Source organism: Sorangium sp. So ce1153, from assembly GCF_051521595.1.
Lineage (GTDB): Bacteria > Myxococcota_A > Polyangia > Polyangiales > Polyangiaceae > Sorangium.
Genome location: NZ_CP150361.1, coordinates 10,873,873 through 10,931,543, shown reverse-complemented (window position 1 = coordinate 10,931,543; position 57,671 = coordinate 10,873,873). Strand labels below are relative to the sequence as shown.

Annotated in this window: 36 protein-coding genes (2 of these 36 only partly in view); 14 read left to right on the top strand and 22 right to left on the bottom strand. The window is 73.1% G+C overall.

Translation table 11 applies throughout. The features are described from left to right. From WME85_RS39530 to WME85_RS39515, 4 genes are all read right to left on the bottom strand, one after another. Nucleotides 1-332 carry the 5' portion of a hypothetical protein gene (locus tag WME85_RS39530; RefSeq protein ID WP_437828641.1) on the bottom strand. 844 nt of this gene lie to the left of the window's left edge, so 332 of the gene's 1,176 nt are visible here — the first part of the coding sequence; the start codon lies at nucleotides 330-332; its stop codon lies off the left edge, out of view. Then, a complete protein-coding gene (locus WME85_RS39525; RefSeq protein ID WP_437304207.1) occupies nucleotides 329-559 on the bottom strand; it encodes an acyl carrier protein in 231 nt (76 codons plus the stop codon). Before WME85_RS39525 ends, WME85_RS39530 begins: the two co-directional genes overlap by 4 nt. Before the next feature lie 14 nt (nucleotides 560-573). Beyond that, a complete protein-coding gene (locus WME85_RS39520) occupies nucleotides 574-1,377 on the bottom strand; it encodes an acyltransferase (RefSeq protein WP_437828638.1) in 804 nt (267 codons plus the stop codon). Between the two features lie 255 nt (nucleotides 1,378-1,632). Continuing rightward, nucleotides 1,633-2,703, bottom strand: a complete 1,071-nt coding sequence (locus tag WME85_RS39515) for a lysylphosphatidylglycerol synthase transmembrane domain-containing protein (RefSeq protein ID WP_437828636.1) — start codon at nucleotides 2,701-2,703, stop codon at nucleotides 1,633-1,635. Nucleotides 2,704-2,856: 153 nt separating this feature from the next. Here WME85_RS39515 and gor point away from each other — a divergent pair, with 153 nt between their 5' ends. Continuing rightward, complete coding sequence (gor, locus tag WME85_RS39510; protein ID WP_437828634.1) at nucleotides 2,857-4,281, top strand: glutathione-disulfide reductase; 1,425 nt, start codon at nucleotides 2,857-2,859, stop codon at nucleotides 4,279-4,281. A gap of 106 nt (nucleotides 4,282-4,387) precedes the next feature. Beyond that, a complete protein-coding gene (locus WME85_RS39505; RefSeq protein ID WP_437753407.1) occupies nucleotides 4,388-4,978 on the top strand; it encodes a DUF420 domain-containing protein in 591 nt (196 codons plus the stop codon). A gap of 41 nt (nucleotides 4,979-5,019) precedes the next feature. On the opposite strand, the gene WME85_RS39500 is transcribed toward WME85_RS39505, so the two are convergent. The 7 genes from WME85_RS39500 to WME85_RS39470 form a co-directional block, all read right to left on the bottom strand. Beyond that, a complete protein-coding gene (locus WME85_RS39500) occupies nucleotides 5,020-5,694 on the bottom strand; it encodes a sulfite oxidase heme-binding subunit YedZ (RefSeq protein WP_437828632.1) in 675 nt (224 codons plus the stop codon). 2 nt (nucleotides 5,695-5,696) lie between these two features. Further along, nucleotides 5,697-6,743: a protein-methionine-sulfoxide reductase catalytic subunit MsrP gene (msrP, locus tag WME85_RS39495; RefSeq protein WP_437828630.1), complete on the bottom strand. Its 1,047-nt coding sequence runs from the start codon at nucleotides 6,741-6,743 to the stop codon at nucleotides 5,697-5,699. Between the two features lie 44 nt (nucleotides 6,744-6,787). Continuing rightward, the gene (locus tag WME85_RS39490) at nucleotides 6,788-7,570 is read right to left on the bottom strand and encodes a DUF5995 family protein (protein ID WP_437828628.1); all 783 of its coding nucleotides are present in this window, start codon (nucleotides 7,568-7,570) and stop codon (nucleotides 6,788-6,790) included. 1,178 nt (nucleotides 7,571-8,748) lie between these two features. Then, nucleotides 8,749-9,522, bottom strand: coding sequence for a succinate dehydrogenase/fumarate reductase iron-sulfur subunit (locus WME85_RS39485; protein WP_437828625.1), 774 nt, complete (start codon nucleotides 9,520-9,522; stop codon nucleotides 8,749-8,751). Then, nucleotides 9,522-11,435, bottom strand: a complete 1,914-nt coding sequence (locus tag WME85_RS39480; protein ID WP_437828623.1) for a fumarate reductase/succinate dehydrogenase flavoprotein subunit — start codon at nucleotides 11,433-11,435, stop codon at nucleotides 9,522-9,524. Before WME85_RS39480 ends, WME85_RS39485 begins: the two co-directional genes overlap by 1 nt. A gap of 19 nt (nucleotides 11,436-11,454) precedes the next feature. Next, nucleotides 11,455-12,150 (bottom strand): succinate dehydrogenase cytochrome b subunit, encoded by a 696-nt coding sequence (locus WME85_RS39475; RefSeq protein ID WP_437304197.1) that lies wholly within the window; start codon nucleotides 12,148-12,150, stop codon nucleotides 11,455-11,457. A gap of 191 nt (nucleotides 12,151-12,341) precedes the next feature. Continuing rightward, nucleotides 12,342-13,202 carry a response regulator gene (locus WME85_RS39470; protein ID WP_437828621.1) on the bottom strand — a complete coding sequence of 287 codons (861 nt, stop codon included), beginning with the start codon at nucleotides 13,200-13,202 and terminating at the stop codon, nucleotides 12,342-12,344. A gap of 1,144 nt (nucleotides 13,203-14,346) precedes the next feature. On the opposite strand from WME85_RS39470, the gene WME85_RS39465 reads away from it, so the two are divergent. The 3 genes from WME85_RS39465 (at nucleotide 14,347) to WME85_RS39455 (ending at nucleotide 20,593) form a co-directional block, all read left to right on the top strand. After that, nucleotides 14,347-15,657, top strand: coding sequence for a class I SAM-dependent methyltransferase (locus WME85_RS39465; RefSeq protein WP_437828619.1), 1,311 nt, complete (start codon nucleotides 14,347-14,349; stop codon nucleotides 15,655-15,657). 161 nt (nucleotides 15,658-15,818) lie between these two features. Further along, entirely contained in the window at nucleotides 15,819-16,961 is a 1,143-nt protein-coding gene (locus WME85_RS39460) for an aminopeptidase (RefSeq protein WP_437828616.1), read from the top strand. 1,427 nt (nucleotides 16,962-18,388) lie between these two features. After that, the gene (locus tag WME85_RS39455; RefSeq protein ID WP_437828613.1) at nucleotides 18,389-20,593 is read left to right on the top strand and encodes an ATP-binding protein; all 2,205 of its coding nucleotides are present in this window, start codon (nucleotides 18,389-18,391) and stop codon (nucleotides 20,591-20,593) included. Nucleotides 20,594-20,650: 57 nt separating this feature from the next. Here WME85_RS39455 and WME85_RS39450 read toward each other — a convergent pair whose 3' ends face one another. From WME85_RS39450 to WME85_RS39435, 4 genes are all read right to left on the bottom strand, one after another. Beyond that, nucleotides 20,651-21,169, bottom strand: coding sequence for a nuclear transport factor 2 family protein (locus tag WME85_RS39450; RefSeq protein ID WP_437304192.1), 519 nt, complete (start codon nucleotides 21,167-21,169; stop codon nucleotides 20,651-20,653). Next, nucleotides 21,166-21,576, bottom strand: a complete 411-nt coding sequence (locus tag WME85_RS39445) for a response regulator (protein ID WP_437828611.1) — start codon at nucleotides 21,574-21,576, stop codon at nucleotides 21,166-21,168. Before WME85_RS39445 ends, WME85_RS39450 begins: the two co-directional genes overlap by 4 nt. Before the next feature lie 112 nt (nucleotides 21,577-21,688). Next, nucleotides 21,689-24,064 (bottom strand): phosphoribosylformylglycinamidine synthase subunit PurL, encoded by a 2,376-nt coding sequence (gene purL, locus WME85_RS39440; protein WP_437828608.1) that lies wholly within the window; start codon nucleotides 24,062-24,064, stop codon nucleotides 21,689-21,691. Between the two features lie 171 nt (nucleotides 24,065-24,235). Then, nucleotides 24,236-25,510: a SpoIIE family protein phosphatase gene (locus WME85_RS39435; RefSeq protein ID WP_437828605.1), complete on the bottom strand. Its 1,275-nt coding sequence runs from the start codon at nucleotides 25,508-25,510 to the stop codon at nucleotides 24,236-24,238. A 478-nt stretch (nucleotides 25,511-25,988) separates the two neighbouring features. Between WME85_RS39435 and WME85_RS39430 the strand changes: the two genes are divergently transcribed. The 3 genes from WME85_RS39430 to prs are packed head-to-tail and all read left to right on the top strand — an operon-like array spanning nucleotide 25,989 to nucleotide 30,084. Then, the gene (locus tag WME85_RS39430) at nucleotides 25,989-27,017 is read left to right on the top strand and encodes a LolA family protein (protein ID WP_437828602.1); all 1,029 of its coding nucleotides are present in this window, start codon (nucleotides 25,989-25,991) and stop codon (nucleotides 27,015-27,017) included. Further along, nucleotides 27,017-29,164: a class I SAM-dependent methyltransferase gene (locus tag WME85_RS39425; RefSeq protein WP_437828599.1), complete on the top strand. Its 2,148-nt coding sequence runs from the start codon at nucleotides 27,017-27,019 to the stop codon at nucleotides 29,162-29,164. The genes WME85_RS39430 and WME85_RS39425 overlap by 1 nt, the downstream gene beginning before the upstream one ends. Next, nucleotides 29,161-30,084, top strand: a complete 924-nt coding sequence (gene prs / locus WME85_RS39420; protein WP_437828596.1) for a ribose-phosphate diphosphokinase — start codon at nucleotides 29,161-29,163, stop codon at nucleotides 30,082-30,084. The genes WME85_RS39425 and prs overlap by 4 nt, the downstream gene beginning before the upstream one ends. 94 nt (nucleotides 30,085-30,178) lie before the next feature. Here the strand turns inward: prs and WME85_RS39415 are convergent, their stop codons facing one another. Continuing rightward, a complete protein-coding gene (locus WME85_RS39415) occupies nucleotides 30,179-30,721 on the bottom strand; it encodes a DUF4833 domain-containing protein (protein WP_437828593.1) in 543 nt (180 codons plus the stop codon). 446 nt (nucleotides 30,722-31,167) lie between these two features. On the opposite strand from WME85_RS39415, the gene WME85_RS39410 reads away from it, so the two are divergent. Beyond that, a complete protein-coding gene (locus WME85_RS39410; protein WP_436621381.1) occupies nucleotides 31,168-31,386 on the top strand; it encodes a hypothetical protein in 219 nt (72 codons plus the stop codon). Between the two features lie 467 nt (nucleotides 31,387-31,853). Then, nucleotides 31,854-32,324, top strand: coding sequence for a ferritin-like domain-containing protein (locus WME85_RS39405; protein ID WP_437828590.1), 471 nt, complete (start codon nucleotides 31,854-31,856; stop codon nucleotides 32,322-32,324). Nucleotides 32,325-32,345: 21 nt separating this feature from the next. On the opposite strand, the gene WME85_RS39400 is transcribed toward WME85_RS39405, so the two are convergent. Then, nucleotides 32,346-33,014 (bottom strand): HAD family hydrolase, encoded by a 669-nt coding sequence (locus WME85_RS39400; protein ID WP_437828587.1) that lies wholly within the window; start codon nucleotides 33,012-33,014, stop codon nucleotides 32,346-32,348. Nucleotides 33,015-33,153: 139 nt separating this feature from the next. Here WME85_RS39400 and WME85_RS39395 point away from each other — a divergent pair, with 139 nt between their 5' ends. Continuing rightward, a complete protein-coding gene (locus tag WME85_RS39395; RefSeq protein WP_437828584.1) occupies nucleotides 33,154-33,951 on the top strand; it encodes a leucine-rich repeat domain-containing protein in 798 nt (265 codons plus the stop codon). 100 nt (nucleotides 33,952-34,051) lie between these two features. Here WME85_RS39395 and WME85_RS39390 read toward each other — a convergent pair whose 3' ends face one another. Further along, a complete protein-coding gene (locus WME85_RS39390; RefSeq protein WP_437828581.1) occupies nucleotides 34,052-35,695 on the bottom strand; it encodes a M23 family metallopeptidase in 1,644 nt (547 codons plus the stop codon). Next, a complete protein-coding gene (locus WME85_RS39385) occupies nucleotides 35,692-36,297 on the bottom strand; it encodes a hypothetical protein (RefSeq protein ID WP_437828578.1) in 606 nt (201 codons plus the stop codon). Before WME85_RS39385 ends, WME85_RS39390 begins: the two co-directional genes overlap by 4 nt. 462 nt (nucleotides 36,298-36,759) lie before the next feature. Between WME85_RS39385 and WME85_RS39380 the strand changes: the two genes are divergently transcribed. Next, complete coding sequence (locus tag WME85_RS39380; RefSeq protein ID WP_437828576.1) at nucleotides 36,760-37,389, top strand: TetR/AcrR family transcriptional regulator; 630 nt, start codon at nucleotides 36,760-36,762, stop codon at nucleotides 37,387-37,389. Here WME85_RS39380 and WME85_RS39375 read toward each other — a convergent pair. The 3 genes from WME85_RS39375 to WME85_RS39365 form a co-directional block, all read right to left on the bottom strand. Continuing rightward, nucleotides 37,357-38,133, bottom strand: a complete 777-nt coding sequence (locus tag WME85_RS39375) for a glutaredoxin family protein (RefSeq protein ID WP_437828573.1) — start codon at nucleotides 38,131-38,133, stop codon at nucleotides 37,357-37,359. The genes WME85_RS39380 and WME85_RS39375 overlap by 33 nt on opposite strands. Beyond that, the gene (locus tag WME85_RS39370; RefSeq protein WP_437828572.1) at nucleotides 38,130-40,265 is read right to left on the bottom strand and encodes an ABC-F family ATP-binding cassette domain-containing protein; all 2,136 of its coding nucleotides are present in this window, start codon (nucleotides 40,263-40,265) and stop codon (nucleotides 38,130-38,132) included. Before WME85_RS39370 ends, WME85_RS39375 begins: the two co-directional genes overlap by 4 nt. Nucleotides 40,266-40,525: 260 nt before the next feature. Continuing rightward, nucleotides 40,526-41,152 carry a glutathione S-transferase family protein gene (locus tag WME85_RS39365; protein WP_437828570.1) on the bottom strand — a complete coding sequence of 209 codons (627 nt, stop codon included), beginning with the start codon at nucleotides 41,150-41,152 and terminating at the stop codon, nucleotides 40,526-40,528. A gap of 565 nt (nucleotides 41,153-41,717) precedes the next feature. Here WME85_RS39365 and WME85_RS39360 point away from each other — a divergent pair. Next, nucleotides 41,718-57,350 (top strand): SDR family NAD(P)-dependent oxidoreductase, encoded by a 15,633-nt coding sequence (locus WME85_RS39360; protein WP_437828569.1) that lies wholly within the window; start codon nucleotides 41,718-41,720, stop codon nucleotides 57,348-57,350. Next, nucleotides 57,347-57,671, top strand: the 5' end (the start) of a protein-coding gene (locus tag WME85_RS39355) for a type I polyketide synthase (RefSeq protein WP_437828567.1). 3,665 nt of this gene lie beyond the right edge of the window; only the first 325 of its 3,990 coding nucleotides appear in the window; the start codon lies at nucleotides 57,347-57,349; its stop codon lies beyond the right edge, outside the window. The genes WME85_RS39360 and WME85_RS39355 overlap by 4 nt, the downstream gene beginning before the upstream one ends.

Here is a 57,671-nt window from a genome sequence, read left to right as displayed (position 1 = left end):
CCCTCCAGCGCGACCTGGCCCTGCCCCATCTGCGTGATGCCGTCGGGGAGCGCGCCGCCGCGGAACTCCACCCGGTCGCACGCCGGGCTGCGGTACACGAGCTTCCGCGTCAGCGCGCGCAGGCTCCGCTGCATCGTGCGCGCTAGGCCCGCGGCCGCGTTCGCGAGATCGCCCGCGTGCGCCTCGGGGGCCTCGAACTCGAGCGCGGCGCCCTCGCGGACGAAGCGGATGTTCGAGATCTCCTTCGACAGGAAGGCGATCTGCTTCGGGATCTCCTCCTGCGCCATCTCGGTCGCGGGCGTCGCGAGCTCGACGGTGACGGTCTTCCTCACGGGGCGAGCTCCTGGATCAGCTGGCTCAGCGCGCGCGGCGTGCGGGCGACGGTGAACCTGTCGTCCGGCAGGGTCACGTTGAACCTGTCCTCCAGCTCGGTGAGGAGCTGGAGCGCGCGAATCGATGAGAACCCCGCGTCGTAGATGTCGTCATCGGGCTGGATCGCAGCGGGGAGGCTGCCGACCGTGACGATGACCTCGATCACCTTCTCCACCTCAATCGCCATCAAGAGCTCCAGGGTTAAGATGCGCTGTCGGCCAGCGAGCGCCTCGCCGCGTCGTCCGCGCCCTTGCCCCTTGCGTCGGAGCGGTCCGAGGCGGGCTCGACGAGCGGCGGCGGCGGCTCGGTCCGGAGTGATGCCACCCGGCGCGCCGGGTTGCCAGCGACGACGGTGTACGGGGGGACATCGGCCATCACGATCGAGCCCGCCGCGACGACGCTGCCCTCGCCGACCGTGACCCCCGGGAAGATCATCGACCGGGCGCCCAGCCAGACGTTGTCCTCGATCACGACGGGCTTCACCTCGCTGTCCGCCGGCGGCAAGCCCCGCTTCCGGTCCTCCGGGTCGCTGGGGTGGCCGCTCGAGTCGAGGATGTAGACGCTGCCCGCGATCCGGCAGTGCTTGCCGATGGTGATCGACTTGCCGACGATGATCCGGCAGTCGTGCCCGATCCCGGTGTTGTCGCCGATCCTCAAGGTCGGGCGGTCGGAGAAGCGCGCGGCGAAGACGAAGTTGATCTTGCCGTCGAGCACCACGTTGTCGCCAAGGATGATGTCGCCCCGCCCCTGGATGTAGTGAATGAAGTTCCCCGTCCGGACGCCCTTGCCGTACTGCGTGCAGTACGACTTGAAGTGCGGCTCGCAGACGAGGACGCGAGCGCCGAAGTAGTACGCGTCGCGCGCCGCCTGGAACGCCATGCGCATCGGGACCACGACCGGCCGCGGCGCAGGCAGCGTGAACGTGCGGACCTGGTGCCGCACCTGGCGCACGGCGCGGGCGACGCTGTGATCGGACGAGGCGAGGAAGCGATAAAGGTTCTTCATGGAGGGTGGGCTCTGCCCGGATCGGCCGGAGCAGCGATGTTCAGCGGGGGGCCCGTCGAGACGGAGAAAGGCGCAACGAGGTACCGGAGCCTATCGCTCCAGGCTTATCACGTCGACCATTCTCTTGGTTGTCCGGGCAGCGACTCCTATTCAAACCCGTTACAGCCCGTTGCCAGATCTTTGTCCACTCTCACTTTACTTGGTACACATAGCAAATACCGTGACAACGCCGGTACCGAGCCGCGTCAGGCCGCGTCATGCAGGCTCGCTCCGGGCGACGCCGGAGCCCGCAGCGCCGGAGCCCGCGTCGCCCGCAGCGCCGGAGCCCGCGTCGCCGGTGACCCGTTTCGCCTCCATGTGGGGCAGAGCGCCCCGGAGCAAGGCCAGGCCGAGCGCGGCCTCGACCAGGGTGAGCGCCACGGCCCACGTCGTCGTCGTCGCGGCGACGGCCGCCAGGCGCTCCTCGCGCGTCGCGCCGGCCGCGAACCGCTCGAAGAGCGCGGCGGCGAGCACGTCGCGCGTGCCGAAGCCCTGCGGGGTGAGGGGGAGCGTCACCGCCACCATCAGGATCGGGATGTAGGTGAGGGCGGCCGCGAAGGGGATGCGCACGCCGAAGAACCCGAAGGGCAGCCAGGTGCCGACGAACAGGACGAGCAGGTGCGGCACGCGCGCCGCGAGGGCGACGAGGTGGCCGCGCACGCCCGCCTCGAAGAGCGGGGCGAGGAGCTTCGTGCGGGCGAGCCGGGCCGGGCGCAGCGCGAGGATCGCGAGGTAGAGCACGCCGGCGCCGAGGAGCAGGGCGGACCCGGCGAGCGGACCGCCGTTCGCGGGCACGGCGACCGCGCCGAGCAGGAGCAGGCAGCCGAGCCACGACGCGTAGACGACGAGCGTCGCGCCGGCGACGCGCGCGAGCGGCACGCCGTGCGCGCGCGCGAGGAAGACCGTGATGAACGCCTGGCCGACGTGGTGGTTGAGCAGCGACGGCAGGTACGAGGCGCCGCGGAGCACGAAGAAGTCGCGGAAGGCGACGGGCGCGATCAGGCGGCGGTAGACGAGCACGGTCGCGAACGTGTCGGCGGCGAGCAGCGCGAGGATGAAGACGGCGGCGAAGGCGCCGAAGAGCGGGGCGTCGACGCGCGACAGGGCGGCGCGGAAGGCGCCGAAGTCGAGCCGGCCGAGGACGAAGCCGACGAGCCCGATCGCCAGCGCGAAGGGCAGGGCGCGGCGCGCGCGCCCCCAGTGACGCGGCGCGCGCGGCTCGGGCAGCGCGCCGCCGCGCGGCGACGAGTCCGCGGCGAAGGTTCCGGTGTGGGTCGAGGAGCGCAACGGCGGGACGGTAGCAGAATCCCCGCCGGTGTGGCCGGAAGGAGCGGCGCCTCGGACGCCTCGGACCACCGCCGGCGCCGCCCCCGCCGCCGGGGCCCCGACCAGCGCACGCTGCGCGGCGACCGCGCCCCGCATGGGGCATAGTCGTCCACCATGTCCAAGTACGATTACGATCTGTTCGTCATCGGCGCCGGCTCCGGCGGCGTGCGCGCAGCCCGCATGTCCGCTTCCTTCGGCGCCCGGGTCGCCGTCGCCGAGTCGCGCCACCTCGGCGGCACCTGCGTCAACCTGGGGTGCATCCCGAAGAAGCTCCTCGTCTACGCCTCGCACTACGCCGAGGACTTCGAGGACGCCGCCGGTTACGGCTGGACGGTGCCCGGCCACGGCGCCGGCGGGAACGGTCACGCCGGTCCGTCGTTCGACTGGTCGACGCTCCTCCGCAACAAGAACAAGGAGATCGAGCGCCTGAACGGCGTCTACGAGCGGCTCCTGAAGAACTCGGGCGCCGACATCCGCTGGGGGCAGGCCAGGGTCGTGGACCCGCACGCCGTCGAGATCGACGGCGCCACGATCACCGCCGAGCGGATCCTCGTCGCGACCGGCAGCTATCCCTGGATCCCCGAGCTCCCGGGGCGCGAGCTCGCCATCACCTCCGACGACGCGTTCCACTTCCAGACGATGCCGCGGCGCGCGGTCATCGTCGGCGGCGGCTACATCGCGGTCGAGCTCGCCGGCATCCTGCACGGGCTCGGCGCCAAGGTGTCGCTGATCCACCGCGGCATGCACCTGCTGCGCGGCTTCGACGACGACGTCCGCGCGTTCCTCGCCGCCGAGATCCAGAAGAAGGGCCTGGACCTCCGCCTCGGCGCGAGCGTCGAGAGCATCGAGCGGCGCGGCGACGGGCTCTCTGCGGCGCTCGCCGACGGCACCGAGATCGAGGCCGACTGCGTGCTGTACGCGACGGGGCGCCTGCCGAAGACCAAGGGGCTCGGCCTCGAGGAGGTCGGGGTCGAGCTCGACGAGGACGGCGCGGTCGTGGTGGACGACGCGTTCCAGTCGTCGGTCCCGTCGATCTACGCGCTCGGCGACGTGATCTCGCGCGTGCAGCTCACGCCCGTCGCCATCGCGGAGGCGATGGCGCTCTCGAAGATGCTCTTCCGCGGCGAGCCCGCGCGCGTGGACTACGCCGGCATCCCGACCGCCGTCTTCAGCCAGCCCAACGTCGGCACGGTCGGCCTGTCCGAGGCGCAGGCGCGCGAGCGCCACGACGTCGCCGTCTACCTCTCGATCTTCCGCGCGCTCAAGCACACCCTCTCCGGGCGCGACGAGAAGACGATGATGAAGCTCGTCGTCGATCGCGCGACCGACCGCGTGCTCGGCGTCCACATGGTCGGCCCGGACGCGGGCGAGATCATCCAGGGGTTCGCCGTCGCGCTGAAGTGCGGCGCGACCAAGGCGCAGTTCGACGCGACGATCGGCATCCACCCGACCGCGGCCGAGGAGTTCGTGACCATGCGCGAGCCGCTGCGGAACGCGGATCGCAGCCCCCCGATGGGGATCGCTCCAAGCTCGGCATAACGCGAGGGGGCGCGCGCGTTCCGCTCACGGCGGCGCCCGCGCGCGCCGGCCCACGCGCTTGGGCCCGCTCGCCCGCCCGCGTTCGCGCCCAGCGCGCTCCTCTGGTATGGACCGCGCGATGTCGACCCACGCCTCGAGCCCCTTGAAGCCCGTCGGCCTGCTCACCCGCACCAGCGACCGGTCGTTCTACGTCTTCAACGCCGTGCTCTCCGCGGCCGCGCTGGCGTTCCTCGCCTATATCCTCATCATCCGGCGGGGCGCGGGGGGCGCCGATCTCCGCTTCATGCCGCCGCTGAACGCCGCCCTGAACGCGACCGCCGCCACGCTGCTCGTCGCGGGCTGGGTCGCGATCAAGCGCCGCGCGGTGGTCGTGCACAAGTACCTGATGGTCTCGGCGTTCGTCGCCTCGTCGCTGTTCCTCGTCGGCTACCTCGCCTACCACTTCGTCCACGGCGACACGAAGTACCAGGGCACCGGGCCGCTCCGCGCCGTCTACTTCGCCGTCCTCATCTCGCACATCGTGCTGTCGGCGGGCATCGTGCCGCTCGCGCTGACGTCGTTCTACTTCGCCTACAAGGCGAACTTCGCGAAGCACGCCCGGGTCGCGCGGGTGACGCTGCCGCTCTGGCTCTACGTGTCGGTGACGGGCGTGCTCATCTATTTCATGCTGCGCGGGAGCCCGCCGGCGGTGCCCTGAGCGCGCCGCGGCCGCTGCCGCTGTCGGCCTGCGCGCAGGGCTCAGCGCCGCGCCGCGCGCCTGCGCAGGACGGCGCTCGCGACGCGCACGGCGAAGAGCAGGGCGAGCAGCGCCGCGTAGATCATCGGCTCCGTCGCGTCCTTCTTCACCCGGAGGAAGAAGTGCACGACCCCGAGGACGGCGGCGACGTACGCGAGGCGGTGCAGGCGCTTCCAGCGCGCGGCGCCGAGGCGCTTCAGCATGCGCGCGGTCGACGTCGCCGCGAGCGGGACGAGCAGGAGGAGCGCGACGAAGCCGGCGAGGATGAAGGGCCGCTCCGTGATGTCCTCGACGATGGCGCGGACGTCGAGCCCCTGATCGACGCCCGCGTACGTCAGGAAGTGGGCGCACGCGTAGAAGAAGGCGAGCAGCCCGAGCGCCCTGCGGATGCGCAGCGGGAACGTCCAGCCCGAGACGAGCTTGAGCGGCGTCGCCGCCAGCGAGGCGATGAGCAGCACCAGCGCGAGGAGGCCGAGCTGGTTCAGCGCCTCGGCGACGGCGTTCGGGCCGAGCGCCCCGGTGAAGGCGCGCACGCCGAGCACGGCCAGCGGGATCAGGCCGCCCGTGACGATCGCTGGCGGGAGCCAGGGCAGCTTCCCGCGCGGCGCGCGCGGCGTGCCAGCGCGCGGCGGCGACGCCGCCTTCACCGTCCTCACCGCGTCCACCTGCGCGCTCATCTTCAGAAGCTCTCCCGCAGGTCCATGCCGCTGTACAGGCCCGCGACCTCCTCCGCATAGCCGTTGAACGGCAGCGTCGGGCGGCGGCGCAGCTCACCTATCCTGCGCTCCGTCGCCTGGCTCCAGCGCGGGTGATTCACCGCCGGGTTCACGTTCGCGTAGAACCCGTACTCGTCCGGCGCGGCCTGGCTCCAGGTCGTCCTCGGCTGCCGCTCGGTGAGCTTGATGCTCACGATCGATTTGCACCCCTTGAACCCGTATTTCCACGGGACCACCAGGCGAATGGGCGCTCCGTTCTGGCCGAGCAGCGATTTGCCGTAGAGGCCCACCGCCAGGAACGTCAGCGGGTGCATCGCCTCGTCGAGCCGCAGCCCCTCGACGTAGGGCCAGTCGAGGACGTCGCTCCGCTGCCCGGGCAGCTGCGCCGGGTCGAGCAGCGTGGTGAACTGGACGTACCGGGCGCGCGAGGTCGGCTCGAGGCGCCGGAGCAGCGCGGCCAGCGGGAACCCGAGCCAGGGGATCACCATCGACCACGCCTCGACGCAGCGCATGCGATAGACGCGCTCCTCCAGGGGGAACCACCGGAGGAGGGTGTCGATGTCGATGACCTCGGGCTTCTTGAGCTCTCCCTCGCACGCGACGGTCCACGGGCGCAGCCTGAGCCGTCCGGCGTTCTCGGCCGGCTCGGACTTGCTCAGGCCGAGCTCATAGAAGTTGTTGTACGAGACGATGGCCTCGTAGTCCGTCCGCGGCTCGTCCGTGACGAACGGGCTCCTCCCGCCCGCGGCGCCGGGCGGCGACGGCGTCGCGGCGCCGGGGAGCGGCGGCGCGCTGCCCTCACCGGCGCGCGCGCCCTCGCCGCCAGCTGTCCCGGGGGCGGCGACGTCCGCCACGCCCGCCGGGCCGCCCGTGAGCCAGACGAGGCCGCCGCCCACGGCCGAGGCGGTGCCGGCGAAGAGCGCCGCGTTCTTGAGGAGCTCGCGCCGGCGCATGTAGAGCGCTGGAGGGGTGATCTCGTCCGCGGGCGGCTCCTTGGGCAGCTGGCTCATGCCCCCATTCTACGATCGCTCCGGGCTCCGGTTTCGATCCGCGATCACGCGGCCCTTGACAGGAGGCGGAGCGCCGCGCCGGGCGTGTGGTGGAGCGACGGCAGCGCGAGCATCTGCGCGATGCGCGCGGAGCGCTGCTCCACCGCGCGGGTGAGCGCCGCCCGCTCGCCCGCGCCGCCCGCCTCGAGCAGGGCGACGACGTCGGCCCAGACGCGCTCGCGCCAGCGCGAGAGCATCTCCATGGCCACCCACGTCGCGAGATCCGGGGCGTTGTCGTGGAAAAAGGTGCTCAGGTGGCAGCCGTGCCGGCCGGCGAGGCGAGCGAGCGCCTCGGGGACCGAGAGGCGGAGCAGCGTATTGACCTGATCGTGATCGTGCTTGAGCCGCGCGAGCATCCGCGCGTCGCGCCCGTGACCGAACTCGACGATCGTGGCGTGGATCCCGAGGACCAGATCGTAGTTGATGTGGGCGCTGAAGCCGAGCAGCGCGTTCTGCACGGGAGGCGTGAACCGGGATGACGTGCTCGCGTACGCGAGGTGCCAGGCGCCGCAGTCCTGCGCCACGCCCCGCTCGGACCAGCGGAGCGTCTCGAGGTACCTGGCGCAGAAACGGCCGGCGAGGCGCGAGATCCACGCCGGCTCGAGGAACATGCCGTCGGGCCGATCGACCTGCGCCGCGACAGCGCGCGTGACGATCCCGTAAACGTCGGTGAACGCCGCGCGGCGGTCGCCCGCGGCGATGAGCCGGTCCGTCACGGTGTCGAGCACAACGGCGGCATCGTGGACGCTCTTCGGATACAGGTTCAGGCCGTCGATGCAGCTGCTCATGAAGTCCCCTCCTACTTCTTCGCTCTCAGATAGACCTGTTCTGATGTTCCAACTCCCGCATCCGACCACCTCGTCGCCCCGGCGCGGCGTCGCCGGCCCGCAGCGCGAACAGCGCAGAGGCGCCGGCCGGCGGTCTGGCCGGCCCGGTCGACCCGCCTGCGGTCCCGGTGCGCGTCGTCCCCATGTCGAAAGCGGATCTGCGGACCCGCCGAGAGATAGATCGCCGCGTGTGATGCCCTGCTTCTCCTACTGCCGGCCCCCCTCTCGAACCGGCTCCGCGCAGAAGAGCGATGATCTGATGCGATCGTGGCGCGCTCGCCGCGGGATCCCCCCCCTCGCGGCGGCGCTCTAAGTTCAATCTACTCTACGACATGGCGTGGGGTGCCCACAATTGCCTTATGACGCACGCTCCCGTTCGGGACAGCTTCCGAGGCTATTCGAACTAGCGAGCTCGAACAAGCGGCTGTTGACCCTGACACGTTTCTTTGTCGCGCGGGAGAGCCCCACGTCATCTTCCCCGTTGCGCTGCTACTGGAGTGTCTAGGGTTGGTCGCATTTGGAAGGTCGCCATCGCCACTACCGCAGACGCAAATCGCGGCGAGATGTTCTTGAAACAAGCCGAGTGTTTATCCCACGCTGGCTGTACGGTCTGCTCACGATTCGTGACATTCGTTTGGGAAGTCCCTGAGTCGGCGCTCGGGAAATCCCTGAGAATTTATCCACAGGCGCGGCACGAATTCCCGCTTCCTGGTAAAAATCTATTGAGGGCGATGCGGAGTTTTGTCCGTTACCGACGTTCTTGGTGCCTGCTGGCGCGCCGATCGCGCCAGGGTTCGCCTGTCATGGCGCGGCGCGTACAGGGGTGATCCCGGCGCCTGGGGCCGCGCAGCCTGCGCCCGCGGTCGAGGGAGGGGGGGCCTGACCCGGGGCAGCAGCCGCAGGGCTCGCCTGGGCCGCCGCGGGCACGGCCTCTCGACCGCGCCCAAGGACCCAGCGGCGCGCGACGGCCCCGCGGGCGGCGGCGCGCCCGTGCGGCGGGATGGCCGCGGCGGAGCGCTAGCGCCCGCGACGTGTGTGGACGTGTGGGGTGGGGTCTTCGCTGGAATCGTGCTGAAATTTGCCGAAACGAGGGCAGTCAGCTTCCGGTCGAGGCCGGCGCTGCGGCGTGTCCGCGCGCTTCAGCCGGTGCCGCCCTTGGCCTGCTGCTCGCGGTGGCGCAGCGTCGCGCGCAGATAATCGCGGTTCATCTGCGCGATCACGTCGAGCGGGATCTCCTTCGGGCAGACCGCCTCGCACTCGCCGACGTTCGTGCAGTGGCCGAAGTTCTCGACGCGCATCTGCCCCACCATGTTGAGGCTCCGCTGATCGCGCTCCGGCTGGCCCTGCGGCAGGATGTTCAGGTGCGTGAGCTTCGCCGCGGTGAAGAGCGAGGCCGACGCGTTCGGGCACGAGGCGACGCAGGCGCCGCAGCCGATGCAGGCGGCCGCGTCCATGGAGCGATCGGCGACCGGCTTCGCCACGGGGATCGCGTTGGCGTCGGGCGCGCTGCCGGTCGGCACCGAGATGTAGCCGCCCGCCGCCACGATCCGGTCGAACGCGCTGCGGTCGACCGAGAGGTCGCTCACCACCGGGAACGCCTGGGCCCGCCACGGCTCGAGCCACAGCACGTCGCCATCCTTGTAGTGCCGCATGTGCAGCTGACACACGGTCGTCCCACGGAGGGGGCCGTGCGCCTGGCCGTTGATCATGAAGCCGCACATGCCGCAGATGCCCTCGCGACAGTCGTGATCGAACGCGATCGGCTCTTCTCCCTTGAGGATGAGCCGCTGATTGAGCACGTCGAGCATCTCGAGGAAGGACATGTGCTCGCTGACATCGGGCACCTCGTACGTGACGAACCGGCCCGCTTCGTACTTGCCCTTCTGCCGCCAGACATGGAGGGTGAGGCGCATTATTTGTAACTCCGCTGCGTGGGGTGAACCTCGTTGAACTGGAGCGGCTCCTTGTAGAGCTCCTGGGCCTGGCCTTCGCCTCGCCAGCCCCAGGCGGCGACATAGGTGAAGTTGTCGTCGTCGCGCTTCGCCTCGCCCTCGGGCGTCTGGTGCTCTTCCCGGAAATGCCCGCCGCACGACTCCTCGCGGTGGAGGGCGTCGCGGCACATGAGCTCCGCCAGCTCGAAGAAGTCGGCGACGCGCGCCGCCTTCTCGAGCTCCTGGTTGAAGCCGGTGCCCGTGCCCGAGACGCGGACGTCGCGGTGGAACTGCTCCCGGAGCTCCGGGATGCGCGCGAGCGCGCCCTTCAGCCCGGGCGCGTTGCGCGCCATCCCGCACTGCTCCCACATGATCTTGCCGAGCTCGCGGTGGAACGAGTCGACGGTGCGCGAGCCGCTCGTGGCGAGCAGCTTGTTCAGCCGGCCGCTCGCGTCGCGCTCGGCGTCCCTCACCGCGGGGTGGAGGTCGTCGACCCGCTCGAGCTTCGTCGACGCGAGGTAGTCGCCGATCGTGTACGGGATGATGAAGTAGCCGTCGGCCAGGCCCTGCATCAGCGCGCTCGCGCCGAGGCGGTTCGCGCCGTGGTCGGAGAAGTTCGCCTCGCCGAGCACGTAGAGGCCGGGGATCGTGCTCATCAGGTTGTAGTCCACCCAGAGCCCGCCCATCGTGTAGTGGATGGCCGGGTAGATGCGCATGGGCACGGTGTACGGGTCGTCGCCGGTGATGCGCTCGTACATGTCGAAGAGGTTGCCGTAGCGCTCGGCGATCGCCGGCTTGCCGAGGCGCCGGATCGCGTCCGAGAAGTCGAGGTACACGCCGAGCCGCGTCGGCCCGACGCCGCGGCCCTCGTCGCACACCGCCTTCGCCGCGCGCGACGCGACGTCGCGCGGCACGAGGTTGCCGAAGCTCGGATACCGGCGCTCGAGGTAGTAGTCCCTCTCGCCGTCGGGGATGAGCGCCGGCGAGCGGGTGTCGCCCGCGTTCACCGGCACCCAGATGCGGCCGTCGTTCCGGAGCGACTCGCTCATGAGCGTCAGCTTCGACTGGTAGTCGCCCGAGACCGGGATGCACGTCGGGTGGATCTGGGTGAAGCACGGGTTGCTGAAGAGCGCGCCGCGCTTGTGCGCCCGCCAGATGGCCGTGCAGTTCGACCCCTTCGCGTTCGTCGAGAGGAAGAAGACGTTGCCGTAGCCGCCCGAGGCGAGGACGACCGCGTCGCCGAGGTGCGTCTCGAGCGCCCCGGTGATCAGGTTGCGGGTGATGATGCCGCGCGCCTTGCCGTCGACCACGATGAGGTCGAGCATCTCGGTGCGCGGGTACATCTTCACCTTGCCGAGGCCGATCTGCCGCTCGAGCGCCTGGTAGGCCCCGAGGAGGAGCTGCTGCCCCGTCTGCCCGCGCGCGTAGAACGTCCGCGACACCTGCGCTCCGCCGAAGGAGCGGTTCGCGAGCACGCCGCCGTACTCGCGCGCGAACGGCACGCCCTGCGCGGCGCACTGGTCGATGATGTTCACGCTGATCTGCGCGAGCCGGTACACGTTGGCCTCGCGCGCGCGGTAGTCGCCGCCCTTCACGGTGTCGTAGAAGAGGCGGTAGATGCTGTCGCCGTCGTTCTGGTAGTTCTTCGCGGCGTTGATGCCGCCCTGCGCGGCGATGCTGTGGGCGCGGCGCGGAGAGTCCTGGAAACAGAAGCTCTTCACGTTGTAGCCGAGCTCGGCCAGGGTCGCGCTCGCCGCGCCCCCGGCGAGGCCGGTGCCGACGACGAGGACCGTGTACTTCCGCTTGTTCGCCGGGTTGACGAGCTTCAGGTTGAAGCGGTGCTGGTCCCACTTCTTCTCGATGGGACCTTCGGGGATCTTCGCATTGAGCTGCATGGTGACGGACGCTCCGGGCTCAGCGGACCAGGCCGAACAGGACGGCCAGCGGGATGGAGGAGAAGCCGACGACGAGCAGGATCGACGACGCGGCCGCGAGCTTCCTGAGCGCGGGCGTGTAGCGCGGATGGCTGAGGCCCATCGACTGGAACATGCTCCACGCGCCGTGGTAGAGGTGCAGCCCGAGCAGGCCCATCGCCACGACGTAGGCAATCGTCACGGGCGCCGAGCTGAAGCCCTTCACGACGTTGTCGTAGGCGTCGAGCGGCACGAAGTCCGGGTGGACGGTGCCCGTCGTCAGGTGGAGCAGGTGAAAGAGGATGAAGGCGGCGAGGAAGCCGCCGCTCAGCAGCATCGTGCGCGCGGCGATGTTCGGGTGCCGCTGCCCCTTCACCTGGTAGCGGACCGGCCGGGCCGCGCGGCTGTGCAGCGTCAGCGTGATGCCGGTGTAGAGGTGGACGACGAGGGAGAGGAAGAGGACCAGCCGCGTCCCCCAGAGCAGCGAGGGCGTCCCGTGGAGGAAGGCGGCATAGTCATTGAACTTCTGTCGGCCGAGGTAGACCTGGAGGTTGCCGGCCATGTGGCCGATCACGAAGCCGAAGAAGACGACGCCGCTCAGCGCCATCGCGAACTTCTTGCCGACGAGATCCCGGTAGAAGAGCGCGACGCGCTGAGCCCTGGTGGGGAGAGTCGATGGGGCAGCAGTGGGGCTCATCGCTCCCCTCCTTTAGTGGGGTGCGAACGCGTTAGCCAGAGGGAATCTCGCGCGAGATCGCCGAAGAATTTGCGGGCGTGCGCCGCAGATCTCGGCCCGCGCGCCGGCCGGGGGAGCGCGCTGTCGGGGCCACCCGCGGCGAGGGCGCGCTGTCTGGCCCCCCGCCCGCCCCCCGCGGCGGCGCGCGGCCGTCAGGCGGCGCGCGGGCCGTGCGCGCGCTGTACCTTGTGGCCGTAAAACGCGAGCGCGAGCTCGATCGCGAAGATGCCGATGGCCTGCTCTTCCTGGCTGGTGAACGGCGGCAGGCGCGCGTCGCGGAGCACCACCAGACCGCCAAACGAGCTCTCGCCGAGGCGGAGCGGCGCCACGATGGCGGCGCCGAAGCGATCGCCCTCCGCGGTGCAGAGCAGGTCGGGGGCGTCGTCCGCGGACAGGCGGACGGGGGCGAGCGCGCCCTCGAGCTGACCGGCGAGCCGCGCGATGAACGCCGCGGGCACCTCCGCGCCGGAGGCCGCCTGGTACAGCGCGGGCCCCTGGTCGAGGGCGAGGGAGAGGGCTGCGCCGGTTGTGTAGACCACCTTCGCCGCGAGATCCACGGCGCGCTCCGGGAAATCGTCCCGCGACAGGGACGCGGCCAGGGCGGCGCTCGCCTGGTGGACGGCGGCCACGGCGTCGAGGTGCGTGCGCAGCATCGCCGCCCCGAGCCGCCGCTTCATGTCCTCGATGTTGTAAGGCTTTTCGAGGATGTCGTAGGCGCCGCTCTCGATGCACGCCACCGCGGCCTGCGCGCTGGAGCACGGGGCGCCGACGAGGATCTCGAGGTCCGGGCTGATCGCCTTGAGCGCGGCGATGATCTCGGCGCCTTCCATGCCGGGCGCCCGCACGTCGGCGACCGCGAGGTCGAAGCGGCGCGCCTTGACGAGCTCGATCGCGGCGCGGCCGCTGTCCGCGCAGGTGACGTCGAAGCCGCCTTCGCTGAGCTCGACCGCAAGCCGGTCGAGGACCCTCTTCTCGGCGTCTACCACGAGCACATGGGGTCGGGCCTGGCTCACTGATGCCTCCTCCTCTGGTGTCCACAAAAAGGGTGGCCGCGCCGTCTCCCCGTCCGGCGCCGCCGTGATCGCTCGATGGCCACGTCTCGGTCGCGGCCGATGTCGCTCTCCATCCGGCGGGGATCTCTTCGCTCTCCACCGGCCGTCGAAAGTCCGCCTACCATCCAATAGAGCCGGTATTACAGCGAAACGGAAGCCGAAGTGGCGTCACCGCCATTCTCCTTGACAGGGCGTGGCGTCGCGCTTCCGGCGCGGATGTGCTCCGGTCTACCGACTCGTGCGGGCCGCGCGCGCAGCGCGCGCTCGGCACAGAGCGCGGATCGCGCGCGCTCGTCGCAGGGAGAGGAGCGCAGCGGAGGTGCGCGCGTGGAGGCCTGTCTCGCCCGGCCGCCGCTGAGGTCGCGCGCCGCGCCGCGCGCGGCTCCGGTCCGAGGAGGCCGCGTCCACCGGCACGAGCAGCGCGAGCGACGCGCCGCCGGCGAGCGCGACGCCGGCGCCTCGCTCGTCCCGCGAGCCCGCGACTTGATCGGAGATCAAGACGAGGAGCCCGTCCTCCTCGGCCTCGGACGCGAGGCGCTGACGGCTGCCCGCTGCCGAGGCGCGACGGCGGACCCTGGCCGCTCGATGCCCGGCCCGAGCGGCGCGGCGATCCGGTGGAGCGCCGGGCGTGATCGCGGGCCGGCGCGCGTACCACGGACCGCGCTCCGGTCGCGAGCGCCGCGAGCGCCGCGAGCGCGCGCGGCGCGAACCGGCGATGGAGACCCGAGCAGGCGGGAAGGCAGGGAGAAAATCGAGTCATCTTCCTGACTTCGCGGCTCGGACTCACCCCTTCGTCGGGAACATGAAACCTTCCGGACACAGAGGCGTTGTCGGGACTCTCCCGAAGACACCTCTCTCTATCAGGATCATCCCGAAGAAACCGCGGATGGCAGGCGCGAACTCGATTACGTTCGTCCTGTCATTGACGACATCGAATGCCCTGGTTGTCCGCCGGCCGTCGCGGGCGTCTCGAGGCCCGTTGTCAAGCGTTGGACGAATGACATGTCGCTTGACGGGAAAGCGCAGCTCAGCTCAGCTCGTCGAGCGGCCGGGGGGTCGCGGAGGGGGTCCGATGTTCATCGTGAGGAAGGGCGAAGTTCCGCTGTTGTCCCGTCGTATCCAGGAGGCGGCCTCACGCCTGCTCGAGCGCCATGACGGGACCCCGATCGAGCTGCGCTTCTGGGGCGGCGAGCGGCTGCGCTTCGGCGCGGGCGCGCCCGCGCTCTCCGTGACGTTCAGGACGCGGCGGGCGCTCTGCGAGGCCGCGCTCCGGGGCACGCTGGGGCTCGGCGAGGCGTACATCCGTCGCGAGGTGACCTTCGAGGGGGATCTCGAGGACGCGCTCGCCGGCCTGTTCGAGCTCGCGCGCTCCGCCGAGGCGCGCCTGCCGCGCCTCGCGCCCTCGTCGTCGCTCAAGCTGGACGCGGCCGACGTGCTCGACGCGCTCGGGCTCGGGTGGCTCTCCGGCGCGGCGAAGCGCGAGCGGCTCGCGGTCGAGCGTCATTATGGGCTCGGGAACGACTTCTACGCTCTTTACCTCGACAGGCGCCTCCAGACGTCGTGCGGTTACTTCAGCTCGCCGGGCGAGGCGCTCGACGACGCCCAGGCGCACAAGATCTCCCTCGTCGCTCGGAAGCTCGCGCTCCGGCGCGGGCAGCGGCTGCTCGATCTCGGGTGCGGGTGGGGGCACCTCATGCTCCACGCCGCGGAGGCCTACGGCGTGCAGTGCCTCGGGATCACCCTCTGCGAGAACCAGGCGCGGTACATCCGCGACCAGGCGGCGGCGCGGCGGCTCCCGGTGGAGGTCCGCGTGATGAGCCACGAGGAGGTCGAGGACGAGCCCCGGTGGGATCGGCTCGTCTCGCTGGGGTCGATGTGCCACGCCGGCGAGCGCCGGATCGAGGTGTTCTACGACCGGGTGAAGGCGCTGCTCGCCCCCGGCGGCGTCTGCCTCCTCGAGAGCGTCACGCGGGCACAGGAGTCGCCGTGGACTGACCCCTTCCTGCAAAAGCACATCTTCCCGGGCTACTGGCCTCCGTCGCTCCGGGGGATGACGGCGCGCGCCGAGGTGCGCGGCCTCGGCGTGCTCGACGCGGAGAACCTGCAGCGCCACTCCGCGCTCACGGCGCGCTGCTGGCGCCGCAACTTCGTGGAGAACCGGGACAAGATCGCGCGGGTCACCGGCTTCGACGCGGCCTTCATGAGGAAGTGGGAGTTCTACCTCGCGTGCGCCGCCGCCGCGTTCCGCACCGGGCACCTGAGCTTCATCCAGATGGTGCTGTCGAACGGCGCCCCGCGCGACTATCCGCTCGCGCGCGAGCCGCTGTACGCCGCGGCGGAGCCCTCGCCGCGGGAGCGCGCGCCGATCGTCCCGGCCGTGCAGTTCAGCGCGTGGGGGGCGGCCGCGCCGTCCTGATCCGCAGGGCGCGCCGTCCGGATCCGCAGGGCGCGCCGTCCGGATCCGCCGGCCGCGCCGTCCAGATCGCCGGGCGCCGTCCAGGTCCGCCGGGCGCGCCGTCCGCACCGGCGCGCGCGGAAGATCTTGTGAAGCCTGCGCCGCCAGCTATCAGCTAGAGCATGAGCGAAAGGCTTCCGGCCACCGCGCGTCGCGGCGCCGCGCGCTCGTGGTCCGCGCCGCTCCATCGCGGTCTCCTGCTCCTCCTCCTCCTCGCCGCGCGCGGGGCCACCGCCGCCGCCGCGCTCTTCGCGATCGCGCTCTGCTCCCTGCTCTCCGGGTGCACCGAGGTCCGCTACGTCGCGCAGGCGAGCCTCGGGCAGCTCTCGATGGCGTGGAAGACCGAGTCGCTGAAGGACGCCGCCTTCGACGCGCGCAAATCGTGGCGGACGCGCGCCCTGCTGCGCGAGGTCCCGCACATCAAGCGCTTCGGGGAGCGCCACGGGCTCACGGCGACGGGCAACTACAGGACGTACGTCGAGCTCGAGCGCCCGGCGGCCGTCTGGGTGGTGAGCGCGTGCGAGCCGCTCCGGTTCCGCTCGAAGACATGGAGCTTCCCCATCGTCGGGACGGTGCCCTACCTCGGGTGGTTCCACCTCAAGGATGCCAGGGCGTTCGCGGCGCCGCTCAAGGCGGCCGGCTGGGACGTGGACGTGCGCCCGGCCGGCGCCTATTCGACGCTCGGCTGGCTGGAGGATCCGGTCCTCTCCACGATGATCTCGGGCGGGGACGACGCGCTCGGCGACCTCGCCAACGTGGTGCTGCACGAGTCGCTGCACGCGACGCTGTACGTGAAGGGCCAGACGAGGTTGAACGAGAGCCTCGCGAACTTCGTGGGGGACGAGCTCGCCAAGGTCTACCTGGACGAGCGGGTGGGCCCTTTCTCGGCGGAGAAGACGTCCTACATGAGGGAGCAGGAGCGAGGCGAGGCGCGGGCGCGCGCGCTGCACGACGCCTACATCCACCTCGACCGGCTCTATGCGTCCTCGGCCTCCGACGCCGAGAAGCGGGCGGAGAAGCAGGCGGTGCTCGCCCGGCTCGCGGCGGACATCGGGGCGCGCCGCCCGCTCAACAACGCCGCGCTCGTGCAGTTCCGCGTCTACAACTCGGGCAGCGAGGAGCTCAGCGCGCTGCTCGCGACCTGCGGCGGCAGCTGGCCGCGGTTCGTGGGCGCGCTGAAGAAGCTCGAGGGCCAGCGGTTCTCCGCGCCCCAGGAGAACATCGGCAGGGTGGTGGAGCCGTTGATCCAGGCCGGCTGCAGGTAGCGCCGCCCGCGCCGTAACCGTGCGTGCTGCGCTGCGCGCCGCGTGCCCCGCTGCGCGCCGGGATGCGTGCCGCGCTGCGCGCCGCGCGCCGGCGCCGGGCTCCACGCCGCGAGGCGCCGAGCTGGAGCCGTGCCGTCTCGTCGCAATCGTTCGCTCTCACGGTGTGGCGCAGGGCGGTGATCCCCTCGATAGATGGACTCATTCATGTCCAGGGAGGGATTGCGTCCTGGATCTGAACCCATCCCTGGATCGAACCAGTCCCTGCGGAAATGTATGAATTGCGTCGCTCTTTGACGCGACGCGGCTCGCGCCGGAGGGCAAGTTTTTGCGGATTTTTGGGCTCCGGGCGCCGAACTCGCGGCGGTTTCACCGTTGGCCCGCCCATTGCTGAATGTATCCAGCAGATGTCGCTCTCGTCGGTCCAAATGTTTCGTGGAGACTCGACGGGCGCGGCGCCCCTGGCACACCGTTCGCAGTGCAAGCCCCGGTCGTTGGGGGGCGCCGAGCGAGGTGATCGACGGCCGCTTGCGCCGGGCGATCGTTACCCCGCCGCCACCCGGATGCCATGGGTCTTGCTGTCGGGCTCATTGATTGACTTGGCGCATGGCGCCGGTGAGAGCTTCGGTTCACGCGATGACAGACGCCTTGCGAGGCGATTAAGGAGGATGGTTGAGGCGCGTGCGACGCGCGCCGCCGAGTTGGCTTATCGTGATCAGCTTGTCGATCTTGGTCCGAGCTTCTCTTGTCTGTTCTTCGGCTCTGTTCGACCCAGCTTCATGCTTCGCTTCAGCTTGTCACCAGCTTCCGCTTGAGCTTGTTCGCCGCTTTCCGCGCTTCACCTCTTGAGCTTGCTCCTACGATTCCTGTCCGCGCTTCCTCCTTTGCTTCTTCTTGATCTTTCGCTTTGACTGGCTTCTTGGACTGTCTTAGGCTTCCGCTTCGTCTTCGCTTCCTCTTCATTCTTTCTTCATCGCGCTTCTCATTCTCATAGCCATCGCTTTCCTGACTTTCCTGTCTTCACCTTTGTGACCGCGGGCCTCTTCGGGTACCGCCGGCGGAGCCCTCCTCCCCCGGCGCTCCTGTGCGGCCCCGGTGGGTCCGCTCCAGCGGGCTCCAGGCCGGCGGGCTCTCCCGACCGGCCTTTCTTTTTTTCTCTTGCGCGCACCGCTGCATGAGCGCGTCCGCCCTTCGCGGCCCGCGTCGGGAGCGCCCCTATCCGGGCGGCCGCCGCGTGGCGGCGCCGGCCAGGCGCAGGTGGATCCGCTCGACCTCGCCGCGGGAGTACAGTAACGACCAGCGGGTCATAGGGAACCCGTGTCCTCCTCGCCGTCCTGGACCGTCGTCGAGGGGTCATGGTCGCTGGAGAGCAGGACATGATGCAGCGTCGCGGTGGGCCTGGGCAACGCGTTGACCTCACGAACTGCGCCGTGGAGCCCATCCACATCCCCGGCAGGATCCAGCCGCACGGGGCGCTGCTCGCCCTCTCCCCCGGCGATCTCGTCATCCGGCACGCCAGCCGCAATGTCGGCGCCCTGCTCGGGAGCGGGCCGGAGGGGCTCGTCGGGCGCTCGCTGCTCGATGTCGTCGCGCCGGCGGCGGGCGGAGATCTCGAATCCATCCTCCGGTCGCCGGACCCATCGGCGATGAACCCGCTCAAGGTGAGCCCGAGGACGGGCGGCGCGCCGGCGTGGTTCGACGCGATCGCGCACCGGGCGGGAGATCGGCTGATCGTGGAGCTCGAGCCGGCGGGCACGCCGGGCGACACGTCGTTCTCGAGCGTGTACCGCGTGATCCACACGGCGATCGAGCGGATCCAGTCGGCAGGGGGCCTGTTCGACGCGTGCGAGGTGACGGCCGAGGAGATCAGGCGCCTCACCGGGTACGACCGGGTGATGATCTACAGGTTCGACAGCGACTGGAACGGAGAGGTCATCGCCGAGGCCAGGGAGGCGGATATCGAGCCTTACCTCGGCCTGCGCTACCCGGCCTCCGACATCCCTCCGCAGGCGCGGGAGCTCTATCTCCGGAACTGGCTCCGTATCATCCCGGACGTCGGATATCAGCCGTCGGACATCGTCCCGCAGCCGGAGGCGCCCATCGACCTGAGCTTCTCCGTGCTGCGGAGCGTCTCGCCGATGCACATCCAGTACCTCAAGAACATGGGCGTCGGCGCCTCGATGAGCGTCTCGCTCATCCGCGAGGGCGTCCTCTGGGGGCTCATCGCCTGCCACCACCGCGCGGCGAGGCCGCTGTCGTTCGAGATCCGGCAGGGCTGCGAGCTCTGCGGCAGGTTCCTGTCGATCCAGCTCGCGGCCAAGGAGAAGCTCGAGGACAGGGGGCGGAAGCTGGAGCTCAAGGCCCTGTCCGACGAGGTCGTCGCGACGGTGTCGGGCCGGGAAGACCTCATGGTCGGGCTCGCGGAGAGCGCCGGGGCGCTGATGCAGCTCGCGGACGCGTCGGGCGTCGCCCTCTTCCACGGAGACACGGTGAGCGCGCTCGGGCTCTCGCCCGCGCCCGAGGAGCTCAGGAGCCTGCACGCATGGCTCAGGCGCAACGTCGCGGATGATCCGGTGTTCCACACCGAGAGCCTCGCGAGGATCGAGCCCGCCCTCGCCAGCATCAAGGACGTGGCGAGCGGCGTGCTCTGCATCTCCATCCCCGAGCCGGATCCCTGGTACGTGGTCTGGCTGCGGCCCGAGGTGATCCAGACGGTGAACTGGGGCGGAAACCCCGAGAAGCCGGTCGAGAGCTCGGCCGAGGGCGCGGTGCTCGGCCCCCGGCGCTCGTTCGCCCTCTGGAAGCAGGTCGTCGAGCAGACCGCCATCGCCTGGAAGCCCGCCGAGATCGAGGCGGCCGAGCTGCTCCGGCGCGCGCTCATCGAGCTCGATCTCACGCGGCAGGTGGTCCGGGAGAAGAGCGCGCGCGCCGCGGCCGAGCGCAGCAACGCCGAGCTCGAGCAGTTCGGGTACATCGTGGCGCACGACCTCAAGGAGCCGCTCCGCGGGATCAAGTCGTTCTCGACCTTCGTGATCGAGGACGACGGGGCGGCCCTCTCGTCCGAGTCGCAGCGCAACCTGCGGCGCATCGGCGAGCTCGCCGGGACCACGATGGAGCTCATCAACTCCCTTTACGAGTACTCCCGCGTCGGCAACGTGGACTTCTCCTTCGGAGAGGTCGACATGAACGACGTGCTGGCGGACGTCGAGCGGCGGCTCGCGGGCACGCTGCTGCTGCGCCGCGCCGCGATCCGCGCGCCGCGGCGGCTCCCCAGGGTGGTCTGCGACCGCATCCGCATCGCCGAGGTGCTGGCCAACCTCATCTCGAACGGCATCAAGTACAACGTGAGCCCCGAGCCCTGGGTGGAGGTGGGCTTCGATGAGACCTCCATCCCCACCATCTTCCACGTCAGGGACAACGGCGTGGGCATCCCCCCGGACGAGCGGCACCGGCTCTTCACGATGTTCGAGCGGCTCTCGACCGCGGCGCAGTACGGCGAGGGGACCGGCTCGGGGCTCGCCATCACCCAGCGGATCGTCGAGCGGCACAAGGGGAAGATCTGGGCGGAGTCGCCGCCGGGCGGCGGCACGACGTTCTACTTCACGCTCGCCGAGGCGCCCTTCACGGACGCGTGAGCCCGGGCGAGGCCGCGCGGCGTCGCCCCAGGCTCACGCGGCGCAACGTCAGAGGCGTCAGAGGGCGTCGTCGCCGGGCGCGCGCCTGGGGCTGACGGTGGCGGAGATGATCTTCCAGTCGCCGTCGACCTTCTCCAGCCGGAGCGCCACGGGGAGCTCGTCGCGCCGGACCGGCTGTCCGTGCCGGGCGCCGGTGACCGTCGCGGTGGCGGTCACCTCGGCGGTCATGCCGGCCGGGTCGACCTTGATCTCCGTGTCGTCGAGGCTCACGTCCGCGGTCTGGTAGACGATCGCGGCCTGGGTCGCGGCCGCCGCGAGCTCGTCGCGGCCGCTGAGCCGGTCGCCGATCTCGACGACGCTGGCGCTCGCCTCCTTCGTGAAGATCTCGGCGAACTCCTTGCGAACGCGGCCGTGGCGCACGATCGGGTTCCGCTCGCTGTCGTCGATGCGCACGGCTTCCACGAGCTGGGTGAGGCGATCGCGGATCCGGTCCTCGTCGGAGGGCGAGAACAGCAGCGCCACGACGGCGAGGACGACGCCGACGGCGATGAGCCCGAGCGGGAGCCAGCGCTTCATGCGCGCAGGCCGACGACGGCGAGCGCGCAGACCTTGAGGGCGCTCAGGATGGTCTCGCGCAGCCGCGCGGAGCCGAGCACCTCTTTCCAGAGATAGCCCGCAATGCCCAGCGACTGGGCCCGCGTCAGCATCATCGGGGCCGGCTGGCCCGTGATGAAGATCACCGGGGCTTCCGTGATGCGCTTGAGCTTCTCGAGCAGCTCCAGGCCGTCCATGTCCGGGAGACGGTAATCGAGGATGATGCAATCGGGCGGGCTCTTCCTGCACTCCTCGAGGGCGGCTTTGCCCGTCGCCGCCTCGATCAGCTTGACCTCGACGTCCGCCCAGTCCCTCAGGTAGCGCCCGTAAATGGTGCGATCGATCTCGCTGTCATCGATCAGCAGGATCACAGCTTTGCGGAGCGCCATGGACACAGGTTCCCTTTTCCGGGTGCCTCGCGCAATCGCAATATGGCCGGCGCCTGGCGCGGTGGGGACCTGCCCCGAGGAGCGCCGGGGCAGGTCCTGATGTGCAGGAAGGTCAGCTCCCGACGATCGGATCGAGGCAACGATCGCGCGCGTCGCGCAGCGCGCCGAGCTCGACGTCGAGCACCTTGTCGCCGCCCGCCTCGATCGTGAGGCGGTCGCCGCCGGTCGCGCCGAGCTCGACGCAGGGCACGCCCGCGGCGCTGGCCCGCCGCGCGACCTCCGCCGCGTCCTCGGGTCGGACGCTCACGACGATGCGGCTCGGCGCCTCGCCGAACAGCGCCTCGGCGAGCGCCTCGCGCGCCCCATCGCTCGCGCCTTCCGGCAGCCGCACGCTGGCGCCCACCATCGCCGCCGGGTCGCTGGCGGCGGCGCAGCACTCGCCGAGCGCGATCGCGAGCCCGCCGTCCGAGACGTCGTGCGCGCTCTGCAGGAGCCGCGGCCGCGAGCGCGCGAGCGCGAGGCAGAGCCCCTGGAGCCGCGCCTCGCGATCGAGGTCGAGCGCGGGGCTCGGCCCCTTCACGTCGCCCGTGTGGCGCGCGACGTACTCCGAGCCGCCGAGCGGGCCGCCGCGCGGGTCGCCGAGCAGCAGCACCGTGAGGCCGGCGGCCGGGAACGAGGCCCGCAGCACGTCGCCCGCGTCCGCGACGAGCCCGACCACGGCGACCGTCGGGGTGGGCAGGATCGCGCGGCCGTCGGTCTCGTTGTAGAGCGACACGTTGCCGCTCACGACGGGCACGGAGAGGGCGCGGCACGCCGCGGCCATGCCGTCGATCGCGAGCGCGAACTGCCGCATGATCTCGGGGCGCTCCGGGTTGCCGAAGTTGAGGCAGTCGGTGAGGCCGATCGGCTCCGCGCCCGCGCACACGACGTTGCGGCACGCCTCGGCCACGGCCATCGCCGCGCCCTGGAACGGGTCGAGCTCGCAGAGGCGGCCGTTGCAGTCGCTCGAGAAGGCGAGCAGCTTCTCGAACCGCTGGCCGTCCTTGTCGCAGGGGACGCGCACCACCGCGGCGTCGCTGCCCGCCCGGACCTCGGTGCCGCCCCGCACGATCTGGTCGTACTGCCGCCACACCCAGGCGCGCGAGCCGAGGTTCGGGGAGCCCGCCATCGCCAGGAAGAGCTCGGACCACGAGGGCGGCGCCGGGATGGTGCGCGGGTCGAACGCCCGGCGCGCCGGCAGCGAGGCGTCGTCGCGCTGCGGGCGGTCGTACTTCGGCGCCGCGTCGGTCAGGAAGTCGACGGGGAGGTCGCAGACGACGACCGGTTTGCGGGCGGTGGCGGCGGCGGCGCCGGCGGCCGCGCCGCCGAGCGGGTCGTAGCCGGGCGTGGCGCGCACGACCCAGCGCCCCGTGTCGGTCACCTTGCCGATGATCGCCGCGTCGAGCTCCCACTTCGTGCAGATCTCGATGACGCGCGCCTCGCACCCGGGCTTCGCGACGAGGAGCATCCGCTCCTGCGACTCGCTGAGGAGCATCTCGTAGGGCGTGAGCCGGGCGGCGCGCCGCGGGACGAGGTCGAGGTTGAGGTCGAGGCCGCTGCCGCTCCGGCCCGCCATCTCGACCGACGACGAGGTGAGCCCGGCGGCGCCCATGTCCTGGACGCCGACGAGCAGGTCCTCCGCGAAGATCTCGAGGCACGCCTCGAGCAGGAGCTTCTCCATGAAGGGGTCGCCGACCTGCACGGTGGGCCGCTGGCTCGGGCCGCCCTCGGAGAACTCGTCGGAGGCCATGGTCGCGCCGTGGATGCCGTCGCGCCCCGTCTTGGCGCCGACGTAGAGCACGTTGTTGCCGACGCCGCTCGCGCGCCCGTAGAAGATGCGGTCGGCGCGGACGACGCCGCAGGTGAAGGCGTTGACGAGGATGTTGCCGTCGTAGGCGCGGTCGAAGAAGAGCTCGCCGCCGACGGTCGGCACGCCGATGCAGTTGCCGTAGCCGCCGACGCCAGCGACGACGCCGCGCAGCAGCTGCGGCGTGCGCGGGTGCTCGGGCCGGCCGAAGCGGAGCGAGTCGAGGTTCGCGATGGGGCGCGCGCCCATGGTGAAGACGTCGCGCAGGATGCCGCCGACGCCGGTGGCCGCGCCCTGGTAGGGCTCGATGTACGACGGGTGGTTGTGCGACTCCATCTTGAAGACGGCCGCGAACCCGTCGCCGATGTCGACGACGCCGGCGTTCTCGCCGGGCCCCTGGATGACGCGCGGGCCGGTCGTGGGCAGGCGGGCGAGGTGCACGCGCGAGCTCTTGTACGAGCAGTGCTCGCTCCACATGACGCTGAGCACCCCGAGCTCGGTGAACGTCGGCTGCCGCCCGAGCCGCTCGCGCGCGCGCTCCCACTCGCTCGCCGAGAGCTTGTGCGCCTGCGCCAGCGCGAGGTCGACCGGCGGATCGCCGGGGAAAGAGGAGGGGGAGGTTGCGGGTGTGGCAGCGCTCATCGCGGGCCTAGCTAGCGCAAGGACGCGGGGAGGGGAAACGGGTGAGCGGGGCGCACCCGCTTCGGATACGGGCCCATCTCGACGTTCTCGGTGCTCGGCGTACTGGAGTACGCCTGCGCGCCGAAAACGCCGATCTGGACCCGTCTCCTGTGCGGGTGCGCCCCGCTCTGGCTAGGCGTCTCTCTTGACAAGCAGCGCCGTGAGGTCGTCGATCTGCTTGGCCGAGCCGGCGAAGCGGCGGACCTCGGCGAGGAGGGCGCCGAGGATGTCGGACGTGGGCCGCGCGTGCAGCCGGTGGATGAGGTCGCCGACGCGCTCCTTGCCGAACACCTGGCCGGCGGCGTCCTGGTACTCGTAGAAGCCGTCGGTGAGCAGCACGAGGAGGTCGCCCGGCGCCATCACGAGGGGCGGCGTCGGGGGCAGGTCGAGATCCTTGAACATGCCGAGCGGGACGGTCGACGGGTCGCGCCACACGACCTGGCCCTCGGCCGCCCGGTAGTGGAGCAGCGGCCCCTGCCCGGCCGCGTGGTAGCGGAGCTGGTGCGTGGCCGGGTCGAGGATGCCGAGGAACGCCGTGATGAAGCGGTCGTTCGGCAGGTCCTCGAGGAGCTGCTGGTTGATGTGGTGCATGAGCGCGTCCATGTCGGCCGAGAGGCGCAGGCCGATGCGGAGCATCGCGCGGAACTGCGTCACGCTGAGCGCGGGGCCGATGCCGTGGCCGGCCGCGTCCGCGAGCAGGAGGAGGACCGGCGACGCGTCGACGCGCTCGTCGAGCCGGATGACGTCGTAGATGTCGCCGCCCGTGTCGTCCGCCGGCTTGCTGAACGCCGACAGCGAGTATCCGGGGCAGCGCGGCAGCCGCCGCAGCAGGATGTTCTGCTGGATGTCGCGCGCGATGGTGAGGTCGTGCTCGAGCTTGAGCTTGACCATCCGCTCCTCGAGCAGGAGCGTGCGCTGCACGGCGACCGCCGCCTGCGCGGCGAGCAGCTCGGCCACGTCCCGCTCGTCCGGGCCGAAGTGGCCCACGACCGAATTCAGCATCTGCAGCACGCCGACGAGCTTGTCGTCGAGCCCGATGAGCGGCACCGTGATCAGGGATTTCGTGTGATATCCCGTCCGGCGGTCGATCTCCGGGTTGAAGCGCGGGTCGGCATAACAATCGTCGACGAGGATGGTCTGGCGCCTGCGCGCGCACTCCCCGGCGATGCCCTTGTCGATGCTGACGCGGATCTGCGTCTCGCCCGTGGCCACACGCGAGTAAAGCTCTTTGGCCTCCTCGTCGTAGAGGAAGACGCTCCCGCGGTCCGCGCCGATCACCTCCCGCCCCGTCTTGATGATGAGCTCGAGCAGCTCCGTGAGATCGCAGGGCGCCGCGAGCTTGCGCGACACGTCCAGGATCAGGATGAGCGACGACGCATCGATCAGGGAGGGAGTGCCCACGCGCATGCGGCCGGAGAGTTTGGGCTACGCGGAAATAGGGGTCAAGACATGGTCTCGCCCGGGATGTCCGCGGCGAACTTCTCACCCCGCGCGCATCGCGTCGATCCCGCCATCGGGCGGGCGTTCTTCATCGTTCCGGCTCGCTCCGGCGCCGGGCGCGGCGTCGGGGCTGCGGCGCTGGGCGCGGCGTCGGGGCTGCGGCGCTGGGCGCGGCGTCGGGGCTGCGGCGCTGGGCGCGCCGTCGAGGATGCGGCGCTGGGCGCGCCGTCAGGCGGGCGTCCTTCGCCGCGGCGCTCTCTCGCTGCGGCGCGCGCCGGCGCCTTTTCGGAGCGCCGGCGGCCGAGAGCGCCCCGGCGACGCGGCGAGATCGCCATCGACGCGGGCGGCGTCGCGGGTGGGCAGGGCCGCGGAGGTCGGCGCTACCACCTTGGCCCTACCTGTCCTAGAACACGCGACGCACACTCCCTTGAAAGCGAGCTCTTCGATGATCCGCCTCCGCCTCGCCGCCCTCGCCCTGCCCGTCGCCCTGGCCACGGCGGCCTGCGACGCGCCGCCCGCTCCCGCGGGCGCGGCGCCCGACGCCTCGGCCGCGACCTCCGCCGCGTCGCCGGAGCCGCCTGCCTCGTCCGCCGCGCCGCCGGTGACGCCGCCGGCGAGCGCCCCCGCGGCGCCGGAGGACGCGGGCGCGCTGGCCGCCGCGGACGCGGGCGGCGCGACGGCAGGGCGCGACGCGGGGGCGCTCGCCGCCAACGACGCGGGGCAGCAGCCGCCGAAGGACGCGGGCGGCGCGACGGCGGCGCTCGACGCGGGCGGCGCGGGCGCGACGGGCGGCGGGAGCGCGTCGACCGGCGCGCCGGCGGCGCCCGCGACGGGCGCGACCGGCGCGGGCGCGACGCCCCCGGTGCCGCCCGCGGAGGCAGGCTCCGCAGAGGCGATCGCGGCGGAGGTCGACACGATCTTCGTGGGCAAGAAGACGTACTTCGCCCGCTTCAAGCAGGAGCACACGCAGAAGATCTCCGGCGCCGTGAAGAAGCAGAGCGGCACGATCTCGGTCGAGAAGCCGGACAAGATCTCGTTTCGCTACGATCCGCCGAGCCAGAACCGCATCGTCTCCGACGGCGTGTCGCTCAAGGTGTACGTCGCCGAGGACCGGCAGATGTTCGTGACGCCCGTGCAGAACTCGGAGTATCCGGGCGCCCTCTCGTTCCTCATGGGCCACGGCCTGCGGCCGTCGTTCACGTTCACCTTCAACGAGAAGGCGAAGTTCGAGGGGGGCCCCGTGCTCGTGGGCAAGCCGCGGGCGCCGACTCCTCACTACGACCTCGTGATGTTCTATATCGACAAGGCCCTCCTCGCGAAGAAGGACCCGGGCGTCGTGCGCCGCGTCCTCATCGTCGACGCGCAGGGCAACCGGAACCGGTTCGACTTCGAGAACGCGTCGCAGCCCGCGTCGATCGAGCCCGCGGAGTTCCAGTTCACGGCGCCGCCCGGCACCGACGTCAAGCAGAATTGATGATCCCGCGACTCGCGCTCTCGGAGCTCTTCCCCGACTTCCACCCGGAGTGGATCCTCGCCGAGGACGAGGATCTCATCGTGGTCGACAAGCCCGCTGGCCTGTCGACGCACGCGCCGGAGGCGGACCGGATCGACGACGTGGTGACGCGCCTCCGCGCCTTCCTGCGCGGCCGGGGCGACGCTGACGACTACCTCGGGATCCACCAGCGGCTCGACCGCGACACCTCGGGCGTGCTGCTGTTCACGCGGCGCCGCGAGGCGAACGCCGCCCTCGCGCGCCAGTTCGAGGGGCGCACCGTGCAGAAGACGTACGTCGCCGCGGTGTCCGGCTTCGGCGATCGCGCGCCGCGCGGCACGCTGCGGCACCGGCTCGTCCCGGCGCCCGGCGGCGCGATGCGCGCCATCGCGGAGGCCGGCGCGGGGCGAGAGGATCGGGGCAGGGGGCGAGAGGATCGGGGCAGGGGGCGAGAGGATCGGGGCAGGGGGCGAGAGGATCGGGGCAGGGGGCGAGAGGATCGGGGCAGGGAGCGAGAGGATCGGGGCGCGGGCGGCGCGCTGGCGATCACGCACTACCGGCTGCTCGAGCGTCGCGGCGACCGCGCGTTGCTCGAGCTCCGGCCCGAGACCGGCCGCACCCACCAGCTCCGGGTGCAGCTCGCCGCGATCGGCCTCCCCATCGCCGGCGATCCGCTCTACGGCGGCGTCGAGGCCCCACGCCTGCTCCTGCACGCCGCCGAGCTCCGCCTCGAGCACCCGGCCACCGGCGCGCCGGCGGCGTTCCGATCGCAGCTGCCGGCCGCCTTCGAGGCGTGGCTCGCGGCCGCGCCGGCGGATCCGTACGCGGGCGGCGTCGCGGCCGTCGAGCGCGCGATGCGGGAGGCCGCCGAGCGGCGCTACGGCGTCGCGCGCGCGGGCGACACGACGGCGCTCCGGCTCGTCCACGGCGCGGGCGACGGGCTCCCCTTCGTCTCGGTGGACCTCTACGGCGAGCACCTCGTCGTGGCGCTGTTCGGCGCAGGCGAGGGCGAGCCGGGCGCGCCGCCGCGGGACGTCGTGCTCGACGCGGCCCACCGGCTCGGGGCGCGGGGCGTCTACGTCAAGGTGCGCCCGAAGCACGCGAGCGTCATCGTCGACGCGCGGCGCGAGGAGTTCGCGCCGCGGCACGCCGTGAGGGGCGAGAGCGCCCCGGACGACTTCACGGTGATCGAGCACGGCCTGCCGTTCAAGGTGCGGCTCGGCGACGGGCTCTCGACGGGCATCTTCCTCGACCAGCGCGAGAACCGGCGGCGGGTGCGCGAGCTCTCCCGGGGCGCGCGGGTGCTGAACCTCTTCGCCTACACGGGCGGCTTCTCCGTCGCGGCGGTGGCGGGCGGCGCGCGCGCGAGCGTCACGGTGGACGTCTCCCGGGGCGCGATCGCCTGGGCGCGCGACAACCTCGACGCTGTCGGCGCGGACCCGGCGGCGCACGTCGTCGTCGAGGCCGACGTGTTCCCGTGGCTGAAGGCGGCCGCTCAGGCCGGCGAGCGGTTCGACCTGATCGTGCTCGATCCGCCGAGCTTCGCGACGACGAAGAAGAGCCGCTTCAGCGCGGCGAGCGACTTCGGCCCGCTCGCCGCGCTCGCGTTCCGCCTGCTCGCCCCGGGCGGCAGGCTGCTCGCCTGCACCAACCACCGCGGCATCGCGCGCGCGAAGTTCCGGCGCCATTTGCACGAGGCCGCGCGTGAAGCAGGATGCGACGTCGTGCAGATGAAAGACCTCCCCGATCCCATGGATTTCCCGAGCGAGCCAGGCGCGGAGTCCCACCTGAAGAGCGTCCTCGCCAGCGTGGGCACGGCGGCCGCGGCGGCGGCGAAGGACGCGCCGGCGGCGAAGGGCGCGGCGGCGGCGAAGGGCGCGGCGGCGGCGAAGGGCGCGGCGGCCGTGAGGACGCCGAAGGGCGCGCCGGCCGCGGCGGCGAAGGGCGCGGCGGCCGCGAGGACGCCGAAGGGCGCGCCGGCCGCGGCGGCGAAGGGCGCGGCGGCGGCAAAGGGCGCGCTGGCCGCGAGGACCTCGAAGGGCGCGCCGGCCGCGAGGTCCGCGAAGCCTGGAGGCGCGCGCAGGGGGCCTGCCACGCCGGCGCGGTCGTCCCGCCGAGGTGCCCGATGAGCCAGCGCCGTGTGCTCATCACGATCCGGTCGTACGCGTACCTGGAGCCTGCTTTCCTGGCCGCGGGCGATTTCGAGCCCGGCCTGGTCGAGCGCAAGAGCTTTCCGGACGGCGAGCGCTACCTGCGCGTCGCGGTCGACTGCTGGGGGCGCGACGTGGTCCTGCTCGGCGGCGCCCCTCAGGACCTCGACTGGCTGGAGATCTACGACCTCGGCTGCGCCATCTCGCGCGCCGGCGCCCGGTCGCTCTCCATCGTGATGCCGTATTTCGGATACGCGACCATGGAGCGGGCCGTGAAGCCGGGCGAGGTGGTGACGGCGAAGACGCGGGCGCGGCTCATCTCGGCGATCCCGGCGTGCGACGCGGGCACGCGCATCTTCCTCTTCGATCTGCACACCGACGGCATCGAGTTCTATTTCAGCGACTCGCACGTGACGCGCCATCTCTACGGCGCGCCGCTCATCACGCAGGCGGTGCGCGAGCTGATGGGCGACCGGCCCTACGTGCTCGCGGCGACGGACGCCGGCCGCGCCAAGTGGGTGCAGAGCCTCGCCCGCGGCCTCGGCGTCGAGCCGGCGTTCGTCTACAAGGAGCGGCGGGGGGACGGCGTCGGCGTGACCGGCATCAACGCCGATGTCTCCGGCCGCGAGGTCGTCATCTACGACGACATGGTCCGCACCGGCTCATCGCTCGTCCAGGCGGGGCGCGCCTACCTCGCCGCCGGGGCGTCGAAGGTCCACGCCGTCACCAGCCACCTCGTCCTGCCGGGCGACTCGCTCGAGAAGATCAGGAAGGCCGGCGTGTTCACGACGCTGCTCGGCACCGACTCGCACCCGGGAAGCCAGCAGCTCGCCGACACGCCCGGAGCCCTGCACTCGGTGGCGCCGCTGCTGGTGCGCGCGCTCGAGCGGGAGACATAGAGCACCTCCGCGAGGGCGTTTCCAGTGTCGCATCAATGAGGCTCGTCCATGGGTCCGCTCGGGACGCCGGCGACGCCTCGCGCGCTCACCGCGCTCACGGCTTCAACTTCTCCGTGACGGCGCGTCCGCCCTCGGCCGCGCCCGAGAGGACGATATGGTCGATCCCGAACGGCCACTTCAGGTGCACGAACACGCGCCTGAGCTGCGCGTTCACCCCCGCGATCTGGAGCGACGCGACGGCCTTGCACCCGCCGTCGCGTCGCGTCGTCTCGATCACGAGCGGGCGCGACGGCAGCGCGCGCAGCGCGAAGCGCACGATGCCGGTCCCCTCCCGCGACGTGACGTCCTGGTGCGCGATGCCGTACGCCGGCTCCTCGAGCGCGGTGAGCCGCGACGTCGTGTCGGGCACGCGCTCGAGCTCCCGCCAGTAGGGAAAGACGGGACGTTCGCCGTAAGGCATGCAATTCGAATCGAGCCGCACGGCGTAGTGCACCTGATTCCGATTCTCGCTCTTCGCGATGAAGAAGGCGGACCGCACGTCGGATGGCCCGAAGCGCAAGGGAGCATCCGCCCGGGCGGGCACCGCGATGAGCGAGAGGGCCACGCACGCCGCGATCGATGATCTGCACGTCAGCATACGCGCATACTGCTCGTGCGCACTGAAGGAGCCGTGACAAGCCGGCGGATGCTGCGAGACACCCTGCGCTGGCGCGAGCCCTGCCCCCGCTCATTCGAGAGCGCTTGGCACGCGCCACCAGCTGCGTGGCACGTCAAGGGAAAGGAAGAGGATTGAACCGCCAAGGCACCAAGGACGCCAGGCGAGGGGAAGAGAATCTCTCGTCTCTTTCTCTCTCCTCCCTTGGCGCTCTTGGCGCTCTTGGCGTCTTGGCGGCTCAATCTTCCGAGCAGAGCGGCGCCCGCTCCAAGGAACAGCGGCCTCCGCCGTGGGGCGCTACCCGCCGCGCCCGGCACGAGGGACCACGTCATCGAGCGCGCGGCGCTGAATTCCCTTGCCCGCGCGGATCGGCGCGTGGATGCTCTCCCCGAAGCGCGGCTCGCGCAGAAAGGATGAGCGTCGAGGCCATGGATGAGCTGGTACGACAGGTCGCAGAGAAGGTTGGCGTCTCGGAGGACAAGGCCCGCGTGGCCGTGGAGACGGTGGTCAATTTCCTGAAAGAGAAGCTCCCCGCGCCGCTCGCCGCCCACGTCGACACAGCGCTCGGCGCGGCGGCTCCCGCCATCGCCAACCTGGACGTCGGCAGCCTCGCTGGCTCCCTGGGCGGCCTCTTCGGCAAGAAGTAGCATCGCCTCCCGCGCCGCGCGGAATTCGCGCTCTTCCACCGACCACCTCCACCTCTCCTGACGTCGACGACGAGGCCTCGGCGCGCAGCCGCGCTCCTGTCCAGGACGCGTCCTGGCATCGGGTCTCGCCCGGCGCAAGCAGGCAGCCCGCGCCCGCGGCGCTCGCTCCACGTACCCGACGTACCGACTTGACCCGGCTCGCGCCGCGCGGCCGCAGCCTCCACCTGGGTCGGGCCTTCGCAGCGCCCGCGCGCTCGCGCCCCCGGGAGCGGGGCGCCGGCGGCGCGGCGGGGACCGCAAGCCGGGAAAGGCGCGAGCTTCCTGGACGGCCCGCGCGCCGCGTTGGAACTCCGCTGCACAGGCCGGCTCCGGCATCGGGCTTGCGAGCGTCGAAGACCTGGAGAAGCTGCCGCCCACCACCCTCTTCGCGGGCGGTCCAGCTTCCGCGGCGAGAGGAGCGATATTCCATGGCGTCCGTGATCGGCGGCGAGGCCGCGTTCATCGGGTCTTTGACTGAACTGATCGAGCTCAATTGGTCCGCGGTGGACGCGCTGGCAGCGGCGCTCGCGCGGATGAGCCGCCCAGGCGACAAGAGCCGGCTCGCGAGCTTCCTGAAAGACCACGAACGCCACCTCGAGGAGCTCTCCGCCATCGCCCACGAGCTCGGCGACCCGCCCGCGGAGAGCGCCGTCCGACCCAGGCTGAAGAGCAGGGCGCTGACGAACGGGATCGTCGGCGACCGCGCCATCCTGGAGGCGATGAGGCATTGCGAGGAGGATAGCTGCGCTGCTTATGAGCGGATGCTCGCGTCCCGAGATGGCCTGTCCGACCGCGCGCGCGACGTCCTGCGGCAGTCGCTCGCGGTGGAGCGGCGTCACCGGGACTGGTTCTCGGAGCAGCTCGACTCCCGGCAAGGGCTGCTGCTCCTGCCGCTGTGACAGGCGCGCGCGTCTACATGGCTACGTGACGGTTCGCGCGTCGAGCTCGAGCAGCGCGGCCAGCTCGACGAAGCTGCCCACCGTGAAGTCGGGGCTCGCCTCCTTCAGCTCCTCGCGGCTGAACGACGTCGTGATCGCCACCACGGCGCAGCCCGCCGCCCGGGCCGACAGGACGCCGTTCTTCGAGTCCTCGATCACGAGGCACGCGCCCGGGCTCAGCCCCAGCCTCTCCGCCGTCTTCTGGTACGGCTCGGGGTGAGGCTTGGTCCGGCTGATCTCCTCGGCGGTCACGACGACATCGAAGAACGGGCGCAGGCCGAACCTGTCGAACGCGAACTCCTGGTTCTTCTTCGTCGCGGAGGTCGCGAGCGCGAGCCTGTCGAAGCGGCGCCGCGCCAGACGGATGAACTCCAGCGCTCCCTCGATGGGCGCTATCTTCTCGTGGAGCGTCCTGAACACCTCGTGCTTGTGGCCCACGACCTCCGCGGCCGACAGCGCGCCGCCGGCGAGCTCCCTCACGACATGCTCGACCATGTCGAGGTCGGAGCGCCCCCGGAACTCCACATAAAGGCGCTCAGGCACCGATATCCCGTATCTCTCGAACGTGATCCGCTTCGCCTCGGCGTGCAGCGGCTCCGTGTCGATGATGACTCCGTCCATGTCGAAGATTAACGCTCTGAATTGATCCATGTTCTCTCGGGCTCCGCTGCGCGCGCGGCTGCCGCGACGGCCACCCGGGCGAGGACCTGTCTGACGTCAGCGACTCGAACCATGAGGGTCCTTTGCAGCCGGTGGTTCTTCTTCCGCTGCCTCGTGTATCATCGACGCGATGAATCGTCCTCTGGTCCTTGCCTCCCTTGGCCTCGCCTCCTCTCTCATGGGCCTCGCGGGCTGCGACGAGCCCCAGAAGCCCGCCGCCGCCGCGGCCTCGGCCGCTCCTGCCGCGCAGGCGCCCGCCTCCGCGCCCGCCGCCGCGAGCCCGGCGGCCGTGGCCAGCGCGCCGCCGAAGCGGCAAGAGGTCGTGTGCACCAGCAAGAGCGACCCGGTGACCTTCTCTCATCCTGCGCTCGAGGCGAGGGTGCGGCAGCAGCTCCAGAAGCCCGAGGGGCCGATCGCGCGCGCCGACCTCAAGAACATCAAGACGATGAACCTGTCCGACGCCCAGGGGCTCGACGAGCTCGATCCGTGCATCTTCTCCGAGCTCACGGGCGTCAAAGGGCTCTACCTGCCGCCGGGCAAGATCGACGACCTCCGCCCGATCAAGGGGCTGCTCCGGCTCGAGTCGCTGCGCGTCTCGGCGACCCTGGTCAAGGACCTCTCCCCGCTCGCCGGCCTCGTCAAGCTCGACCGGCTCGACATCGGCCGCACGCCCGTGACCGACCTCTCCCCGCTCGCCGGCCTCACCAACCTGACCGAGCTCCAGATCGACGAGACCGAGGTGACCGATCTGAGCCCGCTCGCCGGCCTGAAGAAGCTCGAGATGCTGCAGATGAAGCGGACGCGCGTGAGCGACGTGTCGCCGCTCCGGGAGCTCAAGAGCCTGAAGAACGTCTACCTCGAGGGCTCGCGGGTCGACGACGCGAGCCCGCTCCGGACCATCCCCGGGATCAAGATCCACGAGGGCTGACGAGGCCGGGCAACGCGAGGCGCCGTCGCCCGCGGAGGGCTCACGGGAAGGCGAGAAGAACACCGGCGCTCCTTCCCGCCTCCCTGCTCGATGGACAGCGCTACGAGGCTCCGCGCCGCCGCCTCCGCGCCGCGCCGAGCGCCACCGCCGCCAGGAACCCGAGCTGCCAGCCCGCCGGTGCCCCGCCCGCGCTGCCCGCGCCGGCGGCCCCGCACTCGCAGCGCATCTGCCCGTGGATGCGGCCGTTCATGTACGGCTCGTCTTCCTCCGCCGCGCCGCCCGCGCCGCCGGCCCCGCCGGCCCCGCCGGCGCCCGCGCCGCCGCCTTCGCCCCGCGGCGGGGGCGGCGTGTCGATGACGTAGAGCGCCGGCCCGGAGCCCTGCGCCAGGAACGGGCGCGGCGGGAGCGCCGGCCCGAGCGGGAGCGCCGCCAGCCGCGCGGCCGGCCACACGGCGGCCCCGTCCGGATCGAGCCGCCACGCGGCGGCGGCCTCCTCGTCCGGCACGGCCCGCCGCGCGGCGCCGTCGACGAGCCACAGGGAGGCCGCGCCGTCGTCGCCGCGCACGAGCACCGGCGACGGCGGGAAAGCGTCGCCCTCGGGCAGCGCCGCGAGCGCCGCGTCCGGCGCGCTGGCGACGTCCCAGAACCGCGAGAACCCCCACGCGTCCAGCGCCTCGGCCCCGCCGAGCGGCCGCCTCACGCCGTCCGGCAGCTCGAGCGGGCACGAGAGCGCCTTCGGGCTCCCCTCGAGCTCGACCTCGTCGCCGCTCAGCGCGTCGACCCCGTACGCGCGGACCGCGTGCTCGCCCCCGAGCAGGCTGAGCGGCATCGGCGCCGCGAAGCCGTGCGCGCACGAGCCGAGCGGCGCGCAGAGGTCGTCCCGGTGCCGGTCCGCGGGGAACGTGTAGCCCTCGGCGCCCGCGTCGGTCGCCGCGGCGTCGAAGTAGAGCCGCGCGCCGCCCGGCGCGCCCTCCGCATCAGGGTCGCGGGCCCAGCCCGTGATCCCGGCGCAGCCCGCCGCTTCCAGCGCGCCCTCGGGCGGCTCGTTGAGGAGCGCCCGGTACGCGGCGACGAGCGAGGTGTACGGCGGCACGTAGACCATGCCGACGCCGCTCAGGGACTGCCGCACGTTGAAGTGCAGGTGAATCGTCGTGGGCGTGTCGCCGAAGACGTTGGACACCTTCCCGATGCGCTCTCCGCGCGACACGTCCTGTCCCGGCGAGACCTGGACATTGGACATGTGCAGGTAGTCGTAGCGGGTCCCGTCCTCGCCGGTGAGGTACACCGAGTAGCCGCCGACGCTGGTGATGGTGCCGTCCGCCACCGCGACGACCCAGTGCTTCCCCGCCTCGCACGTCGGCGGCCGGACGTCCTGCCCCTGGTGCCCCGCGCCGGAGGGGCAGAGCGGCATGTCCCACGACCGCGACTCACAGTAGTTGTCGCGCCACGGATAGGCGTAGTTGTCCGCGTCGCACTGGCCGCCAGCGGGGCCCGCGCTCCCGCCTTTGCTGTACACCTGGGAGTTGGCGAACGCGGGGCCCTCCTCGAGGGGAAAGCGCATGGAGGGCGCGTACACGACGTCGTCGGCGCGCCCCTCGCCGGAGCCTGGAGCGAGCTCGCCGGCCGGGTGGTACGCGAACGGATCGGCCGAGGCCGGGCGCGGCAGCAGCGCGAGCGCGGCCGTCGTGGCCAGCGCGGCCGCCGCGGCGACGCGGGGGCGCGGAGGGCGGGGCGGCGCGCTCATGGCCTGTCGCCCGCCTGCGCGCCGGCGCCGCCCACGTACACGAGCTCGGCGGCGAGCTCGCGGACGAGCGCGTCCGAGGCGCACGCCGGCGACTCCGGCGCCGCGCACTCGACGTCGAGCGCGTACGAGACGCCGTTCTCGAGCCAGGAGGCGGTCCAGATGCCCTCGTTCGCGGTGATGAACGCCGGCTTGCCGCGCACGGAGTGCGCGCCGCGGGCGGGGGGAATGCTCGGATATTTGCGGGAAAGCCGGGTCATCGTGAGCGAGACCGTGAGCGTCTCCGTCCTTGCCCAGAACGAAGTCCAGTGCTCCTTGGCCACGATCACCGGGGCCGAGAGGAGCTCGCGGCGGGACGGCACGAGCACGGGCACCTGCGAGGTCCTGGCGGCGTGGAACGCCGTCTTCGGGAGCGCCGCGAGCGCGCTCCGGTCGATCGAGGCGGCTTTGGGCCAGGTGACCGTCGTGATCACCGGGGCCACCGCCGCGGCCGCTGAAAGGGCGGCCGCCTGATCGCGCGGAGTCTCGGAGGGGGGAGCGGTCTGGTCGCACGCGGCGATCACAGCAGAGAGGATGGCGAGAACAGCCGTGGGCACGCCGCGCATGGGCCCTCCCGAATGGGGACCCTCGATTGTAGTCGAAAAAATGGACCCCAGACCAAGAGATGATGGGGCGCATGCGAGATGTCGCCGTGGTGTGACCGGGACGACTTGACGCTCTGCGCGAAGCCTCCACGAGCGGATGCGTCAGGAGAGCCCACGCTGCGCCGTCCGGGGTGCGGGCGCTGACAGATCGCTTGTGAATGTCGGCGTCTCGGCGTTTCGGCTCTCGTCAGGTTGCGCGCGACGCGCAGAGCGTATCTCGTGTTGCCGACGTCACGTCGGTACCTCGAGCGCCTTGTCCCTGCGAGCTCGCGAGCGGGGCTGTCGGTCGAGCTGGCGAAGCGCAGCCAGCGCCCGCGAGCGCGCGCCTCGTCGACCCCGGCGCCTCCCCGCCTCCTTGAAATCGGCGGATGCCTCGGCCTGGACGCCGAGGTAGCCTACAGGTCGCAAGCGATGGCGAACGCCGTGAGGAATCCTGGTGACGAAGCGCCCCAGCGCGGGCTCCGCGCCGACGCCCAGCGGAACCGCGGCAAGCTGCTCGCGGCGGCGGAGGCCGTGTTCTCCGAGCGGGGCGCGGACGCGTCGCTGGAGGACGTCGCGAGGCGCGCGCAGGTGGGCATCGGCACGCTCTACCGCCACTTCCCGACGCGCGACGCGCTCCTCGCGGCCGCGTGCGACGAGTGCCTGCTCGCGCTCACGGACAAGAGCCGCTCCATGGGCGAGTCCGCGGCGCCGGCCGAGGCGCTCCGCGTGTTCTTCGAGGAGCTCGTGCGCAACGCGGGCAGGTACCGCGGCCTCGCGGCGTCGTTCGGCGTCGTCCTCCAGAGCGGCTCGCCGGGCTGCCAGGCGGCGACGGAGGAGGGGCAGCGGCTCCTCGCGCGCGCGCAGGGCGCCGGCGAGATCCGGAGCGACGTGGAGTTCGAGGACGTCGTGTGCATGGTGACCGCGATCTCGCTCGCGGCGGCGCAGAGCCCGGACGCGGCCAGCCGCATCCCTCGCCTCGTCGCGCTGTTCATCGACGGCCTGCGCGCCCGCTCCGAGGGCGGGGCGCCCGCCGTCGTGTCAGAGCGTGGTGCCGCGCGCCGCCCGCGCTAGCGCCTGATCGAGCGCGCCCGCGCTGAACCCGACGAGGATCTGCCCGCGGACGTCGATGATCGGGATGCTGCCGCCGCGCTGGTGGCTCTTCGCGAGCTTGTCCTGCATCTCGGCGGCCGCGGCCGGGTCCTCCTCGATGTCCTTGACCACCGCGGCGACGCCCTTCGCGCGCAGGTAGTCCGCGGCCTGGTGGCAGGGCTTGCACCACGAGGCGCCGTAGATGATCACCGTGACGCCGCCGAGGTTGCTCGGGGCGGCCGGCCCGCCGGCGCCCGCGGAGCCGCCGGGGCCCGGCGCCGCCGGGGGCGGGGGCGCCGTCTTCGCGATGTGCTCGGCGCGCCGCTTCTCCAGCAGCGACTCCCACTCCCGCCGCGGCATCGTCCGGACCGCATAGGTGCCGTCCGGGCGCTTCTGCGTCAGATCCGCGACGTAGAAGGCGTCGCGCGTGCCCTCCGCCCGGTCCGAGAGCATGGCGCGCACGAGCGCGCGGCCCTCGGCCGGCACGTCGGCGGGGTGGAGCTCGACGTGGGTGTCGCCCTTCTCGTCGATCCACGTGAGCATCAGGTTCGCCGTGTCGTCGCGCAGCTCGAGCGGCGGCAGCTCGGCGACGGCCGGCGCCGGGGCGGTGCCGTCGTCGCGCTTCTCCCTGCACGCCGACGGGGCGAGCGCGGCCGCGGCGAGCGCCAGCAGCGCCGCCGCGAGGCGGGCGCGGCCGACGACGCCGGGGGCCGCCGCGCGGGTCACGCCTCGCCTCCCGCGGTCGCCGAGGCCCCGAGCTCCTCGCTGAGCGCCATCCACTCGGTCATCGCCGCGTCGACGCGCTTCGCGAGCGCCTGCTCCTTGCGCGCCGCCTCCGCGAGCTTCGCCCAGTCGCCGCCGGGGTCCTTCTTCAGCTCCTCGCGCATCTCCGCGAGCTGCGACTCGCCGGCGGCGATCTCCGCCTCGAGCTCCTTGATCCGCTTGCGCTTCCGCTCGGCGGCCCGCGCGGTCGCCTTGTCGCTCTCGAACGCCCGCCGGCGCGCCGCCGCGTCCCCCGCGCCCGCGTCGTCGGCGGGCGGCGGCATCGTCGCGCCGCTCCGGCGCACGGCGCGCGCCGGCTTCGCGCTTCGATCGGCCGCGCCGGCCGCGTCGGCCGCCGCGCCCCGCCGCTCGTCGCGCGGCTCCGGCGCCCCGCGCCCGCTCGCGGCGCGCGCGCTCGCGCCGCGCCCGCGCCCGCTCGCATCGCCGCGCTCCGCCTCGCGCGCCGAAGCCTCGCGCGCCGCCGCCTCGGCCGCGAGCTTCTCGAGGTTGTCGCGGTAGTCGCGGAAGCCGCCGGGGTAGACGTCCACGCGCCCCTCGCGCACGGCGACGATGCGCGTCGTCACCCGCTCGAGGAACCGCCGGTCGTGCGAGACGAGCAGCACCGTGCCCTCGAAGCCCGTGAGCGCCTCCTCGAGGATCTCGGCCGCGGGGATGTCGAGGTGGTTCGTCGGCTCGTCGAGGAAGAGCAGGTTGCGCGGCTCGAGGAGCAGCTTCGCGAGCGCGAGCCGGCTGCGCTCGCCGCCCGAGAAGCCCTGGACCTTCCGGAGCGCGTCGTCCCCGTAGAAGCGGAAGCGCGAGAGGTACTGGCGCGTGGCGTCGACGTTCATGTCGGCGCGGACGCTGCGGATCTCCTCGACCGCGGTCCGGGCCGGGTCGAGCGAGCCGAGGTGCTGGTCGAAGTAGCCCTGGCAGAGGTTCGTCCCGCGGCGCACGTCGCCGGCGTCTTCGGGCGCGCCCGCGCCGGCCAGCAGCTTGAGCAGCGTCGACTTGCCGGTCCCGTTGGGGCCGACGACGCCGACGCGGTCCCCGCGCCGGATCAGGAGCTCGACGCCCGAGAAGAGCGTGCGCCCGCCGCGGGCGGCGCCGAGCCCGCGCGCGTCGAGCACGATGTCCCCGCTGCGCGGGGCGGGCGCGAACCGGAAGCGGACCTTCTCGGCGGTCGCCCAGACGTCCTCGGGCCGGTCGATCGTCTCGAGCTTCTCGAGCATCTTGCGCCGGCTCTGGGCCTGCTTCGTCTTCTGGCCGGCGATGTTGCGCCGGATGAAGTCCTCGGTCTTGGCGACGAACGCCTCCTGCCGCTCGGCGAGCTCCCGCTCGCGGGCGAGGTCCTCCTCACGGGCGACCGCGTAATCGCTGTACTTGAGCGGGTAGACCCGGAAGCTGCGGTGGCCGAGCTCCATCGTGTTCGGGCAGACGGCGTCGAGGAAGGCGCGGTCGTGCGAGACGCAGAGGAGCGCGCCGCCGAGGCCGGCGAGGTGCTTCTCGAGCCAGGTGATGGTCTCGATGTCGAGGTGGTTCGTGGGCTCGTCGAGCAGGAGGAGGTCGGGCTCGATGGCGAGCACGACGCCGAGCTGGAGGCGGCCGCGCTCGCCGCCGGACAGGCTCGCGACGGGGCGGTCCATGTCGGCGGGCGTGAACCCGAGGTGGGCCGCGATGATCTCGACGCGGCGCTCGAGGTCGTCGCCGCCGGCGATGTGGTAGCGGTCGGTGAGGTCGCTGAGCCGGGCGAGGTCGGCCTCGCTGCCGCTGGCGGCGTCGTGCTGCGCGGCGGTGAGGGCGTGGCGCAGCTCGAGCACCTCGGCGAACCCGGAGAGAAAGGCGTCCAGCACCGTGCCCTCGGCCTGGAGCTCGTGCGACTGCCGGAAGTAGGCGACCCGGATGCCCTTGCGGATCACGACCGAGCCCGTGTCGGGGGTGAGCTCCCGGGCGACGAGGCGGAGCAGCGTCGATTTGCCGGCGCCGTTCGGCGCGACGAGCGCGGCGCGCTGGCCGTGCTCCAGGGAGAAGGTGATGCCCTGGAAGAGCTTGTCGGCGCCGTAACCGAAGCTGAGGTCGGCGACCTGGAGGACCGTCATCGCGGCCGAGTTCTAGCATGGGTCGGGCGCGCGCAAGGGCGCCCGGGGCGAGGGCCCGGGCACCCGGGGGCGCGGCCCCGGGCGCCCGGGGCGCCGGCCTGGGTCGCGCAGGGCGCGTGGGTCGCGCAGGGCGCGTGGGTCGCGCAGGGCGCGGGGGCCTGATCACGTGGACTGCCACGTGGACGGCGGTCGGTCCTGGCTGTGAAGGCGGGGACGAGGGGCGCCTCGCCCGCGCGGGCGAGCGAGGTGCGCTCTCGGGCTCAGGTCTCGGTCATCGCCGCCTTGAAGGCCGGGCGCTCCGCGATGCGGCCGAGCCAGCCCTTCAGGTTCTTCCGCTCGGAGAAGTCGATCTTGGCCGCCGGCAGGCCCCAGCCGAGCACGGAGGCGAGGTCGAGATCCGCCAGGGTACAGCGCTCGCCGGTGACATACGGGCGGCCGTCGAGGCGGCTGTCGAGGATGCGGAGCAGGTCATGGATCTCGGCCAGGCTCTGCTCGGCCTGCTTCTCGTTGTGCATCTCCTTGGGGAAATACTCGCTCGTGTTCCCCATGTAGCGGAACAGGGCGCCGGTGAGGCTGACCTGGCCCCAGACGAGCCAGGTCAGGGCCACGAGCTGCTCGGGCGTGCCGGGGGCCGGCCACAGGCCCTTCTGGACGCCGTAGCGCTCGCCGAGCGCGATCTGGATTGCCACCGACTCGAACATCGGGGTGCCGTCGATCACCAGGGTCGGCACCTTGCCATTGGGGTTGATGGCGAGGAAGTCCGGCTTCTTCTGGTCGCCGGCGCGCAGGTCGAGCCGGACGGACTCGTAGGGGACGTCGAGCTCGGCGAGAGAGACGCGGACGCGCCCGGCGCTGGACTGCGGAGCGTAATAGAACGTGATGGACATGCGGTTAGCCTCCGGCGCCCCTTGTAGTGGATCCGACTCGCCGCCGTCACGCCCAGATCGCGCGAGGTGCCCCCGATCCGTGCAGGAGATCCTTGCCACGGAGAGCAAGAATTCGACGTGAGTTGGAGGGTGAGCGCGGCCGCTCCTGGCTCGCGCGGCGGACGTCATCGCTGTGGTGCATCGCACGCCGCGCTCGCGGCGGACGCACGCCGTGCTCGCGACGGACTCTGGTCCCTCGCTGCTGGACCTCGGGAGCATCGATGTGAATCGCCGGCGTCCATGGCTGTCCCGCCGGGCGCGCCGCGCAGCGCCGGCCGCGGCAGACGTCGCGAACAAGGCGCAAGTTTGCTTATCACGCTGCAAAGATGCGCTCTCACCAACTCATGATCGTTGGATATGTTAGTTGGCCATGGCACGATAATTTTCATTGTCTTATCGCCCTGTCCTTGCGATGATCGTTTTGCGCGGGGGGGCGAGTGCCTGGACTCCTCTCCGCACCATCCGACGGATGTCGACCTCCCCTTCGTGGCGGGCGCGGCTTCGCCCAGCTTGAGGAGTCCTAATCATGTCGCACGACGCTCCGGCGCCGCTCTCCACGGCAGCCGAGATACAGCGCTGGCTCACGGAAAGGATCGCGGAGCGGTCCGGCGTGCCGCCGCACTCGATTGATACGAGCTCTCGGTTCAGCCACTGTGGGCTCGACTCCATGGCAGCGACAGCGCTGCTCGCCGCGCTGGGAACGATGCTTGGGCGGCGCTTACACCCTACGTTGATGTGGGAGTATCCCACCATCGAGTCGCTGGCGCGTCACCTGGCCGGGGGACCGAGCGGGTCGACTGTGTCCTCTGCAGCGCAGTCGGCTCATGCAGGAAAGGGATCTTACAATGTCCCGGCCGCCGAGCCTATCGCGATCGTCGGCCTCGCTTGCAGGTTTCCGCAGGCGGCGGACCCGGACGCGTTCTGGCGGCTGCTGCGCGGTGGGGTGGACGCCATCGGGGAGGTCCCCCGGGAGCGGTGGAGCATCGACGCGTATTACAGCGCGGAGCCGGGCGCCCCCGGGAAGATGCGCACGCGCTGGGGCGGGTTCCTGGAGCAGGTCGACCGGTTCGACCCGCAGTTCTTCGATATCTCCCCGCGAGAGGCTGTCCAGATGGACCCTCAGCAGCGGCTGATGCTCGAGCTCTCGTGGGAGTCGCTGGAAGACGCCGGCGTGGCGCCTCGGGGGCTCAAGGGCAGCCAGACCGGCGTGTTCTTCGGCGCGATGTGGAGCGACTACGCGAGGGGGCCTCGCGCCGATATCGAGGCGATCGCCCAGCACACCGCCACAGGGCAGGACCTGAGCATCATCGCTGCGAGGGTGTCCTACGCGCTGGGCCTGCAGGGGCCCAGCCTTCATGTGAACACCGCTTGCTCCTCGTCCCTCGTGGCGGTCCACCTCGCCTGCCAGAGCCTGCGCCTCGGCGAGTGCGACCTCGCGCTCGCCGGCGGCGTGAACCTGATCCTCGCCCCCGAGAGCACCGTGGCGATGTCCAAGTTCGGGGCGCTCTCGCCCGAGGGCCGGTCCAGGGCGTTCGACGCGCGCGCGAACGGCTATGCCCGCGGCGAGGGCGGCGGGGTGGTCGTGCTCAAGCCGCTCTCCCGCGCGCTCGCGGACGGCGACGCGATCTACTGCGTGATCCGCGGGAGCGCCGTCAACAACGACGGGTTCAGCAACGGGCTGACCGCGCCGAACCCGAAGGCGCAGGAGGCGGTCCTCCGCGAGGCGTACGCGCGCGCGGGGGTGAAGCCGGAGGAGGTCGATTACGTCGAGGCCCACGGCACGGGCACGATCCTCGGAGACCCCATCGAGGCGAGGGCGCTGAGCGCCGTCCTGTGCGCGGACCGCCCGCCCGAGCGGCCGCTCCGGATCGGATCGGTGAAGACCAACATCGGCCACCTGGAGGCCGCAGCAGGGATCGCCGGGCTCATCCGCGTCGCGCTCTCGATGCGGCGCCGGGAGCTCCAGCCGACCCTCCATTTCGAGCGGCCCAACCCGCACATCCCGGTCGACGAGCTGCGCCTCGCGGTGCAGCGCGCGGCGGAGCCCTGGCCGGAGCGGGCGTACGGGGAGGCCCTCGCCGGGGTCAGCTCCTTCGGCTTCGGCGGGACCAACTGCCACGTCGTGCTCGAGGGCGTGCGCCACGACGAGACGCTCCTCTTGCCGCTCTCGGCGCCGAGCGCCGGGGCGCTCTCGGCGCTGGTCGCCCAGGTCCACGCGCTCGCCGCGTCGCCCGCCGCGCGGCCGCCGCTCCCCGCGCTCTGCGCCGCGGCCGCGGCGCGGCTCAGCCACGAGGACCACCGGCTCGCGCTGAGCGTCGCTTCTTATGACGCGCTGGACGCGCGCCTGCGCGCCCTCGGCGACGCGGGCGCGCCCACCCGACCCGGCGCCTCGCCCGGCGCCTCGCCCGGCGCCTCGCCCGGCGCGGCGGGCGGCGCGCCGGGCGCGCGGCCGAAGGTCGCCTTCCTGTTCGGCGGCCAGGGGTCGCAGTGGCTCCGCATGGGGCGCGACCTCCTGCGCGAAGAGCCGGTGTTTCGCGCGGCGCTGCTGCAGTGCGACGAGGCGATGCAGCCGCACGCGCCCTTCTCGCTCCTCTCCGCGCTGACGACGGGGAGCCCGCGCCTGCTCGACGCGTCCGACGTCGTCCAGCCGGCCATCTTCGCGATCCAGGTCGCGCTCGCCGCGCTGTGGCGATCCTGGGGCGTCGAGCCCGACGCCGTCGTCGGGCAGAGCCTCGGCGAGGTCGCCGCGGCGCACGTGGCCGGCGCGCTCCGCCTCGAGGACGCGGCGCGGATCATCTGCGCTCGCGGCCGCCTCGTCGAGCAGGCGAGCGGCGCTGGCGGGATGGCCCTCGTGGAGCTCTCCGTCGCCGAGACGGAGCGGGCGCTCGAGCGACACGAGCGCCGCCTCTGGGTCGCCGGCAGCAGCAGCCCGAGCGCCACCCTGGTCTCCGGCGACGCCGGGGCGCTCACGGAGCTCCTCGACGAGCTCGCCGGCCGGCAGGTGACGTGCAGGCGCGTCCGCGTGAACTACGCCTCTCACTGCCCGCACATGGACGCGCTCTGCCCGGAGCTCGAGCGGGCGGTGCAGGAGATCTCACCGCGGCGCGGCGCGACGCCGTTCTACTCCACCGTGACCGGGGCGCGCCTCGAGGGCGACGCGCTCGGCCCCGCGTACTGGGCGCGCAACCTGCGGGAGCCGGTGCTCTTCTCCGCCGCCGTCGAGCGGCTCGTCGAGGACGGCCACGACGCCTTCGTCGACGTGAATCCGCACCCCGTGCTCGCGCACGCCGTCACGGTGAGCCTCGCTCGCCTCGGGCGGCGCGGCCTCGCGGTGCCGTCGCTGCGGCGCGACGAGCCGGCGCGGGCGATCCTGCTCGACTCGCTCGGCGCCCTGTACACGGCGGGCGCGCCCGTCGCGTGGCAAAGGCTGGCGCCGTCCGGCGCCGGCGCGGCGGACGCGCTCGCGGCGTCGCTGCCGTGGCTGGGCGGACCCGAACCGGAGGCGGCCTCGCAGCCGCAGGGGGCGCAGGCGCGCGAGGCGACCCCCGCCGAGCTGCTCGTGCTCTCCGCGCGCGCCCCGGAGGCGCTCCGGGAGCTCGCGGCGTCGATGGCGTCCCGGCTGCGGGCGCCGGGCGGCGCCCTGCTGCGCGACGTCTGCTACACGGCGAGCGTCCGGCGCAGCCATCACGAGCACCGGCTCTCGGTCGTGGGCGCCTCGCGGGACGAGGTGGCCGGCGCCCTCGAGGCCTCGCTGGGCGGGGCGACCCGGGCCGGCGTCGCGCGGGGAGAGGCGCCGCCGGGGCCGCGTCCCAGGCTCGTGTTCGTGTTCTCGGGCCAGGGATCGCAGTGGCCGGGGATGGGGTGGACGCTGCTCCAGGAGGAGCCGGTCTTCCGGGGCGTGGTGGAGGCGTGCGACGCGCTGCTCGAGGCGCGCGCGGGCTGGTCGCTGCTGGACGCGCTGAGCGCGCCCGAGGCCACCTCCCGCCTCCAGGAGACGCAGGTGGCCCAGGCCGCGCTCTTCGCGGTGCAGGTCGCCCTCGCGGAGCTCTTGAGCTCCTGGGGGATCACCGCCGACGCGGTGATCGGGCACAGCGTCGGGGAGCTCGCGGCGGCGCACGTCGCCGGGGCGCTCGACCTGGAGGAGGCGGTGCGCATCGTCCACCACCGAGGTCGCCTGATGCAGCGGGCGACGGGCCTGGGGAAGATGGCCTCCGTCCAGGCCCCGGTGGAGCAGGTCGCGCGCGCTCTCGAAGGGTATGAGGGGCGGCTCGCGATCGCCGCCGTCAACGATCCCGGCTCGGTCGTGCTGTCCGGGGATGCGCCGGCGCTCGCGGAGGTGGTGGAGGCGCTCCGCCGCGGCGGCGTGCACTGCCGCGAGCTGCCGGTGAACTACGCGTTTCACAGCCCGCAGATGGAGCCGTTCCGGGGAGAGCTCCTGAGCGCGCTCGGGACGGTCGCTCCGCGCCGCGCGGCGCGGCTCATGGTGAGCACCGTGACGGGCGGGGGGGTCGGCGGAGAGGAGCTCGACGCGAGCTACTGGGCGCGGAACCTGCGCGAGCCCGTGCAGCTCGCCGGCGCCGTCGATCACGCCAGCGCCGCCGGCCACCGGGTCTTCGTCGAGGTGGGCCCGCACCCCGTGCTCTCGGCGAGCGTGCAGCGATGCCTGTCGGAGCGAGGGCTCGACGGGCTGGTCACCCCGACCTTGCGGCGCGGCCGCGACGGGCGGCGCTGCATGCTCGAGGCGGTGGGCGCCCTGCACGCGCGCGGCTATCCGGTCGACTGGGCCCGGCTCTACCCGACGGGCGGGCGAAGCGTCTCGCTCCCGGCCTATCCCTGGCAGCGGAAGCGGTACTGGCTGGAGGCCCCCGGGGACGCGCGCCGGGGCGAGCAGGCGGGGACCTCGAGCGCGCCGCCCGCGGCGCTCCTGTCGGTGCTGAGCGCGGCGGACGCGGCGGCGTTCGCCGCGCAGCTCGGCCTGCCCGCGGCGCCCTCGGCCGACGAGCTGCGCTTGATCGGCAGGGTGCTCGACGCGCTGCGCGCGAAGGCGGCGGAGGAGCGCGATGTCGCGGAGATCCAGCCGTGGCTTCACGAGCTTTCGTGGCGAGCGGCGCCCCCGGCGTCGCTCCCGGCGCCAGCTTCCAGGCCGGGGCACTGGGTCGTGCTCGTCGACGAGGGGGGCATCGGGGACAGGCTGGCGGACGCGCTCGAGGCGTCGGGCGCGACGTGCTCCCGGCTCCGCCTGGGGACCGCGGTGCGGCGCCTGGCAGAGCACGTATGGACCAGCGACCCCGCGCCGGAGAGCCTCGGGGCGTGGTGGTCGGCGCGCGCGGCCGAGCGCGGCGCGGCGCGCGGGGTGATCCACCTGTGGAGCCTGAACGGCGCGACGCGCGAGGGAGACGCGCTCGGCGCCGCGCTCGAGCGAGGCGTCGAGAGCGCGCTGGCCTTGGTGCAGGCGGCGCTGACGGCGCCGCGCCCGGAGCGGCCGAGGGCGTGGTTCGTGACCCGCGGGGCGGTGTCGGTGGGCTCCGGCGATCCCGTCGCGGCGCCCGCGCAGGCGCCGCTCTGGGGGCTCTGCCGGACCCTCTCGCTCGAGCACCCGGAGGTCTGGGGTGGGATCGTCGACCTGCCGCCGGCTCCGGAGGCGTCCACGGTCCCCGCGCTCCTCGCGCAGGTGCTGGGGGCCGATCCAGAGGACCACGTGGCCCTGCGGCCTTCGGGGCGGTTCGTCCAGCGCCTCGCGCGCTCTGCCAGCGGAGCGCAGTCCGTCACGAAGCCCTGGTCGACGTCGGGCACGGCGCTCGTCACCGGCGGCCTCGGCGCGCTGGGGCGGCGCGTGGCGCGGTGGCTGCTCCAGCGGGGCGCGCGCCACCTGGTGCTCGCGAGCCGCCGCGCTGCGTCCGCCGACGACCGCGCCTTCGTCGCGTCGCTCGAGGCGCTCGGGGCATCGGTGACCGTGGCGCAGGCCGACGCGGCCGACGAGGCCGCGATGGCCGCCGTGCTCGCGGACGTCGACGCGAGGCTGCCCCCGCTCTCCGCGGTCTTCCATCTGGCGGGCGTCCCCGACGAGACGCCGCTCGCCGGGCTGGACGTCGCGCGGCTGCGCCGCGTGATGGCGCCGAAGGTCCAGGGGACGTCGGTGCTCGACCAGCTGACGCGCGGGAGGCCGCTCGACGCGTTCGTCTGCTTCTCGTCGATCGCGGCCGTGTGGGGCTCGGCCAGGCAGGCCGCCTACGCGGCGGCGAACGCGTTCCAGGACGCGCTCGTGCGGGCGCGCCGCGCCGCGGGGACGGCCGCGGTCAGCGTGAGCTTCGGGCCGTGGCGCGACGGCGGGATGGCGACGGGCTTGCTCGCCTCGCTCGAGGAGCGGGGGGTGCGGGCCCTCGGCCCGGACGCCGCCATCGCCGCCCTGTCCCGGATCCTGGGCGGCACGGCGGAGCAGGTCGTCGTGGCGGACGTCGACTGGCCGCGGTTCCGCGCGGTCTACGAGAGCAGCGGAGAGCGCCCGTTGCTCTCGGAGATGCCGCGGGCGCCCGAGGCCGCGACCTCCGCCGTCGAGCGCGCCCTCCTCGACGAGCTCACGGCGGCGCCGGCGCGCGAGCGGCGGCGGATGCTCGCGCGGTGGCTCCAGACGGAGGTCGCCCGGACGCTCGGGTTCGGGGGGCCCGACGAGGTGAGCCCGACCAAGGGCTTCTTCGAGCTCGGGGTGGACTCGTTGATCGCCGTGGAGCTGTGCGGCTCGCTGAAGCGCGCCTTCGGCCTGCCGCTGTCGCCGAGCGTGACGTTCAACCACCCGAACGTCGTCGCGATGACCGACTTCCTGCTCGAGGAGCTCTCGCTGCCCGAGCCGGGCGGCGCGGGCGCGACGGCGAACGCGGAGCCCTCCCGCCCCGCGGCGGCACCCGCGGCCGAGGTCGACGAGGCGCCGATCGCGATCGTCGGGATGGCGTGCCGCTTCCCGGGGGGAGCGGACAGCCCGGAGGCGCTCTGGGAGCTGCTCGCGCGCGGGGGCGACGCCGTGTCGGAGGTCCCGGCGGAGCGCTGGGACGCCGCGGCGTACTACGACCCGGATCCGGACGCGGCCGGCAAGACGTACGCGCGCGAGGGGGCCTTCCTGGCGGAGGCGCCCGACCGGTTCGACGCGCGCTTCTTCGGGATCTCGCCGAGGGAGGCGATCCACATCGATCCGCAGCACCGGCTGCTCCTGGAGATCATCTGGGAGGCCCTGGAGGACGCGGGCGTCGTGCCGGGCGACGAGCCGCTGACGGGCGTGTTCGTCGGCATCGGGCCGAGCGACTACGGCCTGCTGCAGCGGGCGCGCGAGGACCTCGGCGCGCTGAACGCGTACACGCTCTCGGGGACGTTCACGAGCTTCTCCGCGGGGCGGCTCTCGCACGCGCTCGGGCTGGAGGGGCCGAGCATGGCCGTCGACACGGCGTGCTCCTCGTCGCTCACGGCGATCCACCTCGCCTGCCAGAGCCTGCGGGCCGGCGAGTGCCGCGTCGCGGTCGCGGGCGGGGTGCACCTGATGCTGTCCCCCTACCTCTACGTCTACCTGTCGCGCCTCCGCGCGCTGTCGCCGGACGGCCGGTGCAAGACGTTCTCGGCGGGCGCGGACGGCTACGGACGCGGCGAGGGGTGCGGCATGGTCGTGCTGAAGCGCCTGTCCGACGCGGAGCGCGACGGCGATCGCATCCTCGCGGTCGTCCGCGGCTCCGCGGTCAACAGCGACGGCCGCAGCAGCGGCATCACGGTGCCGAACGGGAAGGCGCAGCAGGCGGTCGTGCGCAGCGCGCTCTCGAGCGCGCGGCTCTCGCCCGGCGACATCGACTACGTCGAGGCGCACGGCACGGGGACAGCGCTGGGCGACCCGATCGAGATCGAGGCGCTCGCCGCGGTCTTCGGGGAGGGGCGGCCCGAGGGGCGGCCGCTCCGGGTCGGCTCCGTGAAGACGAACATCGGCCACCTGGAGTCGGCGGCGGGCGTGGCCGGCCTGATGAAGGTGGTGCTGGCGCTCCGCCGCGGCGAGCTGCCGGCACAGCTCCACGCGAGCGCGCTGAGCCCGCACATCCCGTGGGCGGAGATCCCGATCGCGGTGACGGCGGCGGCCGAGGCGTGGCCGCGCGCGGAGCGGCTGCGGCGCGCGGGCGTGAGCGCGTTCGGGATGAGCGGCACCAACGCACACGTCGTGCTGGAGGAGGCGCCCGACGCCCCGGCGCCGCCGGCAGACGAGGAGGGATCCCTGGCGCTGCTGCCGCTGTCCGCGCGGAGCCCCGAGGCGCTCGCCGCGCTGGCCGAGGCCCACGGCCGCCTGCTGCGCGGCGCGCCCGCCGAGGAGGGGGCCCGGCTCGCGGACATCGCGTACACGGCGAGCGTGCGGCGCCGCCATCACGAGTGCCGCGCCGCCGTGGTGGGGCGGTCCCGGGAGGAGCTGGCCGAGGCGCTCGAGGCGTTCGTGCGCGGGGAGAGCCACCCCGCGGTGGCGCACGGGCAGGCGGTGCCGGGGCTCGCGCCCCGCGTCGTGTTCGTGTTCCCGGGCCAGGGCCAGCAGTGGGCCGGGATGGGGCAGCAGCTCCTGCGCGAGGAGCCGGTGTTCCGGGCGGCGATCGAGGCGTGCGAGCCGCTCGTGCAGCGCCACGCGGGCTTCTCGCTGCTGGGCGAGCTCGCCGCGCCCGAGGCGACGTCGCGGCTCGATCGGACCGAGGTCGCGCAGCCGGCGATCCTCGCCGTGCAGGTGGCCCTCTCGGCGCTGTGGAGATCGCTCGGCGTCGCCCCGGACGCCGTGATCGGGCACAGCGTCGGCGAGGTGGCGGCCGCGCACGTCGCCGGCGTCCTGACCCTGGACGAGGCGATCCGGCTCGTCGTCATCCGCGGACGGCTCGCGCAGCGGGCGAGCGGCCACGGAAGGATGGCCTCCGTCGGGCTGTCGGCCGGCGAGGCGGAGCGCGTCCTGGAGGGGTACGAGGACCGGCTCTCGATCGCGGCCATCAACGACTCCCGCTCCGTCGTGCTGTCCGGCGACGGGGCGGCGCTCGAGGCCGTGGTGGAGCGCCTGCAGTGGCGGGAGGTGCCCTGCCGGATGCTGCGGGTCCACTACGCCTCCCACTGCCCGCAGATGGCGCCCTTGCAGGACGAGCTCCGGCGGGCGCTCGGAGACCTCGCGCCGGCCCGCGCCTCGGTCCCGGTGTACAGCACCGTGACGGGCGCGCGCGCCGGGGGCGAGGAGCTCGACGCCGCGTACTGGGCGCAGAACCTCCGCGAGCCCGTGCAGTTCGCGCGGGCGGTGTCGGCGGCGCTGGACGACGGCCACGAGATCTTCCTGGAGGTGAGCCCGCACCCGGCGCTGCTCTCGAGCCTCCAGCAGTGCATCGCGGACCGGGACGCGGCCGCCCACGCCCTCTTCACGCTGCGGCGCGACCAGGAAGATCGACGGAGCGTGCTCCAGGCGCTGGGCGCCCTCTACGCGCACGGCCACCCGGTGAGCTGGGTGCGCCTGTACCCGTCCGGCGGGCGCTGCGTGCCGCTGCCGTCCTACCCCTGGCAGCGGGAGCGGTACTGGCTCGAGGAACGCGCCGCGGATCCCGAGCCGGAAGTACGCCCGGACGCGCTCGAGAGCGCCGACGAGCTGCTCTACGCGATCGAGTGGCACCGGAGGCCGCCGCCGGCGGTCGCGGCGGAGCGCTCGCCGCGGGGCGCCTGGCTCCTCCTGCTCGACCGCGCCGGGACCGGCGCCGAGCTCGCGGCGCTGCTCGAGGGCCGCGGCGAGGCGTGCGTGCGCGTCCTGGCCGGGGAGCGCTTCTCGCGCATCGCGGCGCGGCGCTACGAGGTGAACCCGGAGGACCGCGCGTCGCTCCTCGCGCTCCTCGACGACGCGTTCGGGGACGAGGGCGCGTGCCAGGGCGTCGTGCACCTCTGGGGCCTCGACGCCGGCGCGGCGGACGGCGCGGCGCCCGACGCGCTGGCGGCGGCGTCGCGCGTCGGCGCCCTGAGCGCGCTGCTCCTGGCGGAGGCGCTCGTGCGCAAGGGGTGGCGCGACGCGCCGCCGCTGTGGCTCGTGACCCGCGGCGCGCAGGCCGTGGCCGAGGTCGCCCCGGTGTCCGTGCCGCAGGCGCCGCTGTGGGGGCTCGGCGGCGCGCTCTCGGCCGAGCACCCGGAGCTCCGGTGCAGGCGCGTCGACCTGAGCAAGGCCGCCGCGGCGGGCGACGCCGAGGCGCTCCTCCGCGAGCTCGACGCGGCCGATCACGAGGAGCGGGTCGCGCTCCGCAGCGGCGGGAGGTACGTCGCGCGGCTCGCGCGCGTCGCGCCCGCCGGCGGGGCTGCGAGCAGCGCGCGCTTCCGCGCCGACGGAGGCTACCTGATCGCCGCCGGCCTCGAGGGCTTCGGCCTCTCGCTGGCGCGGTGGATGGTGCAGGAGGGGGCCCGCCACCTCGTGCTCACCGGCGGCGAGGGCGCGGCGGAGGCGGCCCGGGGCGCCATCGAGGCGATGACGGCGGCAGGGGCCGAGGTGGTCGTGGCCCACGCCGACCTGTCGCAGCGCGCGCAGGCGGCCGAGGTCGTGGCGATGATCGAGCAGCGGTTCGGCGCGCTGCGCGGGGTCGTCCACGCGGCGCCGCTGGCTGTTTTTCGAGACGACGCGCACGACGCGCACGACGCGCTGGAGCCGCAGGACCCGCGGCGCAGCTGGGCCACGATGGCCGCCGCGGCGCGCGGCGCGTGGAACCTGCACGCGCTGACCGCGGACAGGCCCCTCGACGTCTTCGTCCTGCGCTCCTCGGCGCTGCCGCTCCTCGGAGCTCCCGGCGACCCGGTCGCCGCGGCGGGCGCCGCGTTCCTGGACGCCCTCTCGCACCACCGGCGCTCCCTCGGGCTGCCCGCGCTGTGCGTCGACTGGGGCCTGCTCGCCGACGAGGCCTCCGCCCCGGGCCAGGACGCCGGCGCCGCGCGCCGGGCGAACCGGGGTATCGGGCTGCTCACGGAGGCCGACGCGCTGGGCGCGCTGGGGCGCCTCTTCGGGGGCGCGCCGGCGCAGGCCAGCGCGCTGAGGTTCGATGTGCGCCAGTGGCTCGAGTCCTACCCGCGCGCCGCCGGGTGGGGCTTCTGGGAGCGCCTCCGCGGCGAGCGCGGGCGCTCGACGACGCCGCGCGCGCCGGGGGCGGCGCACCTCCGCGCGGCGCTCGACGGCGCAGCGGCCGGCGAGCGGCCCGCCCTGGTCGAGCGGTTCGTCCGGGAACAGGTGGCCCGGGTCCTGCGGCTCTCCCCGGCCTCCATCGAGCGGCACGCGCCGCTGAGCAGCCTCGGCCTCGACTCCCTCATGGGCCTGGAGCTGCGCAACCGCCTGGAGGCTGGCCTGGGCTTCGCGCTGCCCCCCACGTTGCTCTGGGCCTACCCGCACGTCGCGGGCCTCTCGGCGCACCTCGCCGGGAAGCTCGGCCCTCTCGCCGGAGCGCGACCCGAGCCGCCGGCGCCGGACGAGACCGCCGCCGGCGCGGCGGCGCGGGCCGCGGCGGCGCTGGCGGGCGAGCCGATCGCCGTCGTCGGCCTGTCGTGCCGGTTCCCCGGCGGCGGCGACCACCCCGACGCGCTCTGGGACGCGCTGAAGCGCGGCGTCGACGCCATCCAGCCCATCCCCGCGACCCGGTGGCCCGCGGACGCGATCCCCGGCGACCTGCCCGGCACGCGCTGGGCCGGGCTGCTCGACGCGGTCGACGGGTTCGACGCGCGCTTCTTCGGGATCTCTCCCCGGGAGGCCACGAGCCTCGACCCGCAGCAGCGCCTCCTGCTGGAGGTGGCGTGGGAGGCGCTCGAGGACGCAGGGCACCCCCCCGAGCGGCTGATGGGCAGCCGCACCGGCGTGTTCGTCGGCATGGCGGCCCAGGATTACCAGCACCGGGTCGCCGCCCTCGACGTGCAGGAGCTGGACGTCTACTGCGCGACCGGCACCTGGGCGAGCACGGCCGCGGGTCGCCTGTCCTACGTGTTCGGCCTGGAGGGGCCGAGCATGACCGTCGACACGGCGTGCTCCTCCTCCCTCGTCGCGCTCCACCTCGCCTGCCAGAGCCTCCGCAGCGGCGAGAGCGATCTCGCGCTCGCGGGGGGCGTCAGCCTGATCCTGTCGCCGCTGACGATGTGCCTCGTCGGCCAGACGCAGGCGCTCGCTCCCGACGGCCGCTGCAGGACGTTCGACGCGGGGGCGAGCGGGTACGTGCGAGCAGAGGGCTGCGGCGTCGTCGTGCTCAAGCGGCTCTCGGACGCGCAGCGGGACGGCGACAGGATCTGGGCGCTCGTCCGGGGCTCGGCCGTCAACCAGGACGGGCGCTCGGCGGGCCTGACGGCGCCGAGCGTGCTCGCGCAGCAGGCGCTCGTGCGGCAGGCGCTGGAGAGCGCTGGCGTCGCGCCGTCGCAGGTGGGGTACATCGAGGCCCACGGCACCGGCACGTCGCTCGGGGACCCGATCGAGCTGCAGGCCCTCGCCGAGGTGCTGGGCCGGCCGCGGCCGGACGGGCTGCCCTGCTGGCTCGGCTCGGTGAAGACCAACCTCGGCCACCTGGAGGCGGCCTCCGGGGTGGCGGGGTTCATCAAGGCCGTGCTCTCGCTGCACCACGGGGCGATCCCGAGGCACCTGCACTTCCAGACGCTGAACCCGAGGATCTCGCTCGAGGGCACCCCGTTCGCGATCCCCGTGGCGGAGGTGCCCTGGCCTCCGGGGGAGGCGCCGCGGATCGCCGGGGTGAGCTCGTTCGGGATCAGCGGGACCAACGCCCACGTGGTGCTGGAGGAGGCCCCGCGGCGCGCCGGCCCGGCTCGCTCCGGAGAGGCCGGCGTGCTGCTCCTCCCCCTGTCCGCCAGGAGCCCGGGCGCGCTGTCCGACCTGGCGGAGGCTTACCGGCGCTTCCTGTCCCGGCTCCCGGCGGAGGCCGAGCCGGACCTCGGGGACATCGCGTACACGGCGAGCGTCCGGCGCGGCCACCACGCGCACCGCCTCGCCCTCACGGGCGGCTCGCGGCAGGAGCTCGTCGAGCTGCTCGACGCCTACCGGCGCGGCGAGGAGCGCGCCGGCCTCGCCCGCGGCGACGCGACCCGAGCGGCGCGGCCCCGCGTGGTGTTCGTGTTCCCCGGCCAGGGCTCGCAGTGGGTGGGGATGGGGAGGCAGCTCCTGCAGCGCGAGCCGGTGTTCCGCGCGGCGATGGCCGCGTGCGACGCGGCCGTCGCGCAGGAGGCGGGGTGGTCGCTGCTGGAGGAGCTCGACGCGGGCGAGGAGCGCTCGCGCCTCGAGCAGATCGACGTGGTGCAGCCGGCGCTGTTCGCGATGGGGGTGGCGCTGTCGGCGCTGTGGCGCTCGTGGGGCGTGGAGCCCGACGCGGTGGTGGGGCACAGCCTGGGCGAGGTGGCGGCGGCGCACGTGGCCGGCGCGCTGACGCTGGAGGACGCGGCGCGCGTCGTCTGCAGGCGCAGCCAGCTGATGGCGCGGCTCAGCGGCCAGGGGGCGATGGCGCTCGTGGAGCTGCCCCTCGCGCAGGCGCAGCAGGCGCTCGGCCCGCGTCAGGGCCGCGTCTCCGTGGCGGCGAGCAACAGCCCGAGCACGACGGTGCTGTCGGGCGAGCCCGGCGCGCTCTCGGAGCTCCTGTCGGAGCTCGGAGAGCGGGGCGTGTTCTGCCGGCGGGTGAAGGTGGACGTCGCGTCGCACAGCCCGCAGATGGACCCGCTGCTCGGCGCGCTGGAGCGGGAGCTCTCGGGGCTCGCGCCGGAGGCGGCGCGCGTGCCGCTGTGCTCCACGGTGACCGGCGAGAGCTGCCGCGGAGACGAGCTCGGCGCCGCCTACTGGGCGCGGAACCTGCGCGAGCCGGTGCTGTTCTCGAGGGCCGTGGAGCGGCTCTCCGAGGGCGGGCCCGCGCTGTTCATCGAGATGAGCCCGCACCCGGTGCTCGGGCCCGCCATCGACGAGGGGCTGCGCGCGCACGGGCGCGGCGGCGCGGCGCTCGCCTCGCTCCGGCGCGAGCAGGACGAGGCGAGGGCGCTCCGCGAGTCGCTGGGCGCGCTCTACGCGCGCGGCTACCCCGTGGACTTCCGCCGACAGCACGCCTCGGGCGGGCGCTGCGTGCCGCTGCCGTCCTACCCCTGGCAGCGGGAGCGGTACTGGATCGAGGGCAGCGCGACGGTCGCCGGCGCGCTGCGATCCCTCGCTCCCCTCGCGTCCCCGGCCCCGCCGGACCTCGCCGAGGAGCTGCTGTACGAGGTCGCGTGGGAGCGCAGCGCGCCCGCGCCGGCGCCGGCGAACGACGCCCGGCCGCGCTCGCCGCGCGGCGCCTGGCTGCTGCTGGCCGACCGGAGCGGCCTCGGCGACGAGGTCGAGGCGCTCCTGCGCCGCCGCGGCGACGCCTGTGTTCGCGCCGTCGCCGGGGAGCGCACCGCGCGCCTCGCGGAGGGGCTCTACGAGCTCGACCCCAGGGACCCGCTGGCGTTCCGCTTCCTGCTGGACGACGCGCTCCGCGGCGGCCCGGCGCTCCGGGGCGTCGTGCACCTCTGGAGCCTGGACGCGGCGGCCCCGGACGCGACCACGGCGGAGACGCTGGAGCGCGACCAGCACCTCGGCAGCCTGAGCGCGCTGTTCCTCGCGCAGGCGCTGCTCCGCGCGGGGTGGCGCGACGCGCCGCGGCTCTGGCTCGTGACCCGCGGCGCGCAGGCCGTCGCGGGGTCCTCGCCGGTGTCGGTGTCCCAGGCGCCGCTGCTCGGCTTCGGCCGGGTGCTCGCGTCCGAGCACCCGGAGCTCCGGTGCGCGCGCGTCGACCTGAGCCCCGCGCGCGAGCCGGACGAGGCGTCCGCGCTCCTGCGAGAGCTCGACTCGAGCGACGACGAGGACCAGGTGGCGCTCCGGCCGAGCGGGCGCCACGTCGCGCGGCTCGCGCGCGGCGCGGCGTCGGCGATCGGGCGCACGGCCGAGCGCGCGGTCGACCTCCGGCCCGACGGCAGCTACCTCATCGTCGGAGGCCTCGGGGGGCTCGGGCTCGCGCTGGCGCAGCGGATGGTGTCCCGGGGCGCCCGCCACCTCGTGCTCTCGGGTCGCAGCGGCGCTTCGGAGCCGGCGCGGCGCGCGATCGAGGCGATGCAGGCGGAGGGCGCGCAGGTCGTCGTGGCCCAGGCCGACGTGTCGCAGCGCGCCGAGGTCGCCGGGCTCCTGGCGACGATCGCGCGCGGCGCGCCGCCGCTCCGCGGGGTCGTCCACGCGGCCATGGTGCTCGCCGACAGCACGGTGCTGGAGCAGAGCCCCGAGCGCTTCTGGAAGACGATGTCCCCGAAGATGCACGGCGCGTGGCACCTGCACGAGCTGACCGCCGACAGGCCCCTCGACTTCTTCGTGCTCTACTCGTCGGTGGCGTCTCTCCTCGGCGCCCCGGGCAACGGGAACTACACCGCGGCAAGCGCGTTCCTGGACGCCCTCGCGCACCACCGCCGCTCCCTCGGGCTGCCCGCGCTGAGCGTCGACTGGGGCCTCTTCTCCGACGCGGGCGTGGTGGCCAGGCAGTCCGAGATCATGGGCCACGTCGGCCACCGGGGCCTGGACGGCCTCACGGCGGCCGAGGGGCTGAGCGTGCTCGAGCGCCTCCTCACGACCGACCTGGCCCAGATCGCGGTCGCGCGCTTCAACGTGCACCAGTGGCTCGACTACTACCCGAGCGCCGCGCGCTCTCGCTTCTGGGACAGGCTGCGCAAGGAGCGCGCCCGCCTGGCGTCGAGCGTCGAGGAGATCGTCCGGATCCGCGAGGTGCTGGAGACGGCGCGGCCGGAAGAGCGCCGCGCCTTGATGGAGCGGCACCTGACGGAGCAGCTCTGCCGCGTGCTGCGCATGGCCATCGCCGACGTCGATGCGCTCGCGGTGTTCCAGAGCCTCGGGATCGACTCGCTCATGACCCTGGAGCTCCGCAACCGGCTCGAGTCGGGCCTGGGGCTCAAGCTCCCCGCGACGCTCCTGTTCACCTACCCGAACATCGCGTCCCTCGCCGAGCACCTGCTGCAGCAGCTCGCGATGGATGACGCGCCCCCGCAGGGCGCGAGCGGGCCCGCGCCCGCCGCGCTGCCCGACGATCTGGACCACCTCGCCGGGAGCGCGCTGCTGAGCCTCCTCGACGAGGAGTTGATGCTCGCCAGCGAGAGGAAGATAGGATGAGCACACAGGCCATCGACTACGACGCCCGCCTGCGGCAGGCGATCGCCACCATCCGGGAGCTGCGCGCGGAGCGCGACGCGCTCGTGCGCGCGAGGACCGAGCCTGTCGCGATCATCGGCATGGCCTGCCGGCTCCCGGGCGGCGCCACGACCCCGGAGGCGCTCTTTCGCCTCCTCGAGGAGGAGGTGGACGCCGTGACGGAGGTCCCCGCCGAGCGGTGGCGCCTCGAGCCGACCCCGGGCGCAGCCGCGGATCCGGCGTCGCGCGCCGTGCGTTACGGCGCGTTCCTCGCGGACGTGGACCTGTTCGACGCGCGCTTCT

What these genes read in the sequence shown, in the direction of transcription:
- WME85_RS39415 (WP_437828593.1), bottom strand. Translation starts at nt 30,721, where the DNA reads ATGCTGACGTGCAGATCATCGATCGCGGCGTGCGTGGCCCTCTCGCTC.
- WME85_RS39450 (WP_437304192.1), bottom strand. Translation starts at nt 21,169, where the DNA reads ATGAAGCGCTGGCTCCCGCTCGGGCTCATCGCCGTCGGCGTCGTCCTC.
- WME85_RS39370 (WP_437828572.1), bottom strand. Translation starts at nt 40,265, where the DNA reads ATGACGGTCCTCCAGGTCGCCGACCTCAGCTTCGGTTACGGCGCCGAC.
- WME85_RS39385 (WP_437828578.1), bottom strand. Translation starts at nt 36,297, where the DNA reads ATGCGCGGCGTGCCCACGGCTGTTCTCGCCATCCTCTCTGCTGTGATC.
- WME85_RS39475 (WP_437304197.1), bottom strand. Translation starts at nt 12,150, where the DNA reads ATGAGCCCCACTGCTGCCCCATCGACTCTCCCCACCAGGGCTCAGCGC.
- msrP (WP_437828630.1), bottom strand. Translation starts at nt 6,743, where the DNA reads ATGAGCCAGCTGCCCAAGGAGCCGCCCGCGGACGAGATCACCCCTCCA.
- WME85_RS39485 (WP_437828625.1), bottom strand. Translation starts at nt 9,522, where the DNA reads ATGCGCCTCACCCTCCATGTCTGGCGGCAGAAGGGCAAGTACGAAGCG.
- WME85_RS39395 (WP_437828584.1), top strand. Translation starts at nt 33,154, where the DNA reads ATGAATCGTCCTCTGGTCCTTGCCTCCCTTGGCCTCGCCTCCTCTCTC.
- WME85_RS39365 (WP_437828570.1), bottom strand. Translation starts at nt 41,152, where the DNA reads ATGTCCATCACGTTCTATTACGCTCCGCAGTCCAGCGCCGGGCGCGTC.
- WME85_RS39505 (WP_437753407.1), top strand. Translation starts at nt 4,388, where the DNA reads ATGGACCGCGCGATGTCGACCCACGCCTCGAGCCCCTTGAAGCCCGTC.
- WME85_RS39405 (WP_437828590.1), top strand. Translation starts at nt 31,854, where the DNA reads ATGGCGTCCGTGATCGGCGGCGAGGCCGCGTTCATCGGGTCTTTGACT.
- WME85_RS39500 (WP_437828632.1), bottom strand. Translation starts at nt 5,694, where the DNA reads ATGAGCGCGCAGGTGGACGCGGTGAGGACGGTGAAGGCGGCGTCGCCG.
- WME85_RS39490 (WP_437828628.1), bottom strand. Translation starts at nt 7,570, where the DNA reads ATGAGCAGCTGCATCGACGGCCTGAACCTGTATCCGAAGAGCGTCCAC.
- WME85_RS39400 (WP_437828587.1), bottom strand. Translation starts at nt 33,014, where the DNA reads ATGGATCAATTCAGAGCGTTAATCTTCGACATGGACGGAGTCATCATC.
- WME85_RS39525 (WP_437304207.1), bottom strand. Translation starts at nt 559, where the DNA reads ATGGCGATTGAGGTGGAGAAGGTGATCGAGGTCATCGTCACGGTCGGC.
- WME85_RS39445 (WP_437828611.1), bottom strand. Translation starts at nt 21,576, where the DNA reads ATGGCGCTCCGCAAAGCTGTGATCCTGCTGATCGATGACAGCGAGATC.
- gor (WP_437828634.1), top strand. Translation starts at nt 2,857, where the DNA reads ATGTCCAAGTACGATTACGATCTGTTCGTCATCGGCGCCGGCTCCGGC.
- WME85_RS39410 (WP_436621381.1), top strand. Translation starts at nt 31,168, where the DNA reads ATGGATGAGCTGGTACGACAGGTCGCAGAGAAGGTTGGCGTCTCGGAG.
- WME85_RS39360 (WP_437828569.1), top strand. Translation starts at nt 41,718, where the DNA reads ATGTCGCACGACGCTCCGGCGCCGCTCTCCACGGCAGCCGAGATACAG.
- purL (WP_437828608.1), bottom strand. Translation starts at nt 24,064, where the DNA reads ATGAGCGCTGCCACACCCGCAACCTCCCCCTCCTCTTTCCCCGGCGAT.
- WME85_RS39435 (WP_437828605.1), bottom strand. Translation starts at nt 25,510, where the DNA reads ATGCGCGTGGGCACTCCCTCCCTGATCGATGCGTCGTCGCTCATCCTG.
- prs (WP_437828596.1), top strand. Translation starts at nt 29,161, where the DNA reads ATGAGCCAGCGCCGTGTGCTCATCACGATCCGGTCGTACGCGTACCTG.
- WME85_RS39520 (WP_437828638.1), bottom strand. Translation starts at nt 1,377, where the DNA reads ATGAAGAACCTTTATCGCTTCCTCGCCTCGTCCGATCACAGCGTCGCC.
- WME85_RS39430 (WP_437828602.1), top strand. Translation starts at nt 25,989, where the DNA reads ATGATCCGCCTCCGCCTCGCCGCCCTCGCCCTGCCCGTCGCCCTGGCC.
- WME85_RS39460 (WP_437828616.1), top strand. Translation starts at nt 15,819, where the DNA reads ATGAGCGAAAGGCTTCCGGCCACCGCGCGTCGCGGCGCCGCGCGCTCG.
- WME85_RS39425 (WP_437828599.1), top strand. Translation starts at nt 27,017, where the DNA reads ATGATCCCGCGACTCGCGCTCTCGGAGCTCTTCCCCGACTTCCACCCG.
- WME85_RS39390 (WP_437828581.1), bottom strand. Translation starts at nt 35,695, where the DNA reads ATGAGCGCGCCGCCCCGCCCTCCGCGCCCCCGCGTCGCCGCGGCGGCC.
- WME85_RS39480 (WP_437828623.1), bottom strand. Translation starts at nt 11,435, where the DNA reads ATGCAGCTCAATGCGAAGATCCCCGAAGGTCCCATCGAGAAGAAGTGG.